Origin of the sequence: Vibrio sp. CUB2 (genome assembly GCF_001557945.1) — a bacterium.
Taxonomy (GTDB): Bacteria; Pseudomonadota; Gammaproteobacteria; order Enterobacterales; family Vibrionaceae; genus Vibrio; species Vibrio owensii.
Genome location: NZ_LNRB01000012.1, coordinates 115344 through 161232 on the forward strand (window position 1 = coordinate 115344; position 45889 = coordinate 161232).

Genomic DNA, 45889 nt, shown 5'->3' on the forward strand with positions numbered 1-45889 from the left:
TAGGTCTGACACTTCATCACGAAGTGCAAGCGCTAACTGTTCTGCAATTTCTTTACGAGTGATATCTTCTCGCGGGAACGTCCAACATAGTATTGTCACCGGCCCCGTCAGCATGCCTTTCATCTGCTTACTGGTTAATGACTGCGCGTAGGTAGACCATTCAACCGTGATCGGCTTTTCACGTTCAATATCTGCCACAACAATGGCAGGTTTTACACAACGAGAGCCATAGCTTTGTACCCAGCCGAATTTAGTGGTTTGGAAGCCAGCCAAGTTTTCTGCAAAATACTCCACCATATCGTTACGTTCAGCTTCACCATGGACCAAGACATCAAGGTCTAACGCTTCTTGACGCTTAACAGCATCAGCGATGTGCCCTTTCAACGCTTGGTTATATTCCGTATCTGAAAGCTTACCTGTTCTATAAGCACTGCGTTGAACACGAATCTCTCCGGTTTGGGGGAATGAGCCAATGGTCGTGGTTGGTAATAATGGTAACCCAAGTACCTCTGCTTGATGGGCGGCACGCTCTGCATAAGGAGCGCTGCGTTGAGTGAGTGACGCAGTAATGCTATTGAGTCGCTCTTGCACGCGTGGTTTGTTCACATGAGTCGCCGTCTTGCGATCCTGAATGGGTTGGCTGTAGGTATCACAAGCTAGAATCGCATTATGCTCTCCGTCTAATGCACGGCCGAGCAACGCCACTTCCGTGACTTTTTGTTTAGCGAACGCAAACCAGCTTTTGACTTCATCACTCAATGCTGGCTCTAAGTCTAAATCAACCGGGCTATGTAATAGAGAACAAGAGCTCGCGACCCAAAGTCTGTCACCTAGGCGTTCTTTTACAGGCTGCAAACGCGCAAGTTGAGTGCTTAAGTCCGTACGCCAAACATTACGGCCGTTCACGACACCAGCCGACAACACCCAATGTTCTGGTAGCTTAGCAATCACCTCATCCAATTGCTCTGGTGAAGCCGATAGATCAATGTGTAAGCCATCGACATTTAATTCGACAATCTTATCGAGTGTGTCACCTACCGAATCAAAGTAAGTGGTCAGAAGGACTTTTACATCGCTGCGAATCACTTGATAAGCCAATTTGAACGCGTCGGTCCACTTGTCTTCAAGTTCAAGTGAAAGAATTGGCTCATCAATTTGTACCCATTCCACACCTTGGCTTGCCAACTTAGAAAGGATCGTTTGATAGGCTGTCAATAATCTAGGTAGCAGGGTAAGACGATCAAAACCTTCTTCCACTTCTTTGCCTAGATAGAGATAACTGAGTGGGCCAAGCAATACAGGCTTTACTTTATGCCCCGCTTTGATTGCTTCGTTCACTTCCTCAAACAACTGCGGCCAACTGACTTCAAACGCATCGTCCTTGCTGAACTCAGGCACAATGTAATGGTAATTGGTGTTAAACCATTTCGTCATGTCTGACGCCGCAGCACCTGCACAACCGCACCCCGACTGAGACTGACCGCGGCCAACTTTAAATAAAGTGTCTAGATCTGGGAATCCGTTGGCGTGACGCTTTGGTGTGTGCCCCAAGAGTAATGTGGTGGTTAAGACATGATCGTACCAAGCAAAATCGCCAGCAGTTGCAAAGCTCAGACCTGCTTCCGTTTGTGTGTTCCAGTTTTTCTCGCGCAGTCCAGCCCCGAGCTGTTTAAGTCCAGCTTGATCGATCTCTCCTCGCCAGTATTTCTCTAGTGCAAATTTGAGTTCACGTTTTTCTCCAATGCGTGGATAACCAAGAATATGCGTTGTAGTAGCCATGTCCGTATTCCTTATTCTGTGTCTGATATTGAGGTCAGTACATCGGGAATAAAATTCACCAAGATGTCTGGATGGCTAAAACTATCTCTCTCACGCATGGATTGGACAACATCCAATTATTCAACTTGTTTATTAAAAAATTTCATATTGAGCGATCTCACTCGCACTAGATTAAAACAAATAGACGTCTAGACGTTTACATATCCACTTTTTCTCGTTAAGTTAATAAAGCTCATGGCAGACACATAAGGATGAAAGGGATTCATGATAGAGTTGAAACACTTACGTACCCTCACCTCGTTAAGAGATACAGGGTCACTCACTGCGACCGCGACCGCATTGCACCTAACGCAATCCGCCCTTTCACACCAAATCAAAGACCTTGAATCTCGTATTGGCGGACAGCTATTTTTGCGAAAAACCCGCCCGGTAAAGTTCACGTCTGAAGGCGAAATCTTGCTTCGTCTCGCCGATGAAGTGTTGCCAAAACTCGCCAGAGCCGAAAACGAACTTGCCAGCCTCAAAGAAGATGTAAATGGCCGTTTGCATATGGCGATAGAATGTCACTCTTGTTTCCAATGGCTGATGCCTGCCCTTAAGGAATATCAACTCACTTGGCCAAGTGTCACGCTTGATTTCTCCTCTGGTTTTGGTTTTGAGCCGCTTCCCGCCTTACTTGCAGGTGAACTGGATTTGGTGATCACATCCGACATACAACCACGCTCTGAAGTGCACTATGAGCCACTCTTTGATTTCGAAATGCGTCTGATTACTTCCACTAGTCATCCGTTAGCCGACAAAGACATCATTGAGCCAAACGATCTGGCTGATCAAACCATGCTTTCCTACCCGGTTCAGAAGCAAAGGTTGGATGTAGTAAAACACTTCTTACAACCTGCGGGAATTGAACCTGCCAAATGGAAACAGGCAGACAATACCCTAATGCTGGTCCAAATGGTGTCGGCGGGTTTGGGCGTAGCGGCATTGCCGAATTGGGCGATATCGGAGTTTTCTCGCCAAGGGCTGATCACAAGTAAACCTTTTGGTGATGGGTTATGGCGACGCTTGTTTGCAGCAACACGAAACTCGGAAAAAGATAAGCGTTACTTGCAAGCCTTCTTTGCAACCGCACGCCAACAATGCAAAAGCCACCTTGACGGCATCAAGATGGCTTAGAATATTCGGAAAGAGAGACGAGATTAGCGTTCGTAAGATTTGAATTGATTGGTGAGTGGGTCATATTGGTAACCAAGCATATCAAGCTTGCCCACCACCGATTCCACATCCATCTCATACATGGAAACCAGTTCTTCAAAGCTGTCGCACTCTAAGCGCAGCTTTTCATTAACGATACCCAGCAAGATAATGCTGTCCCAGTTACTCACATTGCTTAAGTCCATAGCGACACTCCTCTAAAACAAGGTATTCGGCCTCAATTCTGTTGAGCACATGCGTCTTGGCGCGCTCTAAACGAATAGAGGCTGTATCTAAAGCGTAGACTTAATCTAATGATTTGAAAGTGAGCTCGATCTAAATCCCGAGCTCACCAATAGAAATTCTGACAGGAGTGTTATGCTAGAGGGCTTTCGCACCTAGCTGAAATAGACCTTGAAGGCTAGTCATCGAAGCAAGAGCAAGCAGTAGTGCCGCTGCTAACTGAACTTTGTTCGGTGCTTTATGAGTAAAGATGTGCCAGCACCAAACCACAATTGCCATGATCAGCATCGCCAGTGATGCCAAGATATGTTGCGTGACCGAGTTTAGTGTCACTTCATCCAATTGATAAGCGGAAAACAAAGTCATCACCACCAACAACATCCCCGATACCACGCCAGTCACAGGTAAAATACGGTGGAAAGCTTGCAGACGGCTACGTGCAATAACCAGAAGCAGCTGAGCAAATGCCGCACCTAAGAAGAAGATCATCAGTGCCATTGACGCTGAAGCGGCCCAATGCGGTTGTTCGAACACTTGAATACTCACATAAGCAAACGCCAGGCCGTTCGCCAAATGCAGTGCCCATAACGGACCTTTTTCACGAGTCTTTTTAGTTTGAACTTGAGAGTAGAAATAGAAGATCGCGAACACGACCATAAAAGCTTCAATACGCAATGAGGCCACTGCTAACCAAAGAATACCAATTGATGGCAACATCTTGTGCAAACGACCACGTTGACCCGGACAGATATCGCCCTTAATCAACAGCAAGGTCAACAGCGCTTGCGCGCCAAACAGCATTGGAGGAAAAGTTAACAGCAGTTGTTGAATCATGTTGAATGCAAACTCAAAAGTCATTTTGGGGTGGCGATAATAGCAAATCGCCTAGTGGCAAACCACCTAAACACAACATGGCTTTTCGTTATTACTTATGGGTAAGCATCCATTAGAGTGAAGCCAAATAACCCAGCACATCCTCTTGAGTCAGCAAGCCACGATACTCGTTTTGCGAGTCACATAAAATCCATGGGAATTTGACCCTCGCTTTAACTAAGGCTTTCACTTCTGATACCGGTAAGCTCGCATCCACTCGTTCGAACTCCGTATTCATCACTTGGTTAACCGGACGCTTCCAGATACGGTTCTCTCGTTCCGACTCCAGATCCGTCCCCATCGCGGGTGTTAAATGCAAATTGATCTGCTCCTTAGTCATCAAACCAACACAGTGCCTTTCATTGATCACAACTAAGGGCGCATCGGGGCTAAGGTTCATGTATTCAACCGCTAGTGACAAAGGCTCGCCGGGATCTAAACGCCTCACATCACGATGACTGAGTGAGAGCAGCGATTCATCATGATTTGGTTTCACCACTATCCCATCAAACAACGACTTGTGGCATTGCGGCTTATCCAATAAAACCAGAGGAACCGCTTGAGAGAATAAGTACCCTTGCATGTAATCAACACCAACGTTGGCTAGCACTTTCAATTCCTGTTCCGACTCAACGCCCTCAGCGACCACCTTTACATTGAGCTTATGGGCCAGCTCAGTCATCATCTTAACGATGTTGAATTTCGTGCTGCCTTCTTCGATGTTCTTAACAAATTTGCGGTCAATCTTGATCAGGTCAAAATGCCCTTTCTCCAAGTAAGAAAATGAGGAGTAACCAGTACCAAAATCATCTATTGCTATCTTGATGCCCTGTCCGCGCAACTCCTCCAACGCTGCCGTATGCTCTTGGTCTTGCTCAAAGTACGCCGTTTCTGTCAGTTCAATCGTAATTCGACTCGGGTCCACATCACTCTCAGAAATTAAGTCTAAAGAACTTTGCAGGACTTGGAGAGCGTCTAATTTGGTATTCAACGAGCGATTGATGGTTAAGCCAACATCTTCGCCATAAGTCTTTTGGATATGAGTTAATTGCTTCAATGCTTTCCGACAGACCACATCATCCAAGGCGGCAATCAATTCAAGATCTTCCACCATCGCAATCATTTCCTGCGTATCGTAGGTTTTATTTTGATGATAAAAACGCGCTAACGCCTCAAACTTCACCACTTTCCCACTACGAGTCTCAATAATAGGTTGGTAATAAACATCGACAAGTTGACTCTCAATTTGCGCTCTCAAAAACGCTTCAAGGTGGGAACGCTTGACCAACTCATCGTGCAATTCACTGTTATAAAAACTGAAGTAATTTTGGTCATCAGACCGAGAAGAGATCATCGCTTGCGCGGCGTGGACTAATGCATGCTTGGGGTTGTCAGTATCGTAACCCAGTACTGATATCCCGGTTTGTCCTTCAATAATGACATCATGCATACTCGAACCCAACTCACTTCTTAATTCCACAAAAAAGCCTCTCAATGCAATTTGAATCAACCTCAAAGGGCTGAGCCATTGACAACGAGGCGTTTGCAAACAGACGGCGAAAACATCTTTAGATAACTGACCCACAATACTCGCGTGGCGACTTCGCATTAAAAAATCAGCGAACCCAAGTTGCTGTTCAAGCGCCGTTTTTTCCGAGAAACAGGGGCGCAGAGCCATAACAATGCTCAAGTCTTTGTTACTGTTTTCTCGTGCTAAATTTCCAAGCTGAGTTTCAAACTCATCACGTGGAGGCAAAAAGGCAGAATATTGTTGGGTTTGCTCACCCGCTTTCTTCATCCAAAGCAGAGATGCAGAAATATCCGTCGAAACGCCAATATACAGGGTTCGACCAGACGTAAAGTTAAGACGATAAATACACAAATGGTGCGCTTGATGGTTTCCTTTTGAAGTGCGACTTAATAAGTTACCGCTCCAGTAGCCTGCTTGGTCAATCTGCTCCCACATGTCGTCGTAGAAAGCTTGGCTATGATGGTCCGAGCTAAAAATGTTGGTTTTCAAACCGATGATATCGCGATTTTCGTACCCCATCTGTTGTTCAAAAGCCCGATTACAACCCAGAATTCGAGTATCTTGGTCAGCAATCAATATCCCCACATTGGGCAAGTCAAAAATGGTTTCGAGGATTTTCGCCAATTCCTCACAGCCAGTGATCGTCAATTGAGGAATGACGGTACCTTGAACAATGTGATCATTCAGGCGTTCAAAGCTCATATCGACGTGAACGAGCATGGCCTCGTTTGACATTAAGCAACAAGACAAGTTGCCATGCCCTCCATGACGCTCTATCTGAGCAATTTTTTCTCTTGCAGCGTCCTGTTGCCCTAACAACATATGCTCCAGCAATTCATCCAACCCGCTAATCGGTTTCTTTAAACCAAATGCGGACATCATGCCCTTTTGGTCACATTCAAATTCTCGGGTCTGGATATCGTAAGACCAATCGATAACTTGAGAATGACCGGATGCGGGCTGCACTTCTCCTTGTGCAATAGACACTAATTCACTCATAACCTAGCCCCCTGTTTGTATCAGCCATGACTACGAATATTGATTACCCACGGTGTCGCCTGATTTTGCTGTATTTTTATGATTGCAAAGTGGTCAAACACCATTTGGAACGTCGATACGCTCGGTCAATATTCAAAGTCAAAATGACGTGTGCATTAGCATGCACTTAATTAAATTATAGAAAGAATTTTTGATAAGCACACTGTTGATCAACAATAAATTGTCATCGTCTACAAAGCCAATAACCATAAGGCTTTGAAGGACATAACGTAGTAAAAACCACCAGCCTAATTGCGAGTTATTTTCATCTAGCAATAAAACTTACTGAACTAAGCTTGATATGGGGACTTGGGTATAGATACCTGATTATCAAATCGCTATAATTCGCGCTCCCTGGAACAGAGAGCAAAATATGACCAACGACATTACTCCTATTCATGAGTACAAAAAATACTGGGCTGAGTGTTTTGGTACGGCACCTTTCTTGCCGACCAGCCGCAAAGAAATGGACGCCCTAGGATGGGATAGTTGTGACATTATCATTGTCACGGGTGACGCGTACGTGGACCACCCGAGCTTTGGTATGGCGATCATTGGCCGTCTTCTGGAAGCACAAGGCTTCCGTGTCGGTATCATTGCTCAACCAGAATGGAACAACAAAGATGCTTTCATGCAGCTTGGAAAGCCAAATCTGTTCTTCGGGATCACCGCGGGTAACATGGACTCGATGATCAACCGTTATACAGCGGACAAAAAGCTTCGTCACGATGATGCGTACACGCCAAACAACGAAGGCGGCAAGCGTCCAGATCGTGCAACCTTGGTGTATTCACAGCGTTGTCGTGAAGCCTACAAAGGCACGCCTATTGTTCTTGGCGGTATAGAAGCAAGTTTGCGTCGTGTGGCTCACTACGATTACTGGTCAGACAAAGTTCGTCGCTCTGTGCTGTTCGATGCGAAGGCGGACATTCTTCTTTTCGGTAACGCTGAGCGTGCCCTAGTAGAAGTCGCACATCGTCTTGCTGATGGCGAAGACATTTCGACCATGACCAACATTCGCGGTACTGCGGTTAACCTGCCAGCAGAGCCAGAAGGTTACACCGTTATCGATTCTTCTCGTATTGAGAAACCTCGTAAAGAAGCGTTCGTACCAAAGAACCCTTACGAAGTGGAAACTCAGTGCGATACCAAAAAAGAAGAGCCTGTTGCACAGCCGATCACGATTCGCCCATCACGTCATGATGCAGCGAACACAGCTGTGCGCCTACCAGCCTTCGAAAAACTGCACAACGACCGCATTCTGTATGCGCATGCAAGCCGTGTTCTGCACTTAGAAACCAACCCATATTCGGGTCGTGCTCTACTGCAACGTCATGGTGACCGTGAGCTTTGGGTAAACCAAGCGCCAATTCCTTTGACTACAGAAGAGATGGATTACGTATTCGGCCTATCGTACGCGCGTGTTCCTCACCCTATGTATGGCAAAGCAAAGATCCCTGCTTACGACATGATCAAAACTTCGGTTAACATCATGCGTGGTTGTTTTGGTGGCTGTTCTTTCTGTTCGATTACTGAGCACGAAGGCCGTATCATTCAAAACCGTTCACAAGAATCCATCATCAATGAGTTGGAAGAAATCCGCGACAAAGTGCCTGGCTTTACCGGTACAATTTCTGACTTGGGTGGTCCAACGGCAAACATGTACCGTCTTGGCTGTAGCGATCCAAAAGCAGAAGCAAACTGTCGTCGCCCTTCTTGTGTGTTCCCGGGTATCTGTAACAAGCTAAACACGGACCATAAGCACACCATCGACCTTTACCGTGCAGCGCGTAAAGTAGAGGGCGTGAAGAAAGTTATGATCGCATCCGGCGTACGTTACGACCTTGCGATTGAATCACCAGAATACGTGAAAGAGCTTGTGACTCACCACGTAGGCGGTTACCTGAAGATTGCTCCTGAGCATACCGAGAAAGGTCCACTGGATCTGATGATGAAGCCGGGCATGGGCACTTACGACCGCTTTAAAGAGATGTTTGAGAAGTACAGCGCGGAAGCAGGTAAAAAACAATACCTGATCCCTTACTTCATCTCGGCGCACCCAGGTACAGAAGACGAAGACATGCTGAACTTGGCATTATGGTTGAAGAAGAACAACTTCGAGTGCGACCAAGTACAGAACTTCTACCCATCGCCAATGTGTAACGCTACGTCGATGTACTACTCAGAGACTAACCCTCTAAAACGCGTGAAGTACAAACAACGTGAAGATGTGCCAGTAGCGAAAGGTGAACGTCAGCGTCGCCTACACAAAGCCCTACTTCGCTACCACGATCCAGCGAACTGGCCAATGATCCGCGAAGCACTGATCAACATGGGCAAGAAGCACCTGATTGGTGATAAACCAAACTGTCTGGTTCCGGCAGAAGACATTGATGCGCAAACACCAGCACAACGTCGTAAGTCTGGTCGTCACGGTGCAAACCGCTTTGCGACCAAACACACCAAGAACCAACCGGGCTTCGGTGGTCACTTGAATAAACGCTCTGAAGGTGGCTCTCGCGACGGCAAGCCATCTGGTAACCGCAACGGTTCAGGTAAAGCGCAAGGTGGTCAAAACGGCCAAGGTCGTGGCAACCAAAACGGCCAGCGTCCTAATACGGGATCACGTCCTGGTAGCAACAACCAAAACCGTTCAAACGGTGCGGGATCACAAGGTCAAGGTCGTCCTCAAGGTCAAGGCAAACCAGCGGGTCAACGCAAACCTAAACGCCGTTAATTCAATAGAGCTTGAACAGTAAACTTGAATAGAAAAAAGGGCTTCAGAGGTAACTCTGAAGCCCTTTTGTTTTGTCTTTCGTTTGTGACTATCACTGCCATGCCATTAAGAACTGCACACTAGAAACCACCCCCTCAGAGAACCGCCTTTCTAGAGCATCCGATTATCCCTTTCTATAATCGGATTAAGGTAAGCGAGCACGTGATATCTGGTCATGTATATGAGCGCAGGAATACAAATTACTGAATTGACGCAACATTGACATAATTGATCTAAATCAATTTTACTGTGTGTCGCATAATTAAAACAGGAAGTCTAAGTATGTCAAACAAGAACTATGTAACCACCTTAATGCTATTGTGCGCCTTTGCCTCAAGTGCGAATGCGGAAAGCAAAGATGACATTGATAACATTAAAAACAAAATTGGCGATATCCAAGATAGCCTCTCTCAATCGCAAGACACCATGCAATTCGTGAGATCGGTTTCTGGGTCAACCTTTGTGCCGGAACCAAAACACAGTAAAGATATGCCTTCTTACAGTTACTTCACGATAGAGAGCTACGACATATTCAGCAGCCCTTCTGGCAAGCGTATGATTCAAGCCGTTATCACCAACAACTCAGGCGGTGGTATTAAGCTCAAGACATCTCAAATCAAAGCGTACTTTGGTGGCCAAGTGTACTTATCCCCTTCTTCGATTGAGCAGGGCGATAAATTCGCTCAAGGAGAAACGAAGTCCGTCACTTTGCATTTTGGTGAGAATAGCGCTTCTATCCTTGGTTTAATGACCAGAAACTACTAAGCGATTTTGGGGCTAAAGCTCCCCTACAGCAATCGATGGTAATTAAACTGATGCTCTAAACTTCATATTCCCTTTTAAAGCCATCAGCTTCCCCAAAAATCACCCTAGAAACAGATACAAGTGAGGCTCCAGTGGTAACTCTGGGGTCTTTTTGTTTTGTATGCAGCTCTCAACAGTCCCTATCACAACTCACAATTAGGCTCTAAGTCCCCCTTAAGCCCTATCGATACAAAAAATGGTATACGCCAACCAACTTATTGGAAAAACAAACAACTTTTTGGTTAAAGCAGAATCACGCAAGAAATAACCCACTGATTCTTAGTCGTTTTATTTTGGTGCGATATTTGCCTAATGGAGTAAAACTCTTAAACATAGGCTGACGATGAGTAATCCACTTCCTCCAAAAACTTCGATGTTTTGGCACGACAACAGCTATACCCACGAAGAAGCTGTTCAGGCATTTGAAAGCGATGGCACGTTGAAATCTCTGAATACCGTTCCAACCACCGCATCCGATGATATGGCTGGCTCGCCTCCAGAGCGCAGCATGTTTTGGGAGGGAGAAACAAAAAAAATCGATCCGCCACCGCCGTCTGAACCAGAACCTCTCAATTTAAAAACCGAGAAAGAACCAACGGAGGCTTTACCGGCACACTTCATCCCTGTTCGCTACGCGATCGATCAGCTAGAAACAGAAGAAACACAACCTTTTGGTTTGCCTGACGAATGGAAAGGCCAAGGCCCAGCCAAACTCAATACCGTTGGCTACACCTTGCGTCAGCTTCGCGATGGTTGGTTGTATGTCTATGATGCCATCAACAAAAGCCTAGACGAATACGAAATCAAAGGAACGCAATTCACGCTCTACAAGCTGGGAGAGTCGGAAAGCCCAGAATCCGAACAGCGTGGTACCCCAGAAGGCGCAAAACCTTTTCTTACTTACGAAGATGGGAGCGTGCTGTCGATTTGTTACTCTGAACACCGTTGGACATGGAACATGTTCATGCGCGTCCTTAACAATCCGAGTAATCATATCGATCGTATGCAGACTGTTGTTCTGTCTGCAAACGAGAATCAGCACAACATTGCACCAATCGATAAGTTAACTCAAGTGGCTGATATTGAATCTTCTGCAGTCGATGATGGACGCTTTGCAGATTCTGGCATCGCGACCAAAGCTGATGAAGATGGTTCCGTCTTTAAACCTGTCGCAGCCGAGAGTGACTTAACCTCTGCGATTCCAGAAGAAGAGTCGGGCTACTTCGTCGCGATAAAAGATTACGCCGCAGACATTCAAGATATGTCGCTGCATTTTGTTGGCGCTGCAAGTCCCTACCGCCTTTTCATTGACCAGTTTTCAAACCAGTGGAACTTGATGCAGACCGCCATGCAACTGTGCATGTTCGGGGCAAGTGACAATATAGACATGCCCACAGGAGTAAAGCGCAAAAACCAAGAGCTTGAATTCTATATGGACATGGCGGATTACTATGACAACTCAGCAATGGTTGACCTTACCAGTGAATCTCAAGCAGCTATCATCAAAGGAATGCCATCTTCATTTTCCCAGCAAGCTATCGATGATTACCAAAAATCCACTTCAGAAATAGCAGAGGCCATACAGAAGAAATATGGCATTTCAGCAAACCGATTTGGTAAATACGAACAATGGATAGCGACTGAACGCTGGCGTAAGCAACTCAACTGGAAACAAATGCTGAGCGAAATGCAAGAGCTGTCAGAACAAAAAGAAATCATGCTAGCCGAAGTTGTCTCGGTAAAAAGCGACTTTATCGCTGTAATGGAATCTTTGACACCGCATCATCTCGAGAGAACCTTCGACCTATATAGTGAAGACACACAATACAGCTTGTATCAACTTCATAAGCAAGCCGTTGAGTCATTTACTTTGGTGGTGCAAGAAGAAGACCGCCAATGGGCTGAAAGCCAATGGGATAAACCAACCAGTTTATTTGCACTTTACACTTCTGGGTTTAGTCGTAGCTTGTTTAAAGAAGTTGAGAAATTGATACCTCAAAAAGTTGTAAATCCAATAGGTGAAGCAAACGTCGCTATAAATGACTCGGAAACTGAAAGCGCAAACATTGAAAGCTCAGACAACCAATTTATGGATTATGTTTCGGCGGCCAGTAACCGACTGAGCATGTACTCAAAAATACTGGACTTTATCTCTAACCCAAATACTGCAGAAACAGCGTTCTTAAAAGACATAGCGCAAGGGTTCAAAGAGTTAGATGCGGTATTTAGAGCAACAAATAGTGCCTTATTAAGAGGGGGAATAGAACTTGCGGTTAGTTTCAGTTCTCATACATCTCTCATGATAATGTCTTTGCTATCGGAAAAACTTACTCTCGATAGTTTCCGCATAAGAGCCGTATTTTTAGAACGTTTATCGCTCGATACCGCAATAAAAGTAAATAAAAAATATCCACAGAATTTCGGCTCTTGGAAGTCCAACTATGACAAGAGGCTAGCCGCGTCAAACAAAAATAGGAAAGTACTCGCCGCCTTTAACAAAGGAGACAATACGATATCCAACCAGCAATACAAGCTAGCCTTGAGACAACAACGTCATCTTCAAAAAAGTTTAGCCGTTGCAACATTTGAGTACCCTCAATATATAGAATTTTCAGATGATGTAGTTAGGGCAACAATCGAACTACGAAAAAACATCTGGCACAACAAGGTCGACAACCTTCACAAGCTATTTGAAGATGTGGGTGGTTTTGGCTTTCTCGCTTTAGTTTTTAACTGTATTGCCCTTGCAGATGCGATGAACAGTATTCAAGAGACTGGGCTAATGTCTCAAGATGATTTCTTGGACATTCAACAAAAGCTTTTTTATACAGCTGGTGCTTGGACAGGTATTCGTACAAGTAAGTTATGGGATAGTGTGAAGGGTGACCCTAAGTTAAGAGCCCGTTCATACAAAGTATTAAAGGAGTTAGTGAGTCAAAACGTCGAAGGTTTTGAAAACTTGATCCTTGATGACTTAAAGCTATTCAATAAATGGCTCGCGATTACAGGGGCTTTAGGAGCATTAGCTTCAGGCATTGAGGCTTACCGTTCTTGGCAGAGTGCTGATGAGGTTTATGGTCTTGAAAAATACCTGCATGTAACAAATACCCTAGTATTAACAGCAATGTCTGCTGTCGGCATGTTCCAAGCATACGGGGGCTTAACAGGACAATTTGCACTAAACTTGACCTTTGGTGGGCCTGTAACGGCAGCTTTGGTAATTCTTACAGTCACATACCTAGCCATCAATTATATGCTGAATAAAATGAAACAAGATGATTACCAAAGATGGTTAGATAAACTGCCTTGGGGTTATCACCCGACTCGCACTCAGTGGAGCCAATCTGCGAGCTTGCCTGAAAGAGAAAAGCATAATTCAGCATTAGTGCAACAAGCGCTGTTTGACTTACAATCGATTATTCAGCAGCCTACGGTATACCATCAACCTATTGAAAAAGTACAAGCTTACCCAGGTTACACACATCGTGAGTTAATCGGTTTGGAAGTGCATATTCAACTGCCAAGGCGTGCTGCAACGAATGGTATTACGTTGAGAACTAACAGCAAGGCAACAGAAGATGATTTGACGTCAGGCTCGTGGCATCAAAACGTAGATTTAGTCACGCTACAAACTCAAGACCAAGCGAGCAAAGAATCACTGGTGTACAAGGTAACATTGCCAATTGAAGAAGCAGACCATTACCTTGCCATGCAAGTAGTTTACGATATGGAAGATGATGCCCCTGCTAAGCGTGAGTATTGGTTCCAAAACGGCATAAAACAAAGTGCAACTTATGGCATTATTTCAGACAATATCAAACAAGGCATCATTAAAAAAACACTCACCCCCGCTGTTGGCACATTAGGTTTTCAGGAGTAACCCTTGGCATATTCACCGTTTTATATCACCCCAGAAGAATTGGCGGTTTATCAAGAAGCGCAAGAGCAAGAGATTCTCACAGGGGACAATTTAACAACATGGCATAAGTATGATGTAGAAGAGCCATTTCGCTACCATTACAAGTTAACGGCTTTACCATTTATGAGCTTCCTATTTGTGATAGTATTTTTGACACACTCAAGTGATACGCTCGTCGTAACCTTTTTCGGTCTTATCTTGTCAGCGATGATGGCTGGAATCTTTTACCTTACGATCGGCCTCGATTATCGCTATGACTACATTTTTTCAGACAAAGGCTTTGTGATGAAAAAACGTCGCAATATGCCTAAATGGGTAAATACGGCTACGCAAGCTGTTGGCTGGATTGGCGCTGTGGTGTGTGTGGTGATGGTAGCACTGGTTGGTCCGATGGCATTAACGGGAGCAGGTGCCTTTATTTTGCTTTCATTTGGTATGTTAAAACGCAAGCCTGATGAAACAACAGAAGTGAGGGTTGGAGAGCGAGAAGGTTGGCTCTTTGCTGATTACAATAAGAAAAGAAAAGTAATTAAGTTCTTTTTTAAGTATGACAGGTGCGAATACCAAGATACTGCTCAGGAGATTACTTTTCGCTCACAGGGGCGATTCTATAGTTACATTTTCTTTAAAAATGAAGCGGACTTAGAATCCATGGTCACGCAACTTTCAAATATCTACAAACTGGATTGTAAAGAGGTCAATGATCATAAAAAGCTGTTTGAAGCGAAGCCTGAACCTAGACTTTTTACGACCCCTGCTTGTTATCGAGAATACCCTACCAATGAAGTGTTTGATTTAAGGGATTCGAAAGCGCCACTCCCAGAATGTAAATACCTCTACAACGGAAAATGGCAAACGGGATCAGAAATCGAACGCTTAAAAGCAGCTGGTGAACAGCAAGCTACTCCCGCTTCATAGTTCACTGCAAGCATTAAGAAAGGGCTACAGAGATAACTCTGGAGCCCTTTTGTTTTGTCTGAATTTTACCTTGGGTTACTAATCTATTTCGCTACGTTACCCGCAACGTTTAGAGCATCCCAAGTACGTGCAAATGGTGGTGCGTAGCAGAAGTCCATGTAGCCTAGTTGCTGTGTGGTCATCTTCGCAGTGATAGCAACGGCTAGCGCGTTGATTCGGCCTACTGCGCCTTTCTTGCCAACGATTTCGCCACCAAGCAGCGCATTGGTTTCTGGGTGGTAAACCAGCTTCACTTTAATGTCTTCTTGGCCTGGGTAGTAGTCGGTTTGGTTCTTATCTGAAATGGTTGAAACCTTCACTTCCAAACCGTGTTCTTTAGCTAGAAGTTCCGATACGCCTGTACATGCCAGTTCGTAATCTAACACTTTCAAGCAAGACGAGCCCAAGAAACCACTCATGTAAGTGTCTTTGCCAGCAAGTTTGTCAGCCATCATGCGCGCTTGCTTGTTCGCTGTGGTTGCCAGTGGAACATACACTGATTTGCCTAGCGCCATGTGGTGAACCACTGCACAGTCGCCAGCAGCGTAAATGTGTGCATCTTCTGTTGCGCCAAACTCATCCACTAACAATGCGCCGTTCGCTGCTTTTGGTAACTCGAACGCTTCTGAGTTTGGTTTAAAGCCAAGTGACATGATCACAACGTCTGCTTCAACATTGCCGTTGTCGGTTTCTACGATGTAACCGCCCTGCTCTGCGTCGCGAATGGCTGATACGCTGCAACCGGTTTTAAGCTCAGCGCCAGATTCACGAATCGCGCCTTCTACCACTTCAATCATTTCAGGGCTGAACTGACGGCTCATCACGTGCTGTTCGCGCTCAATGATGGTGACGTGTTTACCTAGTAGGTGCGCTGCATCGAACACTTCTAGGCCGATAAAGCCGCCGCCGATAACACAAACGCGTTGTTTGTTGCTGTCCTTAAGCGCTTCTTTTACTGCCAAGCCATCTTCCATGCTGGTTAGCGTGTATACGTGCTCTGGGTTGAACTCGCCAAACGATGGCACGATTGGACGCGCGCCCGTGGCAATCACCAACATATCGTAATCGATAGTGCTTTCTTCACCTTGGTGACGAACTTTAATCTGCTTTTCAGTGCGGTCTAGTGCCACCATTTCAGTTTCAATGCGCACGTCTAAACCAGATTTAATCGCTTGTTCTGGCGTACGAGAAATCATGCGCTCAGTGTCATCAAACATACCACCAGCAAAGTAAGGTAAACCACACGCACCGAACGAGATGTAATCGCGCTTATCCAGCACAATCACTTCATCTGATGGCTGATTACGTTTGTATTTCGCTGCGAAACTCATACCTGCAGCGCTACCGCCTACGACAACAACTTTCATATTTATTACCTAAATAACCTGAACTCAGGAAAAACGGAGAGCACCCGCGTTGGGTGCTCTTTATTAAGTTTGGAAATTACACTGCTGCTTCTTTTGTTACTGTTGCAGTAACGTCAGCATTGTATTGCTCAGTGTTTAGTGAGCCATTCTTCTTCGCGGTTAGTACACCTGACAACATTGAGCCAGAGATGTTAAGCGCGGTACGAGCCATGTCGATAAGCGCTTCGATAGAAACCAGAATCGCCACAACCGTAATGTCTAGACCCATGATCGTTAGTACCGCTACTGCTGCGAACGTTGCACCGCCACCAACACCTGCGATACCGAATGAAGCAATCGCGATGACAGCAATCAGTTGTAGGATGAAGCCTAGGTCAACTGGCATGCCCATTACTTGTGCCGCCATGATAGCTAGCATTGCTGGGTAGATACCCGCACAACCGTTCTGACCGATACTGGTACCGAATGTTGCTGACATGTTTGCTGTTTCTTCGTCCACACCTAGACGTTGAGTTTGAGTTTCAACGTTTAGTGGGATTGCCGCCATGCTGGAGCGAGAACCGAAGCCAAATACTAGCACTGGCCAGATTTTCTTCATGAACTTCGCAGGAGACAGACCGAACATAGACACCATCACGAAGTGGATAGCGAACATTACACCGATTGCCACGTAGCTTGCTAGTAGGAAGCGACCCATTTCTGCTAGTGCGAACAAATCGTTTGTCATCATGAACGTGGTCATCAGAGCGAATACACCGTAAGGCGTCAGCTTCAGAATCTCACGTACCATTGAAAGTACGACTTCTTTTGCAGAGTTGATGAAATCAACGAAGTTTTGCACTTTCTCAGGCTTACGGTTTTTCACTTGCAGGATACAGTAACCAAGGAACATACCGAACAATACCGTTGATAGCGTCGACGTACGTTGAGAGCCCGTTAGCATGTCAAAGATGTTGGTTGGGATTATAGACAGTGCCATACCTGACAGACCGCTACTCGCCATCGCATCTTGTGTTGCAATCAGAGAGTCACCACGTGCTTCGATAGCGCTGTTAGTGCCGATAGTGCTGACTAGCGCGTTAGCATCGATACCGAATAGGTAAATACTTGCGATGCCCACTGCCGCAGAGATTGCACAAGTGAAAAGTAGAATACCGATGATTTTTGGTGCGATGCGCGATAGTGCACCACCGCCTTCTACGTTCATGATCGAAGAGATCATCGCCACAAATACTAGTGGGATTACTATCATTTGTAGAAGCTTGATGTAGCCTTTACCGAATACAGAAATCAGTTCAGCAAAACCTGCCGTTGCAACGTTGCCTACACCGAATACGAGCTGAATTGCACCGCCGAATAACAGGCCAGCAGCAAGCGCACTCAGTACGCGGAAGTTAAAGCTTTTCTTTTGTTTTTTGAAGTTCGCAAGTAATGCGTAGAACCCAAAGAACAGGATGCTCAATCCAATAAATGAAACGCTCATGAGAATCTCCTATTGATACCCATTTATGTCCGAAAATCGGTTACTTTTTGTATGCAATGGCTTCAACTTCAACCAATGCGTCTTTTGGTAGTCTTGCTGCTTCAACGCAAGAGCGAGCTGGTGCGTTTTCTGTACCAAATACCTCTGTGTACACTTCGTTAAATGCGGCGAAGTTTTCCATGTCTGATAGGAAGCATGTCGTCTTCAATACTGTGTCTAGACCCGCACCGCTTGCTTCTAGAACCGCTTTTAAGTTTTCTAGAGACTGACGAGCTTGCTCTTTGATGCCGCCTTCAACAAACTGCATGGTTTCTGGAACCAGTGGTAGTTGGCCTGATGTGTAAACCATGTCGCCGTAAGATGTACCTTGAGAGTAAGGACCGATAGCGGCAGGTGCTTGTTCAGTGGCAATGATCTGTTTCACGATATAACTCCTAAGTTATTAGTTTTATTCTGATTTAAATTCACGGATAAACTTGTAAACCGCCTGACGGCTGATCCCAAGTTGCTCTGATACTTGTGTGGTCGTCTCTTTTAGCTCAAATACACCGTTATCAAACAAACAACGAATGATGGCTTTGTTACGACCTTTTACGGAAACCGTCTCGTCTTGATCCACCTCTTTCATAGCAGCGCTCAATGCCTGCTTAATGACATCATTCGCGTTATTGCTGAAGGTTTCACTGACCAAGGTTTGCGATACGTGACACTGTGGCATCAGCGTCTTGACGATTTCTGGGAATGGGAAAGATAAGTTCATGTTGATGCACAGCATGCCAATTGGCTTTTGCTCTGGGCCAGCCAAAATGCACGTGGTCGATTTCAGTAGCGAGCCGTCGGCAGCATTGGTGAAATAGCTCTTCGGAGAAACTTCGCCCGTTTTCTCGAATGTGCTCCACATACGTAAGCCCAAATCGGTGATTGGCGAGCCAATTTCACGCCCGGTATGATGACCATTCACGATCTTCACGACTGAATTTTCTAGGCTTTCAAATGAATGAATAACCACTTCACAGTACGGTCCGATCAAATCGGCAATCGTGTCTGCTAAACGAAAGTAGTTGCTTAAACATTCTCTGTCTTCGTCGGTGAATCGAACTTGCTTTACACTCATCATTTCGGTTTACATTTTTGAACTCAATGACTGCAAACTACTCCTTTCGGGTGAGTTCAGCAATACAGAGTAAACTTCTGTAAACCTAAAAAATGCGCTTAAAACACCGACAAATTACGAAGAATTGATCGAAATCACGCACAATAGTTGAACAAGATCACCAAAAACATATGAGTCAGGTTTAATTCCTTAAACCACATCAAAGTTTAAATATTTAAAATCAAAGATTGCGTTTTTGAACACTTTAATGATCTAGAACAAGTTCCAAAACCCAGTAAAAACCGCATACGGTAATAATCAATTTGAAGCGCAACTTGATTTATAAAATCGACGGCAATTACAGCGCTCTCAAAAAGACATTAGATGAATAAAACATCACCATGCACACATCACTTAATTCCGTTCCATGCCTATAAGACGAAGTCATTTTCAAAAAGACGCAACGAAAGAAGAAAAAGTTGAATTGAATACCTTGGGTTAGTGTTATTGGCACGAACAAAAAAGCCGAGCGCATAATGCACTCGGCTTGTAAGGGAGACTCAATAAAAGAGACGATTAAGACAGCTTGAACTTACTCAGCTCGCCGTGAAGATCGCTGGCTTTTACCGTCAACTCATTACTAATTTCAACTGAAGAAGTCATCGTATCCATCACCTCTACCGCCGTGTCGTTGATGATCACGACGTTACGGTTAATCTCTTCCGATACTGAGCTTTGCTCTTCTGCTGCCGAAGCAATTTGGTTGTTCATGTCATTGATGACTTCAATCGCTTGGTTGATTTCAGACAGAGCCAAATGCGCTGCTTGAGTCTCGCCCTTAGTATCGATGGCTTGTTTTTGGCTTTGCTCCATCAGCACTACGATAGATTGCGTCTCTTGCTCTAGTCGAGCCAGCATAGCGCGGATTTCTTCTGTCGAACCTTGAGTACGATTTGCCAGATTACGAACTTCATCGGCAACGACTGCAAAGCCTCGGCCTGCCTCACCTGCGCGAGCCGCTTCAATTGCAGCGTTAAGAGCCAATAGATTGGTTTGTTCTGCAATGCCACCGATCTCGCTCAGAATGCCTTGAATCGCCGTGCTGGAATCGACCAAGTTCTGTGTTTGTTGCTGCGCATCGTTCACTTGCATTGCCAAGCTATCTACCGCATTTGCAGCATTATCCATGCGTGTCATGCCGTTCAAGCTGTTGCTTTGTACTTGGCTTGCAGCTGCTGCCGCTTGAACCGCTGAGTTCGCGACCTCTTGCGCTGTGGCACTCATTTCATTGATTGCGGTTGCTAGCGAGTTCACCTCATTTACTTGAGCATTCAATTGGTCACGAGAAGCCGCAGCACGTGTTTGGCCTTCTGTGGCGTTCTTATCGACTTGATCTGCCGTTGCCATCACAGTCAGCAGCATCTCTTGCATACGTGATAAGAAGGTGTTGAACCAATGCGCCAGTTGCGCGGTTTCATCTTTGCCTTTCACTTCAATACGGTAAGTCAGATCACCCTCACCTTGTGCAGCGTCTTTGAAACGTTCAACCAAGTTGTTCAGAACTTTACCAAGCGAGCTTGCAATAAATGCCATTGCAGCAATGCCTAGAAGAGCAGCGATGATCCCCGCCCAGATACCTTTTTCAAGCGCTTCTGAATTCTGGTCATCACTCCATTGTTGGTAGTCGTCGACGCTTTTTGTAAGGTGGTTGCTGGGAACCGACACCATGACTACCCACGGTGCATCACTCGTATCGATAGCCGTGATCGCGTATTCATCACCACCAAAAGTCACCAAACCTGCGCCATCACGTTTTGCAATAGACTGAATGTTTGACCATTCTGCAGCAAGCTCAGACGATACTTTCTTACCAACCATATCGGCAGCACGGCTGTTCGCGAGCGTAATGCCTTTCCAAGACGTGATAAGGATTTTGCCTTCGCCATCAAACAAGTTATGCGCAAAACGTTCACTCTGGCTTTGCAGCTCATGCAGCGACAAATCGAAGCCCAAAGAACCGATGATTTTGCCATCCTGCTTAATGGGTTGGCTGATGGTCGTGATCAGCTCTTGTTTGCCTCTTACTGGATAGAAGTAAGGCTCCATGACAAACGTCTTGCCCGTTTCGTAAGGCATAAGGTGCCAATCATCTTTGCGCTCGCCATTGCTGTTGAGTTCTGTATTGCTGAAGCTTTCCATGGCGACCGCATCAAAACTATCGTGCTCGTTCGGCGAGAAAAACGGCGCAAGATAACCTTGGCTGTTAAACCCATCTTCTGCGTTGAACGTCACTTGCTGTGGCCATGTTTTATCTTGCCAAACCATGTAGCCAGCAAATACGGCTTTATTCTGAGCCTCTAGCGCGGCAGTAAACTGTTTAACAATAAGGTCTGCGCTTGCGTTACGTTCTGCGCTTAACTCAATAATAGAGCGCGCTTGCTTTAGGTTTGCCAAAACAGGATCAAGCTGGTTAGCGATATTCAAACCTTGCTGAATCGCAGTATTTTGCAGATCTGTGTTGGTCGCATCGGTCAATTGCGCTTTCACTTTTTCGTTAATTTGCTTGTTCACATCCGTGAAAGCGTTGGTGGTCATGCCCATTGCAATCAACAAAGTGAAAGCCATTGCTCCACCCGCACTCACTGCAATTCGCGTACGTATACTGTTAAACATATTAGCCTCTATGACTGATGATAAATTGGCGTTAGCTTTTGAAATTTCGTGGATTTTAAACAACAGAAGTGAATAGAAGACGCCAAAATATGAACAGAAAGAGAACAGAAAGATCTACATTATTAACAGAGTTACGGCGGAGAGCGGTTTTATATTTTCTAAGCATGAGCCGCACAATAAATAAAGTGCATCAGAAGAAAGCCTAAGCTCTTGTATTTATAGAACTTAACCCTTAATAATAAAATGGTTTTTATATGAAAATAGAGAGATATCAGAGCGCATGGATAGAAAGAGACAGATTACTCAATACGTGATATAGGTCACACTAAAATTTCATCCATCCCCCTGTTTTAAATGGAATTATCGTCACTCTCGACAACTCATCCTACTTACCCTTGGCGAAACACCCATTTTGCACTGAGCAAATAATTGCTCACCATGCCTGCCAATATGCCTAAGATCAAAGCCAAATAGACCATCACTCCTTGCGTTCCTAACGAGAGCGTTACGCCTTTGAACACAATAAAGTTCGGCAAAGCACTGATACAAGCACTCGCCATAAATTTTTGCCATTGAGCGAAAGGGTTGGTTTTTTCTGCTTGAGAGAAAGTCAGCCAGCGATTGCCAAGCCAAGTCGTAGTTGCTGCAAACAAAAATGCTATCCCACGAGCCAGCATCAGCTCCAGACCAAACCAATGGAACAACACAGAAAAGATAAGGGTGTCGACCATAAAGCCGACACCACCTACTAGAGCAAACCTTGTTAACGAAGCAAACCTTTCCAGCGAAGCAAATTTTGGTAATTTGCGCATTCCGTTATCCAACCACACAGGTGTAGAGTGAACGTTTCGATTTTGCTGTGAACTCGTTGGTACAACTCAACGCATTTTCATGAATCATGCTATCCACTTGCTGCGATTTACCAATCAGGTGGAACTTCTTCAAGTTGTTCAAATCATTCTTATCTTCAAGCTTTTTCGCCTGACCATGGCTATAGAATTGACCTGAGAACGGACGCTTACCAATATAAAAGACCGGAGCGTTGTCATTAATTTGCGCAAAGATCACGCGGTCGCTGCGACTGTCTGCTTTGCCCATATTCAAAACCAACATAGCAATCATAAGCAAAGCTGGTAACACCGCCGCCGTTCCGGTCAACCATTTGAAATCGTGTTTATCCACCAGCATCGCAATCAAAATACCCAACGCAGGCACACCCGGCAGTACATAAGCAGGCAAAATATTCCCAGCCATGGTGAACAAGATCATTGGGGAAATCAGCCAACACATCAGGAAGCTAAATAGACCTTGATGATCGGTTTCAATGGCTTTGAGTGCCTTACGACGTTTCCACGCCAAGATAGGCAATACGATTGACCAAGGCGCTGCCGATTGCAGCCAGAATACCCAGATCATCCCACGTGGTTGATCATGAGCAGAGCCATACAGATCCCCTTCCCAACCGCTGACAACAAAACGCTTAAAGTGCTCGCCAACAATGAAGTAATCAATAAATCCAGGCGTCGCTATTTCAGCCATGATGTACCAAGGTAGAGCAATCGCCAGCATGAGCGCCAAACCCGATACAATTGGAAAACGCTGCCACAAGGCTTTGAAGGCACCAAAGAAACCATGCTGAATCACAAGCCAAGGAAACACTGCGATGCCCATGATCACGATCGCCACTGGACCTTTCGCTAACAACCCGCAAGCCAAGCCAAAGAAACCAAGGTAACCCCACAATCGGCTATGTTTGTCTTTGCCGAGCCAACAATAGTAAAAACCAACCATCGCCATGGTCATTGCCAACGTCAGTGCCATGTCCGTCATCACAGCGCCCGCTGCAATGGAAAAGATGCCACACGTTGCCAACACCAACGCTGCTATTACGGCATTAAACCCTGCGCGATGCGCCATGAAAGCAACAAAAACAATCGTCGCAACACCCGCTAACCAATGCGGCGCGCGCACTGCAAATTCATTCAATCCAAACAGCTCAATGCCGTAAGCACTCATCCACGTGAACAGAGGAGGCTTCCCCCAAAAAGGCACGCCGTAATCAAACTGTGGGGTAAGCCAATTGCCGGTTTCCACCATTAAACGCGCCATTTCGCCGTAGCGGGCTTCTGTGGTATCCATCAAAGGGTAAGCGGCAAGTGAAATAAGACGGAGTAAAAGAGCAAACGCCAACAACAACCACAGATGGGTTTTATTAATACTCATGATTACGCAGTTTCTCCCAGTTTAAACTTCATAGTTTGGGTGGATTGATGTTTTGCAGGCTGCTCGTAAACAGACTGAACAAGATAAAGAGGACGTTGCTTGGTCTCGACAAAAATGCGGCCAATGTATTCGCCCAAAAGGCCAATCGACAGCAGTTGCACACCGCCCAATGCAAGTTGGACGACCATCATGGATGGGTAGCCAGTGACAGGCTCACCAAACACTACGGTTTTCATCACGATGAATGCGCCATAGATAAAGGCACTGAACGCCACTAACGCACCGGCAAGCGTCGCTAAGCGCAATGGGCGAATGGAAAACGAGGTAATACCGTCCATTGCAAGGCCAATCAGCTTGAGATAGTTCCATTTGGTTTCACCACAAAAACGAGCGTCGCGCTCAAACTGAAGCGTCACTTGCTTAAAACCCGGCCAAGAAAAAATGCCTTTCATGTATCGGTTACGCTCTGGCAGCGCATTGATGTGTTTAACCACTTTTGCGCTCAGTAGACGGAAATCGCCCACGTTCTCCGGCACATCCAATTTCGCCATGCTATTAAGCACTTTGTAAAAGCAAGCGGCCGAGAAGCGTTTGAACCAGGTTTCGCCGTGGCGTTCACTGCGCTGCATATTCACCACGTCATACCCTTCACGCCATTTTGATACCATTTGCGGGATCAACTCCGGCGGGTCTTGCAAGTCAGCATCAATCACGATCACCGCTTCACCTTGGCAGTGTTCCAGACCCGCACTCATGGCGGACTCTTTGCCGAAGTTACGGCTTAATGCAATACAACGAACGTCGCTAGAAGATTGAGAAAAGTTTTGCGCGATCATTAAGCTGTCGTCTTTGCTGCCGTCGTCGACATAGACGATTTCGCAGCGTTCTGGCATTTCATCCAAAACGGCGGCTAAACGACGATGAAATTCAGGCAAGACTTCTTGCTCGTTAAAGAATGGCACCACAACAGACAAAACTGTTTTAGGCTCAGTGTGTTGGCTCACCTTTGAAAAGGTTGCAGCGTGAATGTTGAAGGTTGACATGCTACTCTTCCACTAAATCCGATGAATGAATCTAGTCTACAAACATCAATGTGAAAGAGATGTTGTTGACATCTTTTTCACGTTCTTAGTGAATAATGTTCGGTTAAGACGAAGTCTTATTTTCGAAAACCCGCCCACTTGGAGAGAAATACATGAAACGCGTACTTTTAGTCGAAGATAATCGAGAAATCGCAGGCATGCTGTTCGATTATTTTGAGTGTGCAGGTATGGAACTCGATTATGCAGACAACGGCGAGCTCGGCCTGAAACTGGCGATGGAAAACACCTTCGACATCATCTTGCTCGACCTCATGCTGCCACGCATGGATGGCCTGACCATGTGTAATAAACTTCGCGACTCGGGCAACAACACACCGGTACTTATGCTCACTGCACTCGATAGCCGCGACGATATGCTCAAAGGCTTCCAACACGGTGCGGATGACTATCTGACCAAGCCTTTCGATCTTGATATTCTTGAAGCACGCATGATGGCGCTGATCCGCCGTTACCGTGGCACTGTCGCGTCGAGCAAGTTGGAATATGGCGAAGTCTCTATCGACCAAAAAACGCGTAAAGCTTACCGCCAAGATAAACTGCTGGCGCTAAACCCCACCACTTACACCATTCTGGAAATGCTTGTGAAAAGCGCGCCAGACGTAGTGACACGTGAAGAAATCGCCTTCCAACTTTGGCAAGAGAACGAGCCGAACAACGACGTTCTGCGCAGCCACATTTACCAACTGCGTAACCAACTCGATAAGCCATTTGAACAACATTTGTTAATCACCGTACCGAAAGTTGGCTTCCGCTTGGAGACAGGTGCATGATCAATCGCTTACTTGCCAGCACGCAAAGCACACAAAGTATGACAGGGCGGCTCGCTCTGTTTTTCTCTTTGGTGTCGGTCGTGATTGGCATCTTCTGCTTTTTGTTGATTACCGGCTCCCTGCTTTGGTCTGAAGACCGCGTGGGCGAGCGTCGTATTATGGTCGACAAAAAAGAAGCGATTGAATATTTCCAGTCCCATCCAGAGCAAGGCATTATTCAACTTGACCTACTCACCACCGCCTACAACGACATCTCATTGGTTACCGAGCGTTACCAAAAATACCTGATTGGTCAAAAGCACTTTCTTGAAGAAGTAGAAGACGGTGAATACTCGCGCATGGTTTACATGAGCACCTACACCTACAAAGGCGTTGAGCATCCTGTGATTCTGGTTTCCTTGATTGATGAAATCGAGATCACCTCAGAGGAATTCATTCTCGTCGTCGCTATGGTGCTGTCCATTGTCGCCGTGCTGGTGTTCCTGTTTGGCAGTCTGCTGTTGCGCTTGTCACAACGCTTGATTGAACCCGTCAATGCGCTAAAAACCCAACTCGACCATCACCAAGGCGACGCCACGCAGACGTTTAGTGTGCCTGAGGGCTCGGCCAAAGAGTTCCAAACTCTTGCGGATGAGTTGAATGAATACCGCCACAAAATCAACCAAGTCATCAAGCGCGAGCAAGCCTTTGCACGATACGCAAGCCATGAACTGCGCACACCCTTAACCGTGATGAAAGGCTCAAGCAGCTTACTGGCGAGAAGTGCGAACACGGATTTCCAGACCCGCCAAGTGAACCGAATTCAGGATGCAACGCAGCAGATGTCGACTATGGTGGATGCCCTACTCGGCTTAGTACGTTACGAGCGTAATGCAGATGATTCACCAGTGCGCAGCATCACCGAAGAAGAACTCAACCAAATCATCTTCCAAAGCCAAGCTCAGGCGGATGAGAAAGCACTCAGCTTTGATGTACAGATCGACGGCAACCCAAGAACGCGCGCGACCAATGCCGTGTTGACCATTATTCTTGGCAACCTGATTCGCAACGGCATCGCCGCGACACCATCGGGATCAATTCATATCAATATGGATGAGAACACCATCTCGGTGCGTGATGAAGGTGAAGGCTTTTCGACCATTCCGCACTCTGATGGGCACGGATTAGGTTTGATGATTGTGGACGATTTGTGCCAACGCTATGGCTGGCAATTTAAGATTGGTACACATCCAGAAGGTGGTTGTGAGGCAGTAATTGATCTTGCGTCAGAGCATCAAGAGGCTTGCTCAGAGTAAATTCCCCAGCGCCTAATTCAATTGAGAGGTATCTACTTTTGCTCAGTCTCAAACGAGCAATTCGATACCTCTTTCTAATTTCGATTGTATGAAATCTTATGCTGCAAGTGCTGCTAGTCGATTGAATGCTTGCGATGCCGATTCCGACGCTTCACACACAGAAAACATATCTTCGATAAAGTACTTCAGCGCTCTCGATTCAATGGTTCGGATTGCCGCTTGCTGTTCGTCCGATAAGTAACCGTAAATGCTCGCCGCACCAAAGTCGCCGAAGATCATCTCACCTTGGTCATTCACCAAAGTATTGTGCGCATACAAATCGCCATGACACACCTTGTTGTCGTGAAGGTGATTAAACACGTCCACCATCTGCTCCACAATAGAATTCACTTGCTCGACCGTCAGCGTAAACCCTTGTGGGAATGTATCTCGGGTACAAGTTTCCAGCGTCGGCGGTAAACCCAAGTTGTAGTAGCTGTTTGGGATCAGCTCCATCACCAAAGCAAGCTCATTACCATCGTCTACTTGCGCGATGGATTTCACCAAGTGGTTGTGATGCCCGGCTTGTAAACATGCTTCAAGTTCATCATGTGGGTAGCCGTCACTGGTCACTTCCCCCTTGACCACTTTCACCGCCACTTCGTTCGGGAAGTCGTATTGAGCGTCAGTCCAGTTAGCATGAGAAATCACACCACTCGCACCTTGACCAAGAACATGGTTAAGTGAGTAACTGTTTGTCGTCACTTTCGGCACGCTGTCTAGCGAAGATGGGTGTTTGCAGAATGGGTTACCTGCGAACGCAAACCATGCCAATTTAGGTAGCTTCATCAACAAATCCGGGAAGTGCTCTAACTGGTTCGCAGATAAACGAATCAATTCTAAATTGACCAAGTTTTCCATACTGTTTGGCAGCTGTTTGATGCGATTGCCCGCCAATGCAAGCTTTCTTAGGCGCGGTCTTTCACCTAGGCTGTTTGGAAGAACTTCAATCTCGTTGTCGGTCAGAATCAACCAACGTAACTGAGTTGGTAGTGAGGCTTCACTCACCACTTTAATCTTGTTGGTTTTAAACCCAACCATCTCAAGGTTTGGCAATTTACCCAAGACTTCTGGCAGATGAATGAACTGGTTGTTGGAAGCAAAGATGATTTTTAGCTTGGTCAGCTGTTCCAGCTCTGGTGGTAAATCTGACAGTGCGTTGCCAGATAAATCTAACACTTCAAGCGTTTCTGCAAGCTCTAAGATTTCCATAGGAAACTCAGTTAGCCCTTCCGCCAACTTCAGTTGTTTCGTTCCTACTAATTGTCCTGTTTTTAATTGTTCTAGAGTTTGCAAAACCAAGCCTTCTGATTGAGTTGAAATAAGCGGCGTAGTGTACGTGGCTTGAAGCAGAAAGGCGAGCCGTGGAATTGAACCCCCTGAAACCAAAGCGGCAAAACATCAGGAATAACCGAAATGGATGTACTGAAACCCAGACTTTTTATCTGGGTTTAATGGCGTTACACTACGCGCCCTTTTTAACGGCAAGGTCGCGTGGTTGGACACGTCAGCAGTAGCATGAAACTCTCTGAAAGCCCGATAACTCAACACAACTTCAACGGTCATACGTTTTTTCTTAAGCGTGATGACATGCTGCATTCTCACTTTTCTGGGAACAAAGCACGTAAGTTTATGGCGTTGATGGAAACGCAGAACAGCGACATCAAAACCCTAATCAGTTATGGCTCTGCCCAATCCAACGCAATGTACTCGCTTGCCGCTCTGGCGCAAATCAAAGGCTGGAATTTCGAGTTCTACGTTCAACACATTCCGTCTTGGCTTAAAGACTCCCCTATCGGCAACTATCGTGGTGCGCTTGATTTAGGTATGAGTATCACGGCGATGCAGGACATTGAATCCGCTTTGCATCCAATCGAATATATTGAACAGGTTCGTGGCTTGGACGACACGACCTTGGTGGTTCCAGAAGGCGGTAAAGCGAAGATTGCTGAAGCTGGAGTAAAGCAATTAGCGCGCGAGCTGCTTGATTGGACTCGTCTTGAAGGCAAAAAACAGTTTGTTGTGGCACTACCATCAGGAACCGGAACCACTGCGCTTTACTTAAGTAAACATTTGAAGCCACACGGAATCGAGGTTGTTACCTGTGCTTGTGTCGGTGATGCTCAATACCTCACTGAACAATTCAACACGCTAGAAACAGACAATCACCCAACCATTTTGTCGGTACGCGATAAGCATCATTTCGGTCGTTTATATCAAAGCGATTACGAGACGTGGAATACGCTTTACGATCAAACCAACCTAGAATTCGACCTACTGTATGACCCTTACATGTGGCAATGCTTACAACCATGGTTGGCAGAAAATGAAGATAAGACGTTGATTTACATCCATCAAGGCGGGTTGCTTGGCAATGAATCCATGTTGCCGAGATACCAAAGAGAGTTTGAGTAAGCTGATTGGTTCTTCCAATAGATCACGGCGCTGGTTAATGGTTATGATTGGCTATCGGCTGTTAACTGTCAGTTCTTAACTGCTGGTTATTAAGCTTTTGTCATTAATAACCAGTAATTAGCGCTTCACGCTTTCCTAAAATAAACCATCAATATATCTACCCACCCTTCGCATTAATATTATTTATTGCATCATCCTCTCATTTTAATAAACATTATTATCACTAAATACCTTACCCTGCGTGACTTTCGTTCTGACTATAGATTTAGTAACTAAGCAAAAAGAATTGGTTGTTTTGTCTATAGTGCGTTCTTTTATTTGCCGCTAAGCTATCACCAATTAAATCCAAGAGGCGATATTAATGAAGCGTCCAACATCAACACGTGTGAGGGGAGCTGGCTACTCGCCACTTATCGAATCAACGCCAACTACGTCAAACAAACATTCGAACACAACTAATCAATCCAGTTCACAGAACAGTGCACCAGCAAGCTACAGCTCGTTAGTCCACGACTATCAATCTCAGGCAGAGGCGGAATTCGAATGCCGAATTAAAATCCATGCGCCAAAAGACGATTTAAATACACTTCGACCGGGTGTTTTTTCTCTGGCAAAAACGGCAAAAGAACCGCTTATTAAACGCTGGGGAAAATTAGAGAAAACCCAACCATCGCCCTGTACTGTATTATCAGCAGAATGTTTCGAAGCCGAAGACAAAACCCTTTTACACGAACTTTTTCAAGACGTCGGCTTACAACAAAAATACACTGTCACGCCAAAACCGATCGGCAGTGAATATACCAATGCTGAATTCATTCCTTTTATTCCCACCGTCGAGACCAAAGGTCTACTGGGTTGGGCAGCGCAAGGCTTTTACTATTATTTCCATGATGGAAAGTTAATGCATGAAATGGCGATTCTTGGTAACGACAAGTTTTCTTGGCAAATGACCACTTCCAACGCCCATGGCATTACAGAAATACTGGCCAGCTCCAAAACATTCAACACCGTACTGGTACCGGTCGCAATTGAGGGTAAGAAAGCCGCACCCCAGCATATTTTCTACCGTCAAGAGAAGCTCACCAACGTTGAGCTTGCCGAGATTAACCCAACTTGGTTGGAGCAAAATGCCACGCTCATTGATATCGCTGCGCTTAAAGCGATTGTGAAACAGTCTTTGCTACCAAGAGAAAATACAGCGACACAATCGAACAACGAAACAAGCAAAGCGAAGACCCATAAAGTCAGTACCAACGACGATGGGACGCCGGAACTATGGACGGATATTGCACCTCAATATGGGTTGTCTGCAAAAGCATTGCTCAAGCTTAATCCAAGCTATGAAAGCGATCCTATCGCACTCAAAGTTGGTGATGTATTAAATGTTAGTGCGGCTCAACAACCACAAAAAGCGACCAATGCTGAGCAAATATGTCCTCAAGACACCTTTGCGGTTGGCCAAGCCTACCCGCTCGGAGACGTTTGGGGAAAGTACGCAAAACGCGATGTGTGGGGAGAATATTCGGACTTAACGCAGCCCTCTTCAGTGATCAATATATTTAATCACGCAGGATTGTCGCAAAACACGCCAGTATTGAATGTGCAAAAAATTGAAAGCCGCGTATTACGAGTGGCCGTTTCTTTCGTCGAGGACGACATACAGTTGACGCACATAACCAGCCTGTCTTCGGTCTAGTTTTTATGGCTTGCTGATCGACAAGGCAAATCAAGATGCCACTTGAGGGAAAACCTCCCTCATCACTCATATTCAAAATAAGTGAACACACGCATGTACGGTGAAACGAACACTTCGGCGGCTTCCTCAAGCCAAGCGAATAAAAGAAAGAATGATGCCTCCAACTCCTCACAAGGAGGTTCTGCGACTAAGCGCTCGCGTGAGGATCAGACAAAAGAAAACGCCGACAAGTGGGAAGCGTTTCAACGAGATTGGCAAAACCACGTAGAAGAGAACAATCTCATTATCGCAGACCAAGCCGCTGAGGCACTAATACGCTTTAACTACCGCTACGTCGTTAACGACAACACAGGTGCGCTCAAGTATGACCCTGTTAGCGTCGATCAGGTTTTGAATAACTACCGCGAACTGGAACGTGTTTACTACCGCCGACAAATCCACGATCCAAATCCGGTGCAAACTCGACAACAAAGCCAACAATCAACGTCACCAAGCGCCTCTCATTTTGAAGTAAGAATAGAGCCTCAATCCACCACGGGCACTGCTTTAATCGTTCCCTCCGTCGGTATGCCGAAAGAGTTTAAGATCAAAGAAAAACTGGAAGAGTTATATTGGTACACAGAAGGCAGCGACAGACCCGTGTACTTGTTTGTGCACCAAAGCGAGCTGAACTTATATCACGAACAAATGGGGACACTACTTCAAACTGCTGGCGTAGGTTTGGTTGGGTGGGCGTTCGAATCTGGCACCGTTGGTTTTGGTGCAACAAGAAAGGCCGTCGTCGATTTTTGCAAACTCAAGCAACTCAAAAAAGTCACCATGATGGACTGCAATGTGTTGATGTCTGAAATGGATCTTATCTCCGCAGCGGAAGAAGCCACATCAGAAGTAAAAGATGACACCACCTTGTACATCTCGCTTGGTGTGACAAGTGGAGACACCTACGAAAAAGGCTCAAAAGCACCGAAAGGGTTGCTTAACGAGGGCGCAGTAAAGGGCCGACCAATCGAGCAGTTCACCATGCTCAACCGCAATGTGTTGTTTGATCCTGCGTTTATCTCTTCTTCAGAAGACATTGATGTCTCTAACGATATGAAGTTCTTCACCAGCATCAACCAACAGAAGTCGATTGCTCTAAAAGACTTAAAACTGCACCAAAAACTTAAGGATGAATTGGCGAGCCAGTACCCAAGAATCAACAAGCTCCGTTTAAGCCCAACATCTCAGGCTTACAACGAGCGGTTCACAGCACATCTGACTCAAATTGCTCAGAAAGAGCAGGACATGGTGATTGAAGTCAAAACCGGAACCGACTCAAACGCGCAAAAGCACAAAGTGACGGTGAAAGCGCTCAGTGAATTTATTGCCGAAAAGCTTGGGAAAGATGCTCTTCGCATTCAATCTCTGATCATTGAAAAGATGCTGGTGAAGTACAAAGACATGAGCATGAGCTCGGGCTATCAATATGAAGCGGAAGGACTGGAAGAAACACAAGCGGCGCTGTCCTCTAGCAAGCGATCATCGAGTAAGAATGGTGATGTCTAGACCAACGCTAGAGGCCTTTCCCTTGGTAACCTGTTTGATATAAATCAGACCGTTTGCCAAGGGAGAAAGTTTAAAGTTCGAGGTTACGCATTCAATTCCAACTGCCAATACCCGACAGATTTCTTCTCGCCGAACTTGAGCCCGATATTAGGAAACTCCCCTACCTTCTTGAAGCCCAATCTCTCATGCAATCGGATGCTCGATTCGTTAGGCAACGTAATCACGCCAATCACGTTCTTAATCTGTTTCTCTTTGAGGTGGTCGAGCAAGTGTGAATACAAAGTGCTACCAATGCCTTTGCTGGTGATGCCCTGCTTCACATAGATAGAAGGTTCTACGGTAAAGCGATACGCAGAGCGCGGCTTCCATCGATTGGCATAAGCGTATCCCAATACTTGGCCGTCGACCTCGGCTACCAACCAAGGTAAGCCTAAACTCAGCACTTCTTCTATTCGTTGCTGCATCACCTCGACGGAAATCGGTTCTTCCTCAAAAGAAATCGACGTGGACTCCACATAGTAATTATATATTTCAACAATTTGAGCTGAATCCGTGTCTTTAACTTCTCTAATTTCCATTCGTCATCCTTAATCCCTAACACATCCCCAAAGCGAGGTAGGAGCGAAACTCCAACACCCTTTCGCCAGCTTTTAGCTCTTTTCTAAAGTCGCTTTTCCATGAGTAAAAGGTCCCAAACCTCGTTATCAAAAGAACGGGTTCCTGATTCATGAGAAGTTACTTTGAAACCAAGCGATTCATAGCAGTTCTTCGCGACAGTATTACGCTCAAATACCGCCAACGACAAGACTTGAGCACGGTGCTGAGTTTGAGACAGTTCGATGAGCTGCGTGAGCATGACTTTTGAAATTCCTTGCCCCCGAAAAGCGTTAGCGATGAACACGCGACAAATACGAAAGTGTGAATCTGAGACTTTGAACAGCTCAACATACCCCGCCTTCTTTCCGTCGCAAATTAGGATAAACGGGAAGACTTCAGGTTTGGAGCAATGAACACTGATTTGTTCTTCATCCAAAGGGAAATGAAAGTTTGGGCCTCCCCACTGGTAGTTCAATTGGTCTGAATCAATCCAGCGGATGAGTGCCTCGTAATCTTCCTTTTCAAATGCTCTCAGTTCCATCTTTGTCTCTGCCATGTTTCACCGTAACAATTGTCTACGACTGCGATTGTGTTACTTAATGAGCCCTAAGATCTCTTTAAACTCTGGTGCTCGGCAGTCTTCTACCATTTCATACAAACACATTTCGACGCCCGTTAGACCAACGCCATTCGCGGTCAGTTTTGCAAGCGCTAACGCTTTGTTCGCTGGCGTTCGGGAAGAGACACAATCGGTCACCAACTCCACTCGATAACCCATTTGACGTAGCGACACCGCGGTTTGATACACACAAATGTGCGCTTCGATACCACAAACTAGCCAAGTGTCGACTTTGGCGTTTTCTACCGAGAGTTTGAATGTCGGCTCTTTGCAACCATCAAAGGTGTACTTGGCGATGGGTAAGTGATCTTTCGCGAGCACTTCACGAATCGGCTCAACCGTTGGCCCTAAGCGATCTGGGTTTTGCTCCAACCACACTATCGGCAAGTTAAGCGCTTTTGCGCCTTTGACTAACTTGGTGGTGCTTTCAATCAGTGCTTCGCTTTCGTGCATGAGTGCTGCCAGCTTACCTTGCACATCGACAACAATCAGTCCGGTGGTGTTTTTCGATAACATTCTCATCTCCTATGAGTGGGCTTAAACATCACTCTGCTCAAGCCTTTGAATAAAACGAATGTACCAGAAGCGCAGGATAATCAGATGGGCAAATTCGCAAAGTTATTGTCCGCTCACGCTATTTGAATCGTTCTCGAAACAGTTCAATCAGCACTTTTACCTTGTTCGGCAAAAACAGATTGGATGGATAAATCAGAGTCAAGTGCTGCTTAGGATGCGTAAACTCTGGCAGGACTTCCACCAGCATACCGTCTTCCAATGCTGGCTTGGAATGCACTTGAGGGATAAACGCAATGCCGTTGCCGCTCATAGCCATTAAACGCAACAAATTCAAATCATCAGACCGCACTGCGACGTGCAATTCTGGGTCGAGCAAATTCGCGTTATAACGGTTGGTCAGCAGTCGGTGGTGTTTAAGATCATCGATCTTTTTTAGTGGCGGATGTGAATCAAGGTAAGCTTGTGAGGCAACAAAATGACTGCGGTAAGGAAGCAAACTGAACTGAACGTAACTGTCGTCGGAGACTTTTGAAACACTCGGCAGTAACTGAAGATCGAACGCCTGGCGCTTGAGATCCACACTCTCTTGGTGGTTCTCAATCTCTACCGACATTTCTGGATAGCGTGTTGTGTATTCGTTGATAATGGAATTAAACGCCGCAGAACTCATCAGCGCAGAGGGAATCGCCATCCGCACTTTACCCGTCAGCTCTTGCTGATATTCGTGCATCACACTCAAGCCTTGTTGGATATGCTCAATGGGTTGCCCAACCAGCTCAAACAAACGCTTGCCGTGCTCGGTCAACTCAATGGTTCGCGTGGTTCGAATCAGCAATTGGCAGCCTAGCGCTTTTTCCAACTCCTGTAGTCTGCGGCTCACTTTGGAGCGTTGTAGCTGGTTAGCGTCTGCGGCAGCACTGATGCCTCCGTGTACAACGGTTTGGCTAAACAGGTGAAGATCATCAAAACTTACGTTCATTGTCCTACTTTTAGGTCATTTATGCACTTATTGTCATTCTACTGAATTGTGATCAAGTTCTCTATAATTCGCTATCTTATTTGCTTGCCAGCACCATAAATTCAGGTATTTCTTATGACAGCGGATCATAAATTCAAACACTGGATGCGAACACTTATTGTCCTGTTCATTGTACTCTTTTTCTACATCATCATTGCTGACCGTCACGCGCCAATCACCACCGAAGGGCGAGTTCAAGGTTACGTAGTGCAAGTCGCGTCAGAAGTCTCCGGCAAAGTGACCGACGTGCTTATCGACAACAACCAGTCGGTACACAAAGGCGATGTGCTATTCAAAATCGATGACCGCAAATACAAAATTGCCCTAGAGCAAGCGGAGTTGTCACTGCAATCGGCTTACGAAAAAGAAGCCACCCTTTACTCACAACGTGAAGCGGCATTGGCGAACATTGCACGAGCAGAAGCGACCTACAATAACGCACACCGTGAATACTCACGTTTACAAAAACTGTCGAAACAGAAAGTGATTTCTCAATCCACGTTGGACAACGCTTTCGCACAAAACCAAGTGTCACGAGCTGCGCTCAAAGCAGAACAACAAAACTTGAAAGTGATTGAAGCGCAACTTGGCGATAAAAAAGGCCAAAGCACAGCAGTTCGAATTGCGAAAAACGGCATTGAGAAAGCACAGTTAGACCTAACCAACACCGCAGTTCTTGCTCCAAGTGACGGCGTGGTAACGAACCTGCAATTAGAAGTCGGCACCATGGCAAACACCAACATGCCATTGCTCACGTTTGTCCCAACAGGCTCAATGTGGGTAGCAGCAGATTTCCGCGAGAAGTCTGTGGCGGGAGTAAGCAAAGACTACCATGCAATGGTGGCATTCGATGCTAACCCAGGTTCTGTGTACGACTTCGAATTATCGAGCCGAGATTACGGTGTCGCGGCCGCACAACAAACTCCAAACGGCGCACTGACCAAAGTCGAAGTGAACAACCGTTGGGTACGAGATGCGCAGCGAACTCGCGTGAACCTTACTAGTGAAGAAGCCTTACCTTCCTCTCTGTTCGTCGGTTCTCGTGCCACTATCGTTCTTTATCCAGATAACAGTCCGTTCTGGGCAATGATGGCACAAGTTCAAATCTACCTTGCTAGCTGGTTCCACTTTATCTACTAGGCGGCTGCGATGAAAACCTTACGCATTTGGTTCGGCTGCTCAATGGGTTTGGCGTTGAGCATGATCTTTGGCTGGTCTTACGGTTTCTTTGCCGTCATGCTGCCGCTGTTCGTGCTCGGCCGTATGGATCACTTCAGCCTGCCACTGGTATTGATGGTGCTGTTCTCGGCGGTTTGGACGACGGTTCAAGCCACCTTTATTCTCGAATACTTACAGTTCCATCCCACTCTGATGTTCGCGGCAGTAGGCATTATGATGCTGTTTAAATGCATCGCGATGATGAATCCAAAAACCTACTTGTTTGGTTACATGGGACTGTTGGTTGGCTCGATCGTTCTGAACTTCGCGAGTTACGATTTCATGGATATCGAAGAGTTCAACGTCAACCTTTGGGTGATTTCGTTCAGTAATATCTTCGTCTGTGCCCTCGCCTATTGGTTATTCCCAGAGCCAGAATCGAAGATCTTACAAACAGAAATGACCACGCCAGTAAAAAGCGACATCGACTACATCAGCCAAGTAGCAATGGGCTGGGTGGTAGCAATGGCGGCGTTTTTGGTGTTCCAAATAGGTGATTTGTACGACTCACTTTCGGCGCAGGCTTCGATCCTTATCATCCTAACGCCAATGACACTCGCCGGCTCAATGGCCATGGCAAAAATCCGTATCATCGGCACCGCACTAGGTTGTATCGCGGGTATGGCAGTGCAGTTAATCTTGGGCAGTTGGTTTGGCCATGGGTTATTGTTCTGGCTAGCGTTTACTATCGCTATGGGGCCATTCTGTTTGTGGCTAACGAAAGGACAAGTCAAAGCCGCCATTGCGTTCTCGGCGATGTCTGCCCTCTCCGTTCCACTGACCACATCATTAGTGCCTGAGCAGAAAGACGCGTTCTTCTCCATCTTGTACCGATTCAGTTCGATATTCGTAGCAGTGCTACTGACCGCAATGGTGATGTGGGTGGTACACCACTGGATTCGCGTGATGTTGTTGAAGCATCCTGAGATGAAGAACGTGGAATTGAATTAACGGGAACCGAGAACCGGGAAACGAAGTATGCCGCTCACTTTACGGTGAACGGCATTGTTATTTAGAAAAGGTCATCCTGAACACCGAGGGACGAGGTGATTCAGGATCTACTCACCGAGTGCTGTTAAGTCCTGAGGTTATCGCTATTTCCCAGCGAGTGGTTAGTAGATTCCTAGTCTCGTCTAGGCTCGCTGGAATGACCCTGTCTTGAGTTTATTGTGTCGAACCCAAGTTCTGATATTAACCCGCCAACTCTTTACGGATAATCTCTGCGCCTGCGCTGCAAGAAATGAAACGTTGAGAGCACCGCTCCCTTTTTACATCCGTGTCGCTCAGATTATGTATTAAGACTGAAGTGAGCTCATCAAACTCAAGAGCGATTGTCGCTGCTCATCAGGAAGAGCTTCGAATAGCGTTGCCATTTCACCAAAAAACTCAGGTCCCATCGCGGCAACCAACCCTAACCCTTGTTTTGACAACGATATTTTGACTGAGCGCTTATCAACTAAGTCATGTTTACGGACGACAAGATCTTTTGCTTCTAAGCGCTCCAATCGGTTTGATAGTGCACCTGATGATGGTAGTAATGTCTGCTCTTTGAGTGCTTTTGCCGTCAGCTCATAAGGCTCGCCTGAACGGTATAATGTCGCTAGAACATCAAACTCTGACGGATTTAATCCATGCTTCTTGCAAAAGTGGGTTCTTGCGTCTGAAAGTGACGTACCGAATCGAACGAATAACGTCACAAGTTCAATGATGTTTCCGTCCAACTCTTTGTTTATTGATAGCCACTGCTCAGCAACTTGCTTGCTCGTCATCTTCAAAATAATGAATCCATGTAATAACGCTCTATACCATTTCACTCTCGTCGCTTACTACTACTTTGCCAAGACCGACGATGCCACCTCTTAAAACTAAGCTTTGCATCCAAGTAGAGAAACTCAAGAATAAGACCTAACGCAAATAGTACCATTACTAAAATTGCGAGAACATCTACGAAAAAAGCCATGAGAACTTTAATCACTGCTTTAACTAAACCCATCACTTCCATAATCCACCACCTCCTAAGTATCTGAGACTAAAACCTTCTTCCTTCCCAACTCCGCATCCACTAGTAGTAACTTTAGAATCAAACCTACTGCTCAAAGAAAACCCCAGCCTTCTAAAACCACCACTAGAGGATCAAAGAAAAGATCAACGAAGGTGACTTTACGCCCAATTTATGTTTAAGTAAATTATGTTTACATAAACATATTTACAAAAATGAAGTTGAAGGAGCATTATGAAAATCATCTTGGCGATATTAGCCCCCTTACTATGGGGAACCACCTACGCTGTTGTTTCATCGGAGTTTGTTGGTTGGTCACCGTTCGCGCTAGCGGTATGGAGAGCCCTGCCTGCTGGCTTCATTCTATTGATTTTAAAGCCAACAATGCCCAAGCTATCAGAGCTCCCCGCTCTACTTCTAATTGGCTTCCTTAACATCGCGTTATTTTTTGGCTTATTGTTCGCTGCTGCGTTGAGACTACCGAGTACTTTGGTTGGCGTGGGTATGATCGCCTTGCCTGTTGTGAGCTTGGCAATCATGGGGATCGCGCATCAAGTAAAACCATCAATGATCCAATTGGTGTCGGCATTGGTGCTACTGGGATGTTCTGCTTATCTATTCTTGACTAGTCACGCACCGATCAGCCCATCAGCTGTATTACTCTTGGTTAGTGCTATGAGTGCATTGATTGCGGGAAGTGTTGTTGCTAAACACGTGATGAAAAAAATCCACTGGTGGAAATTACTGACATGGAAACTCATCTTCGGCGGCATCATCTTATTACCTCTCGCCTATTGGGATGTTTTTTCAGGTGGAACCGTCGTCCTACCTTTAGTCCCAAACAACTTTGAACAGTGGCTAGCGATGGGTTGGATTATTATCGGATTAACCTCTGTAGCCTACGGGGCTTATGTCTATACCATCCCTTTAATTACAACGAATGAGCTCAGTTTCTTTGGCACCTTTAACCCAATTCTGGCAATGATCTTAGGCGTCACGCTCATGGGAGATTCACTGACTCACGTGCAGATTGGTGTGATGGCATTGATGGTGGTCAGCAACTTGATTGCTCAGTTCTTCGAGTATCGTAAAAAGCTCCCGACCGAGCAGGAAGTGATCAACTATTAGCGTCTGCTATTTTCGTGATCTTATAGATAGAAAAACCCAAGACCCGAACTCTTGGGTTTGTTGTGAACGACATAATTCCCAACAACCTCCATCCAGAACTGCAAGGAACGAGGTGATTCAGGATCTACCTACAGAGTGCTGTGAAGTTCTAAGGTTATCGCCATTTCCCAGCTAGTGGTTAGTAGATTCCTAGTCTCGCTTAGACTCGCTGGAATGACCCTGACTTGAGTTTATTGCGTCGAACCTAAGTTTTGATATTAACCCGCCAACTCTTTACGGATAATCTCTGCGCCTGCGCTAAGTGCATTAAGCTTTGCCGTTGAAACTTCGCGAGATAAAGGCGCCATGCCGCAGTTGGTGCAAGGGTAAAGTTTGTCCGCATCAACGTACTTCAGCGCTTCACGAAGAGTTTCTGCAACCTCTTCTGGTGTTTCAATCTCGTTGGTTGCCACATCAATTGCGCCAACCATCACTTTTTTGCCGCGGATAAGTTCAAGTAGTTCGATAGGTACGCGTGAGTTGTGACACTCAAGCGAGATAATATCGATGTTGGACTTTTGCAGCTTAGGGAACACCTCTTCGTATTGTCGCCACTCAGTGCCCAATGTTTTCTTCCAATCCGTATTGGCTTTGATTCCGTAGCCATAGCAGATATGTACTGCGGTTTCGCACTTTAGCCCTTCAATGGCACGCTCTAGACAAGCAATGCCCCACTCGTTCACATCATCAAAGAAGACGTTAAATGCAGGCTCATCAAATTGGATAATATCGACGCCTGCCGCTTCAAGCTCTTTGGCTTCTTGGTTAAGGATCTTTGCGAATTCCCAAGCTAGTTTTTCACGGCTACCGTAGTGATCATCATACAGCGTGTCGATCATCGTCATTGGCCCCGGAAGCGCCCACTTGATCGGTTGTTTAGTTTGCTGACGCAAGAACTTCGCATCTTCTACAAACACAGGTTTGGTTCGGCTCACTGGGCCAACAACCGTCGGTACACTCGCATCATAGCGGTTACGAATGGTCACGGTTTTGCGGTTCTCAAAGTCTACGCCGTTTAGGTGTTCAATAAAGGTCGTCACAAAGTGTTGGCGAGTTTGTTCACCGTCACTGACAATATCGACCCCTGCCAATTCTTGCTCTTGTAAAGAGACACGCAGCGCATCGCGTTTGCCATCAATTAACTCTTCGCCTTGCAGTTTCCAGGGTGACCAAAGCGTCTCTGGTTGAGCCAGCCAAGAAGGCTTAGGTAAGCTGCCCGCCGTTGAAGTCGGTAATAGTGTTTTCATCGTCATTCCCTTCTAGATTCTCGTTTTTGATTACGCGTAATTTGCAGACCATTGCTCAAGGATCGCTTGATAAGGCTTGATGAAATGCTCCTCAGCAAACTTCCCTTGCTCTTTCGCAAGCTGGCTGCGCTCTTCGCGGTCATAAACGATTTGGGTTAACGAGTGATCGAGATTCTTTAAGTTCGGTTGGTAACACTGGCCGGCTACCGCATTCGCGTTGTAAATCTCTGGGCGATAAATCTTTTGGAACGTCTCCATGGTACTGATGGTGCTGATCAGCTCTAGGTTCGAGTAGTCATTCAACAAGTCACCGAAGAAGTAAAACGCCAACGGAGCGACACTGTTTGGCGGCATAAAGTAGCGCACCTGTAAGCCCATCTTTTTGAAGTACTGCTCAGTCAGTGACGATTCGTTTGGCTGGTATTCAAAACCCAACACTGGATGCTGGTTATCAGTACGGCGGTAAACCTTGTTGTCCGACACGCTCAAGCAAATCACTGGCGGCTTTTGGAAATGTTGTTGGTACGATTCCGACTTCACGAACGCTTTAAACAGCTTGCCGTGCAACTCACCAAAATCAGCGGGGATGCTAAATTGAGGCTGGTCTTTGTTGTGGTCTAGCAGCAGAACGCTAAAGTCGTAATCACGCACATAAGAAGAGAAGTTGTTACCCACAATACCTTCAATTCGTTCGTTGGTTTTGCGGTCAATAATGTTGGTTTTAAGCACTTCGATAGAAGGGAACGCTTCGCCACTGCCTTGGATATCCATATCCACAGAGATGATTTCCAACTCGACGCTGTAACGATCGCCATTTGGGTTATCCCAATGTGCCAAGGCATTAAAACGATTGTCGATCATGCGCAGTGCATTACGAAGATTATTTTGGCGGCTGTCACCACGAGCTAGGTTGGCAAAGTTGGTCGTGATGCGCGTGCTGTCTGATGGTTGGTAGTTCTCATCAAAACGGATGCTCTTAATAGCAAAGTTGAAATCGTTATTCATGGTGAGTTGGTATCCTATTTCCTTAGATAAACGCTGACTGATTCCTAACTCTGTTCTTGGGGATGGTTGTGTTTTTTGATTTTCCCAATCGTCAGTGTGTGCAGCGTTTACTTCGAAAATTCAGTTCAAAAACAGCTGTCACAGTGCCTAACACCAGAGCAGTCTGTTTTTTATACTTGCTTCGTTACTTGAATAACATTGGTAATACTTCACGTTGAACATGAAGGAATTTCATGGTTTGAGGAAAAAGCCTGTCTAGTTCGCGTTACGCATACAGTCGATAAAGACCTCCATTGCAGGCGTGACACACTTTCCGGCATGGTAGCCACACAGCGGTTTGATCATTTGCGGTGCGTCGGTAAACGCGAGCTCTTGCAGACTGCCCTCTTGCAGTTCTTTTTCTACAGTGAAGCGAGGCAGATACGAGATACCGATATTACTCTCTACACAGTTTTTGATGGTGTTAATGCTGCTCAGCTCAATCATGTTATCGATGCTGATGTTGCGCTCTTGGATGATGCTCTCAAAAGTCTGACGGAAAAGGCACTTAGGACCATTGCTGATGAACCCCAAATCAATGTGTTGATCCCTTTTCTGTAAATCCAATCCAGTTAAAAGCGGCGAAGCAACAAGGACTAACGGCTCTTGTTCAAACTCATGCACCTTGAGTGAATCATCATTACCGACACGATAAAACACACCCAAATCGGCTTTATCAGCAATCAATTCATCACGAATCTTGTAGCAGTTTTGTGATTGCAGAGAGAGCCTGACCTTTGGCGCTCGTATTCTGAATTCCTTCAAAACACTGGCCATTTTATAAGCGAGCTGAGTTTCTGCGATTAAAACCTTCAACTCCCCTGTCGGCTCAGAACTCTCTTGTTGTGCCGTGCCTTCAATGTTTTCCATCACTCGTGCGAGCTCATAAACGTACGGAAGAATCTTTTCTCCTGCTTGAGTCAGCACCATTTTACGGCCGATCTTTTCGAACAACTGCAATGAAAGGTCTTGTTCTAACTGTTTGATCTGAAAGGTCACTGTCGACTGAGTGCAATAAAGCTTTTGCGATGCTTTAAGAAACGAGCCTTCCTCAACAATGGTTTTAAACGTAAGGAAACGCTTTAGATTCATGACCAAACTCCTAACTGAATAGTTCGAAAAGTTAAAACTCTTAGTTTAAATATATTCAATTTTTTAATTGATTAACGCGAAGTATAGTGCACAAAAAACAGGAGAGATAGAGATGAGTGCCATCTACACCGCATTTTTCACCTACGTCATCATTACTTCGATCACGCCGGGTCCCAACAACATTTTGTCGCTCAGTGTTGCAACACAGCACGGGCTAAAACGTTCGACCAAAGTCATTTCTGGGATGTTCTGCGGCTATATTGTTTTGATGCTGTTGTGTGGCGTTTTCACTTACCACATGGTCAGCCTGCTTCCTGTGATTACACCTTGGCTCACATGGGTGGGTGCGGCTTACATCATTTGGTTAGCTTGGGGAATCGCGACAAGTGATATCAAAACCGCATCAAAAGATTCTGAGGGCATCACTTTCTTGACGGGCTTTGGTTTGCAGTTCGTAAACGTGAAAATCATTCTGTACGGCGTAACTTCCATCTCGACGTTCGTTCTGCCTTACACACAAAACATCTACTGGATCTTGGCCACCAGCCTAGTGCTCGCATTTATCGCATTGGCGAGCAACTTGATATGGGCTATTGCAGGCAAACTGCTTCAATCGCAATTCCAGAAATATGGCAAAGCGATCAATATGACTTTAGCGGCGACACTGATTTACTGCGCAGTGCAGTTGTTTGTTTGAGGTTGTTTGTCTTTTGACTTGTATTAATCGAACTTACTAAAAATTTAATCTGAACAGTCGTTGATAAGTTATTTTCCGAACAACATTGTTGTTCACTTAACATCAAACAGCCTAAGACCTTGATTAGCGATTGGAAGCATTGCCCTCATAAGCCAAATTCTGACTACCTTTTTATTAAACTAAAGATGAACTACCGATAAATCGCTTTAAAACACTAAACTGTGACATTATGCGTAACGCCTCTGTTGTAAAAACTCACAAACAACAATGAATTGCCCGGAATTTTGAACGTTTTTTAAACAACTGCTCATTTTAGCAAAATTTCATTTGCATTTATTCACGTTATGCATGAAATTGTGCGTGCATGAGAACTCATAATCAAATGTTTTAAAAGAACTTCGAGTTAAGCCTTAGTTCCACTACTCACTTTAGAATTAATAGCTCATTCTAAAAAGTCGATTCCGCACAATCTTCCATAGTTGAGTAGTACGCATCAATTGTTAAGGTCAATGTAGATGAAGAAGCCACATTCCAACCAAGCAACTCCAAATTATCTAGGATTCGTATATCAACTACTGGTCGCTATAGAGTACTGCTTTACAGCGAAAAAAAATCAAACAGTTTGGATAGAATGCTTTGGAGACATCTATGATGGTGAAAAACTGATTGAAGTAAAGCATCACTTAAAGGATCACAACTTACATAGTAATGCTGTAGATTTTTGGAAAACTTTAAAAAATTTAGTCACTCAAGATACTATAGATATGGGGAGATTTATTCTTCATACCACCTCAAAGATTCCTGAAGATAGTCTTTTCCACGACTGGAATAAGCTAACTAAAAATCAGAAATACCAAAAAATAAAAACACATACCCCTGTCGACAGTATAAAAGCTGATTATGACACTATAATAAAAACATCAAAAAAAGATCTAACAAGCATTTTAGATAGATTTAACATAGACAGTTCCAAGTTAAGTATAGAAGATTTCACAAAAAATCTTCTTAAGGACAGGTATTTGGCAACTATTGAACCAGACAATAGAAGTGAAGTGATTAAGTGGTTACAAGGACACTTAAATTCATTTGCCGTGAGTAACCCTTACATGTGGCATATTGATATTAATAGTTTCGATGAAGACTATAGGTTATTCGTAAATAAATTTAAGAATAACAATATTATATTTCCTAAAGTTAACGATGATCTAGAACTAGATAGTAACAGTTTTTTTTACAAATTTCATGATGAACTGAAGAAGATTGGTGTAAGGAAAAAGGTAAGACTCTCTGCTGTATCAGACTATATAAGAATGGAGCAGAGTAAGTTCGAGTTAATTAAGCGAAGCCCTAGAATAATGCCAATAACAATCGAAAAATATAAGAAAGATGTTATTAGAAAGTGTGAAAGAATTAAAGGTAAAGAATCTCGAAATTTAAAACCGGAAAGTGTTGGCAGTCAACAGGCTAAAGATTGCTCATATAATGCCTACTTTAACTTCCTCGATACAGAAATTATAGAGCTCGAATATGTAGATAATACAGCAGATTATTTCATGTTTGGGAGGCTTTGTTGCTTAATTCGGTGGGAAGACATGGCAGCCTAAAGTTGTTCAGTTCTTAAGCAATATACTGAGTTTCAGGCATACCAAGTCCTGTAAGTTTGTTCAGCGCTTTGATCATTGCGTAAGTCTCGCCAACCTGAGCATTGTAATTTCTTAGGCTTAATTTCCCACCTAGCAGCTGTTTTACTCGGTACATTGCTGTCTCTGATAGTGAGCGCTTGTGATAGCCATACCGCTTTTTCCACTTCTTGTTGGAGCCGTAGAGCTTTTGACAACCTACTGCTAAATTGCGAGGGT

Annotated in this window: 36 protein-coding genes and 1 pseudogene (1 of these 37 running past the window's edge); 15 read left to right on the forward strand and 22 right to left on the reverse strand. The window is 45.3% G+C overall.

Features of this window, described 5'->3' with window-relative positions; translation table 11 throughout:
- Nucleotides 1–1779, reverse strand: partial view of a 5-methyltetrahydropteroyltriglutamate--homocysteine S-methyltransferase gene (gene metE, locus ATB78_RS19060; RefSeq protein WP_061009888.1) — the 5' portion only. Its footprint begins 504 nt before the window's first position; 1779 of the gene's 2283 nt are visible here — the first part of the coding sequence; its start codon is at nt 1777–1779; its stop codon lies off the left edge, out of view.
- Nucleotides 1780–2043: 264 nt separating this feature from the next.
- On the opposite strand from metE, the gene metR reads away from it, so the two are divergent.
- Complete coding sequence (gene metR, locus ATB78_RS19065) at nt 2044–2955, forward strand: HTH-type transcriptional regulator MetR (protein ID WP_010649441.1); 912 nt, start codon at nt 2044–2046, stop codon at nt 2953–2955.
- A 23-nt stretch (nt 2956–2978) separates the two neighbouring features.
- Here metR and ATB78_RS19070 read toward each other — a convergent pair whose 3' ends face one another.
- The 3 genes from ATB78_RS19070 to ATB78_RS19080 form a co-directional block, all read right to left on the reverse strand.
- A complete protein-coding gene (locus tag ATB78_RS19070; protein WP_005445023.1) occupies nt 2979–3179 on the reverse strand; it encodes a DUF4250 domain-containing protein in 201 nt (66 codons plus the stop codon).
- 175 nt (nt 3180–3354) lie between these two features.
- Nucleotides 3355–4074, reverse strand: coding sequence for a hypothetical protein (locus tag ATB78_RS19075; protein ID WP_061009889.1), 720 nt, complete (start codon nt 4072–4074; stop codon nt 3355–3357).
- 88 nt (nt 4075–4162) lie between these two features.
- Entirely contained in the window at nt 4163–6619 is a 2457-nt protein-coding gene (locus ATB78_RS19080; RefSeq protein WP_061009890.1) for an EAL domain-containing protein, read from the reverse strand.
- Nucleotides 6620–7031: 412 nt separating this feature from the next.
- Here ATB78_RS19080 and ATB78_RS19085 point away from each other — a divergent pair, with 412 nt between their 5' ends.
- The 4 genes from ATB78_RS19085 (at nt 7032) to ATB78_RS19100 (ending at nt 15075) form a co-directional block, all read left to right on the forward strand.
- On the forward strand, nt 7032–9395 hold the full coding sequence (locus ATB78_RS19085) for a YgiQ family radical SAM protein (protein WP_039977366.1): 2364 nt from the start codon (nt 7032–7034) through the stop codon (nt 9393–9395).
- A gap of 321 nt (nt 9396–9716) precedes the next feature.
- Complete coding sequence (locus tag ATB78_RS19090) at nt 9717–10199, forward strand: hypothetical protein (protein WP_020197895.1); 483 nt, start codon at nt 9717–9719, stop codon at nt 10197–10199.
- 382 nt (nt 10200–10581) lie between these two features.
- A complete protein-coding gene (locus ATB78_RS19095) occupies nt 10582–14118 on the forward strand; it encodes a T6SS effector BTH_I2691 family protein (RefSeq protein ID WP_061009892.1) in 3537 nt (1178 codons plus the stop codon).
- Between the two features lie 3 nt (nt 14119–14121).
- Entirely contained in the window at nt 14122–15075 is a 954-nt protein-coding gene (locus tag ATB78_RS19100) for a hypothetical protein (protein WP_061009894.1), read from the forward strand.
- Nucleotides 15076–15158: 83 nt separating this feature from the next.
- Here ATB78_RS19100 and ATB78_RS19105 read toward each other — a convergent pair whose 3' ends face one another.
- From ATB78_RS19105 to ATB78_RS19140, 8 genes are all read right to left on the reverse strand, one after another.
- Nucleotides 15159–16481, reverse strand: a complete 1323-nt coding sequence (locus tag ATB78_RS19105; protein WP_061009896.1) for a CoA-disulfide reductase — start codon at nt 16479–16481, stop codon at nt 15159–15161.
- Between the two features lie 76 nt (nt 16482–16557).
- Nucleotides 16558–17964 carry a cation:dicarboxylase symporter family transporter gene (locus ATB78_RS19110; RefSeq protein WP_020197900.1) on the reverse strand — a complete coding sequence of 469 codons (1407 nt, stop codon included), beginning with the start codon at nt 17962–17964 and terminating at the stop codon, nt 16558–16560.
- Between the two features lie 40 nt (nt 17965–18004).
- A complete protein-coding gene (locus ATB78_RS19115) occupies nt 18005–18388 on the reverse strand; it encodes a RidA family protein (RefSeq protein ID WP_005434996.1) in 384 nt (127 codons plus the stop codon).
- A 24-nt stretch (nt 18389–18412) separates the two neighbouring features.
- Nucleotides 18413–19081, reverse strand: a complete 669-nt coding sequence (locus ATB78_RS19120; protein WP_061009901.1) for a PAS domain-containing protein — start codon at nt 19079–19081, stop codon at nt 18413–18415.
- Nucleotides 19082–19633: 552 nt separating this feature from the next.
- Nucleotides 19634–21730: a methyl-accepting chemotaxis protein gene (locus ATB78_RS19125; RefSeq protein ID WP_039842287.1), complete on the reverse strand. Its 2097-nt coding sequence runs from the start codon at nt 21728–21730 to the stop codon at nt 19634–19636.
- 389 nt (nt 21731–22119) lie between these two features.
- Nucleotides 22120–22542: a GtrA family protein gene (locus ATB78_RS19130; RefSeq protein ID WP_038895237.1), complete on the reverse strand. Its 423-nt coding sequence runs from the start codon at nt 22540–22542 to the stop codon at nt 22120–22122.
- A gap of 4 nt (nt 22543–22546) precedes the next feature.
- On the reverse strand, nt 22547–23953 hold the full coding sequence (locus ATB78_RS19135; protein ID WP_061009903.1) for a glycosyltransferase family 39 protein: 1407 nt from the start codon (nt 23951–23953) through the stop codon (nt 22547–22549).
- A 2-nt stretch (nt 23954–23955) separates the two neighbouring features.
- Nucleotides 23956–24996, reverse strand: a complete 1041-nt coding sequence (locus ATB78_RS19140) for a glycosyltransferase family 2 protein (protein WP_081096627.1) — start codon at nt 24994–24996, stop codon at nt 23956–23958.
- A 152-nt stretch (nt 24997–25148) separates the two neighbouring features.
- On the opposite strand from ATB78_RS19140, the gene ATB78_RS19145 reads away from it, so the two are divergent.
- Both ATB78_RS19145 and ATB78_RS19150 read left to right on the forward strand, forming a co-directional pair.
- Entirely contained in the window at nt 25149–25826 is a 678-nt protein-coding gene (locus ATB78_RS19145) for a response regulator transcription factor (RefSeq protein WP_061009904.1), read from the forward strand.
- Complete coding sequence (locus ATB78_RS19150) at nt 25823–27121, forward strand: HAMP domain-containing sensor histidine kinase (RefSeq protein WP_061009906.1); 1299 nt, start codon at nt 25823–25825, stop codon at nt 27119–27121. Before ATB78_RS19145 ends, ATB78_RS19150 begins: the two co-directional genes overlap by 4 nt.
- 96 nt (nt 27122–27217) lie before the next feature.
- Here ATB78_RS19150 and ATB78_RS19155 read toward each other — a convergent pair whose 3' ends face one another.
- Nucleotides 27218–28456, reverse strand: coding sequence for a leucine-rich repeat-containing protein kinase family protein (locus ATB78_RS19155; RefSeq protein ID WP_061009908.1), 1239 nt, complete (start codon nt 28454–28456; stop codon nt 27218–27220).
- 222 nt (nt 28457–28678) lie between these two features.
- On the opposite strand from ATB78_RS19155, the gene ATB78_RS19160 reads away from it, so the two are divergent.
- The 3 genes from ATB78_RS19160 to ATB78_RS19170 all read left to right on the forward strand — a co-directional run bounded on the left by ATB78_RS19160 (nt 28679) and on the right by ATB78_RS19170 (nt 32816).
- A complete protein-coding gene (locus ATB78_RS19160) occupies nt 28679–29575 on the forward strand; it encodes a 1-aminocyclopropane-1-carboxylate deaminase/D-cysteine desulfhydrase (RefSeq protein WP_061009910.1) in 897 nt (298 codons plus the stop codon).
- A 361-nt stretch (nt 29576–29936) separates the two neighbouring features.
- Nucleotides 29937–31271 (forward strand): LysM peptidoglycan-binding domain-containing protein, encoded by a 1335-nt coding sequence (locus ATB78_RS19165; RefSeq protein WP_061009911.1) that lies wholly within the window; start codon nt 29937–29939, stop codon nt 31269–31271.
- A 93-nt stretch (nt 31272–31364) separates the two neighbouring features.
- Nucleotides 31365–32816 (forward strand): hypothetical protein, encoded by a 1452-nt coding sequence (locus ATB78_RS19170; protein WP_061009912.1) that lies wholly within the window; start codon nt 31365–31367, stop codon nt 32814–32816.
- 83 nt (nt 32817–32899) lie between these two features.
- Here the strand turns inward: ATB78_RS19170 and ATB78_RS19175 are convergent, their stop codons facing one another.
- The 4 genes from ATB78_RS19175 to ATB78_RS19190 all read right to left on the reverse strand — a co-directional run bounded on the left by ATB78_RS19175 (nt 32900) and on the right by ATB78_RS19190 (nt 35527).
- Nucleotides 32900–33394, reverse strand: coding sequence for a GNAT family N-acetyltransferase (locus ATB78_RS19175; RefSeq protein ID WP_061009913.1), 495 nt, complete (start codon nt 33392–33394; stop codon nt 32900–32902).
- An 83-nt stretch (nt 33395–33477) separates the two neighbouring features.
- Nucleotides 33478–33954, reverse strand: a complete 477-nt coding sequence (locus ATB78_RS19180; protein ID WP_061009930.1) for a GNAT family protein — start codon at nt 33952–33954, stop codon at nt 33478–33480.
- A 51-nt stretch (nt 33955–34005) separates the two neighbouring features.
- Nucleotides 34006–34548 (reverse strand): hydrolase, encoded by a 543-nt coding sequence (locus ATB78_RS19185; protein WP_061009915.1) that lies wholly within the window; start codon nt 34546–34548, stop codon nt 34006–34008.
- Between the two features lie 118 nt (nt 34549–34666).
- Nucleotides 34667–35527 carry a LysR family transcriptional regulator gene (locus ATB78_RS19190; RefSeq protein ID WP_061009917.1) on the reverse strand — a complete coding sequence of 287 codons (861 nt, stop codon included), beginning with the start codon at nt 35525–35527 and terminating at the stop codon, nt 34667–34669.
- 114 nt (nt 35528–35641) lie between these two features.
- On the opposite strand from ATB78_RS19190, the gene ATB78_RS19195 reads away from it, so the two are divergent.
- Both ATB78_RS19195 and ATB78_RS19200 read left to right on the forward strand, forming a co-directional pair.
- Complete coding sequence (locus tag ATB78_RS19195; protein ID WP_061009919.1) at nt 35642–36706, forward strand: HlyD family secretion protein; 1065 nt, start codon at nt 35642–35644, stop codon at nt 36704–36706.
- A 9-nt stretch (nt 36707–36715) separates the two neighbouring features.
- On the forward strand, nt 36716–37735 hold the full coding sequence (locus ATB78_RS19200; RefSeq protein WP_020197915.1) for a DUF2955 domain-containing protein: 1020 nt from the start codon (nt 36716–36718) through the stop codon (nt 37733–37735).
- 344 nt (nt 37736–38079) lie between these two features.
- Here the strand turns inward: ATB78_RS19200 and ATB78_RS19205 are convergent, their stop codons facing one another.
- The gene (locus tag ATB78_RS19205; RefSeq protein ID WP_240537417.1) at nt 38080–38598 is read right to left on the reverse strand and encodes a MarR family transcriptional regulator; all 519 of its coding nucleotides are present in this window, start codon (nt 38596–38598) and stop codon (nt 38080–38082) included.
- Nucleotides 38599–39017: 419 nt separating this feature from the next.
- Between ATB78_RS19205 and ATB78_RS19215 the strand changes: the two genes are divergently transcribed.
- On the forward strand, nt 39018–39911 hold the full coding sequence (locus ATB78_RS19215) for a DMT family transporter (RefSeq protein WP_061009923.1): 894 nt from the start codon (nt 39018–39020) through the stop codon (nt 39909–39911).
- Nucleotides 39912–40168: 257 nt separating this feature from the next.
- On the opposite strand, the gene ATB78_RS19220 is transcribed toward ATB78_RS19215, so the two are convergent.
- The 3 genes from ATB78_RS19220 to ATB78_RS19230 all read right to left on the reverse strand — a co-directional run bounded on the left by ATB78_RS19220 (nt 40169) and on the right by ATB78_RS19230 (nt 43333).
- Nucleotides 40169–41197, reverse strand: coding sequence for a methionine synthase (locus tag ATB78_RS19220; protein WP_045378945.1), 1029 nt, complete (start codon nt 41195–41197; stop codon nt 40169–40171).
- A 30-nt stretch (nt 41198–41227) separates the two neighbouring features.
- A complete protein-coding gene (locus ATB78_RS19225) occupies nt 41228–42202 on the reverse strand; it encodes a DUF1852 domain-containing protein (protein ID WP_005443333.1) in 975 nt (324 codons plus the stop codon).
- Between the two features lie 255 nt (nt 42203–42457).
- Nucleotides 42458–43333: a LysR family transcriptional regulator gene (locus ATB78_RS19230; RefSeq protein ID WP_061009925.1), complete on the reverse strand. Its 876-nt coding sequence runs from the start codon at nt 43331–43333 to the stop codon at nt 42458–42460.
- A gap of 112 nt (nt 43334–43445) precedes the next feature.
- Between ATB78_RS19230 and eamB the strand changes: the two genes are divergently transcribed.
- Together eamB and ATB78_RS19240 are read left to right on the forward strand one after the other, a co-directional pair.
- Nucleotides 43446–44030 (forward strand): cysteine/O-acetylserine transporter, encoded by a 585-nt coding sequence (gene eamB / locus ATB78_RS19235; protein ID WP_061009926.1) that lies wholly within the window; start codon nt 43446–43448, stop codon nt 44028–44030.
- A 515-nt stretch (nt 44031–44545) separates the two neighbouring features.
- Nucleotides 44546–45634, forward strand: a complete 1089-nt coding sequence (locus ATB78_RS19240; protein ID WP_061009927.1) for a hypothetical protein — start codon at nt 44546–44548, stop codon at nt 45632–45634.
- A 13-nt stretch (nt 45635–45647) separates the two neighbouring features.
- Here ATB78_RS19240 and ATB78_RS28585 read toward each other — a convergent pair.
- Nucleotides 45648–45889: pseudogene (locus tag ATB78_RS28585) on the reverse strand (IS5/IS1182 family transposase); the annotation flags it as partial.

Excerpts from the sequence above, each read along its gene's own strand:
- metR (WP_010649441.1), top strand. The coding sequence starts at position 2,044 with ATGATAGAGTTGAAACACTTACGTACCCTCACCTCGTTAAGAGATACA.
- ATB78_RS19070 (WP_005445023.1), bottom strand. The coding sequence starts at position 3,179 with ATGGACTTAAGCAATGTGAGTAACTGGGACAGCATTATCTTGCTGGGT.
- ATB78_RS19075 (WP_061009889.1), bottom strand. The coding sequence starts at position 4,074 with ATGACTTTTGAGTTTGCATTCAACATGATTCAACAACTGCTGTTAACT.
- ATB78_RS19080 (WP_061009890.1), bottom strand. The coding sequence starts at position 6,619 with ATGAGTGAATTAGTGTCTATTGCACAAGGAGAAGTGCAGCCCGCATCC.
- ATB78_RS19085 (WP_039977366.1), top strand. The coding sequence starts at position 7,032 with ATGACCAACGACATTACTCCTATTCATGAGTACAAAAAATACTGGGCT.
- ATB78_RS19090 (WP_020197895.1), top strand. The coding sequence starts at position 9,717 with ATGTCAAACAAGAACTATGTAACCACCTTAATGCTATTGTGCGCCTTT.
- ATB78_RS19095 (WP_061009892.1), top strand. The coding sequence starts at position 10,582 with ATGAGTAATCCACTTCCTCCAAAAACTTCGATGTTTTGGCACGACAAC.
- ATB78_RS19105 (WP_061009896.1), bottom strand. The coding sequence starts at position 16,481 with ATGAAAGTTGTTGTCGTAGGCGGTAGCGCTGCAGGTATGAGTTTCGCA.
- ATB78_RS19110 (WP_020197900.1), bottom strand. The coding sequence starts at position 17,964 with ATGAGCGTTTCATTTATTGGATTGAGCATCCTGTTCTTTGGGTTCTAC.
- ATB78_RS19120 (WP_061009901.1), bottom strand. The coding sequence starts at position 19,081 with ATGATGAGTGTAAAGCAAGTTCGATTCACCGACGAAGACAGAGAATGT.
- ATB78_RS19125 (WP_039842287.1), bottom strand. The coding sequence starts at position 21,730 with ATGTTTAACAGTATACGTACGCGAATTGCAGTGAGTGCGGGTGGAGCA.
- ATB78_RS19130 (WP_038895237.1), bottom strand. The coding sequence starts at position 22,542 with ATGCGCAAATTACCAAAATTTGCTTCGCTGGAAAGGTTTGCTTCGTTA.
- ATB78_RS19135 (WP_061009903.1), bottom strand. The coding sequence starts at position 23,953 with ATGAGTATTAATAAAACCCATCTGTGGTTGTTGTTGGCGTTTGCTCTT.
- ATB78_RS19140 (WP_081096627.1), bottom strand. The coding sequence starts at position 24,996 with ATGTCAACCTTCAACATTCACGCTGCAACCTTTTCAAAGGTGAGCCAA.
- ATB78_RS19145 (WP_061009904.1), top strand. The coding sequence starts at position 25,149 with ATGAAACGCGTACTTTTAGTCGAAGATAATCGAGAAATCGCAGGCATG.
- ATB78_RS19150 (WP_061009906.1), top strand. The coding sequence starts at position 25,823 with ATGATCAATCGCTTACTTGCCAGCACGCAAAGCACACAAAGTATGACA.
- ATB78_RS19160 (WP_061009910.1), top strand. The coding sequence starts at position 28,679 with ATGAAACTCTCTGAAAGCCCGATAACTCAACACAACTTCAACGGTCAT.
- ATB78_RS19165 (WP_061009911.1), top strand. The coding sequence starts at position 29,937 with ATGAAGCGTCCAACATCAACACGTGTGAGGGGAGCTGGCTACTCGCCA.
- ATB78_RS19170 (WP_061009912.1), top strand. The coding sequence starts at position 31,365 with ATGTACGGTGAAACGAACACTTCGGCGGCTTCCTCAAGCCAAGCGAAT.
- ATB78_RS19175 (WP_061009913.1), bottom strand. The coding sequence starts at position 33,394 with ATGGAAATTAGAGAAGTTAAAGACACGGATTCAGCTCAAATTGTTGAA.
- ATB78_RS19180 (WP_061009930.1), bottom strand. The coding sequence starts at position 33,954 with ATGGAACTGAGAGCATTTGAAAAGGAAGATTACGAGGCACTCATCCGC.
- ATB78_RS19185 (WP_061009915.1), bottom strand. The coding sequence starts at position 34,548 with ATGTTATCGAAAAACACCACCGGACTGATTGTTGTCGATGTGCAAGGT.
- ATB78_RS19190 (WP_061009917.1), bottom strand. The coding sequence starts at position 35,527 with ATGAACGTAAGTTTTGATGATCTTCACCTGTTTAGCCAAACCGTTGTA.
- ATB78_RS19195 (WP_061009919.1), top strand. The coding sequence starts at position 35,642 with ATGACAGCGGATCATAAATTCAAACACTGGATGCGAACACTTATTGTC.
- ATB78_RS19200 (WP_020197915.1), top strand. The coding sequence starts at position 36,716 with ATGAAAACCTTACGCATTTGGTTCGGCTGCTCAATGGGTTTGGCGTTG.
- ATB78_RS19215 (WP_061009923.1), top strand. The coding sequence starts at position 39,018 with ATGAAAATCATCTTGGCGATATTAGCCCCCTTACTATGGGGAACCACC.
- ATB78_RS19220 (WP_045378945.1), bottom strand. The coding sequence starts at position 41,197 with ATGAAAACACTATTACCGACTTCAACGGCGGGCAGCTTACCTAAGCCT.
- ATB78_RS19225 (WP_005443333.1), bottom strand. The coding sequence starts at position 42,202 with ATGAATAACGATTTCAACTTTGCTATTAAGAGCATCCGTTTTGATGAG.
- ATB78_RS19230 (WP_061009925.1), bottom strand. The coding sequence starts at position 43,333 with ATGAATCTAAAGCGTTTCCTTACGTTTAAAACCATTGTTGAGGAAGGC.
- eamB (WP_061009926.1), top strand. The coding sequence starts at position 43,446 with ATGAGTGCCATCTACACCGCATTTTTCACCTACGTCATCATTACTTCG.
- ATB78_RS19240 (WP_061009927.1), top strand. The coding sequence starts at position 44,546 with ATGAAGAAGCCACATTCCAACCAAGCAACTCCAAATTATCTAGGATTC.